Raw genomic sequence first — 57,671 nt, 5'->3', positions numbered from 1 at the left:
GCAGGCCAAGCCTGTCGGCGGCATGCTGGCTTTGCACGGTCGAGGTACCCATGCCCATGTCCTGCGCCGAGCACGAAACCGTCGCCTGCCCGCCTTGCGTCAGATGGATGCGTACCGCGCCCGCGGGCATCCGCACATAGGGAAAGCTGCCCGTGGCGCAGCCCATGCCGGTCAGCCATTCTCCCTCGCGCCGGGTGCCGGGCGCTGCGCTGCGCTGGTCCCAGCCGAACCGTTCAGCACCCATGCGATACGCCTCCAGCACCCCGCGCTGCGAGAAGGCTGTGCCGGACAGCGGATGCGTCTCGGGCTCGTTGCGTCGGCGCAGTTCGATCGGGTCGATGCCCATCTGGTGGGCCAACTCGTCCACGGCGCTTTCCATTGCAAAGCTGCCGACCGACTCGCCCGGGCCGCGCATATAGGTGTTGGGCACCACGTCGAGGTCGAGGTGGCGCTGCCCGAACTGATAGGTCTTCGAGCGATAGGCCGCCCGGCTGCCAAGGGAGTATTGCTCGGGACAGACCGCGTAGGTCGGCATCACGGAAAAGCCGGTGTGGACGACCGCGGTGAACTTGCCAGCCGCGTCTGCCGCCAGCGCCACCCGCTGCTCGGTCGGTGTGCGGCCGCCGATCATCCGGCAGACCGCCTCGCGGCTGAGCATCAGGCGCACCGGGCGGGCGGCGATCCGGGCGGCGGCAATTGCCACGACCTGATGGTCCCAGAACGCCTTGCCGCCGAACCCACCGCCGACGAAGGGCGACAGCACGCGAACGCCCTCGCGCCTGACGCCGAACAGCTTGGCCAGCGCATTGGCCGTCGGCGCAATCGCCTGCGTCGCGTCGTGCAGCGTCAGCGCATCGCCGTCCCAGGCGGTGGTGACCGCGTGCAACTCGATGGCCGCGTGGTTGTGGCCGGGGGTGCGATAGAGGTTGTCGACAGAGTAGGGGGCCTGCTGCAATTCCCGCGGCGCGTCCCCGACCGAGACCTGGTTCTTCTCGGTCAGGATCGAGGCCGGGGTGCGGGCGTTCGCCTTGGCCTCCTCGAACCGCGTCCGTGCCGGGGCCTGTTCATAGCCGATCTCGACCAGCGTTGCGGCATGGTCGGCCTGTTCCTGCGTCTCGGCCAGCACCAGCGCGATCACCTGACCGTTATAGCGGATCTGGTCGTCCTGCAGGATCGGCAGCGCGCTGTTGCCGACCGCGCCCATGTTGCTGATGCTCATCACCGGCACGATCTCCAGCCGCGGCATGTTGCGGTGGGTTAGAACCAGCACCACGCCGGGGGCCGCCTCGGCGGCCGCCGTGTCCAGCCGGGCGATGCGGCCGCGGGTGATGGGGCTGTTGATCAGCGTGGCATAGCACATGCCCTCCATTGCCACTTCCGCCGCAAAGCGGGCCTTGCCCTGCACCTTTTGCGGGCCGTCAAGGCGCGAGGCCTGCCGCCCGACCTCGCCATGCCGCCCGATCAGCGGATCGGGCGTACCGCCTGGAAGCCAGCGTTCCGGCATCCAGCCAAGCACCGTCTTGACCGACCCGATGACGGCATTCTGAACCCTGCTCATGCTGTCACTCCGGTCAGGTCGGCAAGCACGGCAACTGCGGTGCGCCGGGCAAGTTCCAGTTTGAAGGCGTTGCCGGCCAGGGGCGCGGCCTCCGCCAGTTCCAGATCCATCGCCGCGAAAACCGCTTCGCGCGTGACCGGGCCGCCAAGCAGCGCCTGTTCGGCGTGCAGGGCCCGCCATGGCTTTGGCGCGATGCCGCCGAAGGCCAGCCGCAGCTCTGTGAGCACGCCGTCCTGCACCGAGGCGCAGGCCGCGACCGAAACCAGCGCGAAGGCATAGCTCGCTCGGTCCCGGACCTTGCGATAGTCGGACCGGGCCGCAACCGGCAAGGGTGGCAGCTCGATGGCGGTGATGATCTCGCCCGGGGCCATCACGGTCTCGATCTGCGGCGTGTCGCCGGGCAGGCGGTAGAACTCCGCCAGTGGCACCGTTCTTGCGCCTGTCATGCCAAGCAGGTGGACCTGCGCATCCAGCGCGACCAGCGCCACGCACATGTCTGACGGATGGGCCGAGATGCAGGCAGGCGAGCCACCGATGATCGCGTGATAGCGGTTGAAGCCCTCGCGCGCGTCGCAGCCACTGCCGGGCGCGCGCTTGTTACAGCGAGAGGCGGCGGGGTCGTTGAAATAGGCGCAGCGACTGCGCTGCAGGATATTGCCCGCGACCGTCGCCATGTTGCGGATCTGCGCAGAGGCCCCGGCAAGGATCGCGCGCGACAGGACCGGATAGCGCGTCCGCACCAGCGGGTGGGCGGCCAGCGCGGTGTTGCGGGTGGCGGCGCCGATCAGCAGGCCGCCCCTTGCCGTCTCGATGATCTCGGTAGAGAGCGCGGTCACATCCACCAGCGTTGTCGGATGTTCGACCCCCTTGCGCATCAGGTCGACAAGGTTGGTGCCGCCCCCCAGCAGCCGGTGCCCTTCCAGCGCGGCAAGCCGGGCGGCGTCTTCGGGCGAGGTAGCGCGGGCGAAGGTGAACGGGGTCATGCCGCCTGCTCCTTCGCGACCTGCAAGATCGCCTCGACGATGCCGTTATGCGCGCCGCAGCGGCATAGGTTCCCGCTCATCCGCTCGCGGATTTCCTCGGCGGTCACGGTCCCCTGCCCCGCCAGATCGGCGGTCACATAGCTGGGCACGCCGCCTTGCAGCTCGCGCAGCATGGCGACGGCGGCACAGATCTGGCCGGGCGTGCAATAGCCGCATTGAAAACCGTCATGGTCGATGAAGGCCTGCTGCATCGGGTGCAGGGCCGCGCCATCGCCGAGCCCCTCGATGGTGGTGACCGACCGGCCATCGGCCTGCACGGCCAGCGTCAGGCAAGACAGCACCCGCTCGCCATCGAGAAGCACGGTGCAGGCACCGCAGGCTCCCTGATTGCAGCCGACCTTGGTGCCGGTCAGATGCGCGCGCTCCCTCAGCAGATCCAGCAGCGAAACGCGCGGATCGTCCGGGACGGGAATGTCGGTGCCGTTGACGGATATGGCCATGTCTGCATCCCCTTGCGTCTGGCTGGAGCGATGACGGAGTGGCTATCAGTTTAATACGTAGTTCGTATTATTCAACCTTCGTATGACGAGATTTTCGTCATCATGGCAACAAACGTATCCCGCTCTGCCGGCGACAGCGGCGCGAGCATCGCCCGGAACATGATCAGGTAGGCCTGCTTCTGGGCGGCCGTGTAACTTGTGCCATCGCCCGTCAGCCGCAAGGCGACCGCCCGCCGATCCTCCGACGGGCGCAGCCGTTCCAGAAACCCGCGCTTGGCAAGACGGTCCGTTGCCGAAGAGATCGTCGTCATCGCCACACCAAAATTGCGTGCCACATCCGTCGGCCCGCACCCCGGGTGCGCCTCGACATAGTGCAAGATGTGCTTGTCGATCTCGGCAAGCGGCCTGCCGGCACCGGCATCCTTCAGCTTGAAGCGCCGAGAGAATACATCGAGCGCGGCGGCGAGACTGGCAACCTGGTCGTCTGTTGGATCGGTCATTCCGTCATATTAGGGGCGGGCAAGCCCCGGGGCCAGTGCGATAATCGGCAGCTGTCATGCACCGCGCCTCCCTGGACCTTCGCCCCATCACCAGCAAACTAGCGCCCCGAATCAAGGTCGGCAATCAGGCCCGCCTGCCCTGGCAAACACCCTGAGAGTCACCCCACCACGACCCGCGTGCCCCAGTCTGCGCAGCGATTGGCCAGACCGTCCGGCAGGGCTGCGTCGGTGAACAGCGTCGTCACCTCCTGCAGTGACGCCAGCCGCACCGGGGCCGACTGCCCCAGCTTGGACGCATCGCAAACCAGAAACACCTGCCGCGCCTGCCGGATGATCGCCTTTGACACCCGCACCTCGGCCAGATCGAAATCCAGCAGATCCCCCTCGGCATCCATGGCCGAGGCGCCGATCACCGCGTAATCCACCTTGAACAGGCCAAAGAACTCGGTCGTCAGCTCTCCCACCAGCCCCCCGTCCGACCGGCGCAGCGCCCCGCCTGCCACGATGATCTCGCAGCCTTCATTCGCCACGAGGATGTTGGCCACGTTCATGTTGTTGGTGATGACGGTGATGTTGCGATGGCCCAGCAACTCGCGCGCGACCGCCTCGGTCGTGGTGCCGAGGTTCAGGATGATCGAGCAGTTTTCCGGGATCGCCGCTGCACAGGACCGCGCAATCGCGGCTTTTGCCTCCTCGTTCATCCGGCGGCGCTGGACATAGCCGAGATTGGCCACCCCCGTGCGCGGCCGTGCGCCGCCATGCACCCGGTCCAGATGCCCCGCGTCGGCCAGTTCGCTCAGGTCGCGGCGGATGGTCTGCAGCGTCACCTCGAACCGCTGCGCCAGATCCTCCACCACCACGCGGCCTTCGGCGCGCGCGATCTCCAGAATCTCGTTCTGCCGAAAACTGAGAGCCACGCTGAAGTTCCTTTGCGTTCGGATGCCGGCGGCGAACTTTCGGATAAGGGGCCAAGGGGATCAAGCCGAAAATCCTGCAGCCGTGAAGGCCGCGATTGTTCCGCATTGCAGCGCGATTCTTCGGCTTTCGGGCCTTTCGTCCGACAGATCAACGCCTTGGCCTATGCCGCGCGCGCGAAAATTGTCGTTTCTTTCGAAAACGCGCAAAAGCGAAGATTTTCGTTGACCGGTCGACGAAATCGCTTCACCTTCGCTTTACCTGGAGGGGGACCGACCTTGAGCACCGCAGCACGGCCCGACATGGCTGATCTTTTCATCATCGGGGGCGGCATCAATGGCTGCGGGATTGCCCGTGACGCCGCCGGCCGGGGCCTGTCGGTGCTGCTTGCCGAACAGGGTGACCTTGCTCAGGCCACCTCCTCTGCATCTACCAAGCTGTTTCATGGTGGGCTGCGCTATCTGGAGTATTTCGAGTTCCGACTGGTGCGCGAGGCGCTGGAGGAACGCGAAACCCTGCTGGTGGCCATGCCGCACATCTCCTGGCCGATGCGCTTCGTGCTGCCCATGCACCCTGACATGCGGTTCGAGAGTGACACGCCCACTTCGCGCCTTTTGTCCCGCCTGATGCCCTGGATGCAGGGCCGTCGTCCGGCCTGGCTGATCCGTCTGGGGCTGTTCCTTTATGACACCCTGGGCGGCCGCAAGATCCTGCCCGCCACGCGCACGCTGGATCTGAAGACCGATCCCGTGGGCCGAGACTTGCGCCCGGAGTTTCAGCGCGCCTACGAGTATTCCGACTGCTGGATCGAGGATTCGCGTCTGGTCGCGCTGAATGCCCGCGACGCCGCCAATCGCGGCGCGCAGGTGATGACGCGGACCCGCGTCACCCGGGCCGAGCGCATGGGCGATCACTGGCAGGTCACGACCGAAGGCCCCGGCGGCCCCACCACCCACCGCGCCCGCGTGCTGGTCAATGCCGGCGGTCCCTGGGTCAGCGACGTGATCAGCCGCGTGGCCCGCATCAACTCCACCGAAGGGGTGCGGCTGGTGCGCGGCAGCCATATCGTCACGCGCAGGCTTTATGACCACGACCGCTGCTATTTCTTCCAGGGCACCGATGGCCGGATCATCTTTGCCATCCCCTACGAGCAGGACTTCACCCTGATCGGCACGACGGATCAGGACCACACCGGCACCCCGTCCGAAGCGCGTTGCACGGATGAGGAACGGGACTATCTCCTCGCCTTCGCAAGCCGCTACTTTGCCAAGCCGGTCACCAGGGGCGATGTGGTCTGGACCTATTCCGGCGTCCGCCCGCTTTATGCCGATGGTGCGAAATCGGCCACGGCAGCCACGCGCGATTATGTGTTGTCGCTGGACGAGGCTGGCCCGCCGATGCTGAACGTGTTCGGCGGCAAGATCACCACCTATCGGCGCCTGGCCGAGTCTGCGCTGGCCAAGCTCGCCCCCTTCTTCCCCGCCGCAGGGCCGGTCTGGACAGCCCGCGCTCCCTTGCCCGGCGGAGACTTCCCGGTCGACGGCGTTGCCGCGCTGCGCACCGACCTGCTGGCCGACTATCCCTTCCTGACCGAATTCTGGGCAGCCCGCCTGATCCGCGCCTATGGCACCGAGGCGCGCACACTGCTGGGCCCGGCAAGATCCGCCGCCGATCTGGGGCGGGATTTCGGCGCGACCCTGACCGAGGCCGAGGTGAGCTGGCTCATGTCGCGCGAATGGGCCGAGCGCGCCGAAGACATCGTCTGGCGCCGCACCAAGCTGGGGCTGCGCCTGACCACCGACCAAGTCGCTGCGCTTGATGCCTTCATGGCCGAAGGTGACGATATCCGACTGCAAGAGGGAACGTATGGCGCTTGAACTGGACGAGGTAGGCCGGGCGGTGAAGGGGCAGGTGCATATCCAGCCCACCACCCTGACGCTCGACAAGGGCACGATGAACGTGCTGCTTGGCCCCACGCTGTCGGGCAAGACCTCGCTGATGCGGCTGATGGCAGGGCTCGACGCGCCGACCACGGGCCGCATCCGCTGGCACGGGCAGGACGTGACCGGCCAGCGCGTGCAGGACCGCAAGGTCGCCATGGTCTACCAGCAGTTCATCAATTATCCGGCCATGTCGGTCTATGACAACATCGCCTCGCCGATGCGCCTGATGGGCAAGCCCCGGGCCGAGATCGACCGGGCCGTGCGAGAAACTGCCGAGATGCTGAAGCTGACGCCGATGCTGGCGCGCAAGCCGCTGGAACTGTCGGGCGGCCAACAGCAACGTTGCGCCCTCGCCCGCGCGCTGGTGAAGGGCGCGGGGCTGGTGCTGCTGGACGAGCCGCTGGCCAACCTCGACTACAAGCTGCGCGAGGAACTGCGGGCAGAGATTCCCAAGATCTTCGAAGCGTCAGGCGCGATTTTCGTCTACGCCACAACCGAACCCGAGGAGGCATTGCTGCTGGGGGGCCGCACCGCCACGTTGTGGCAGGGACGCGTCACCCAGTTCGGCCCGACGACCGAGGTCTATCGCCGCCCTGCCGACGCCACCACGGCGCGGGTGTTCAGCGATCCGCCGATGAACTTCCTGCCCTGCGACAAGGCTGGCGGGCGCATCACCTTCGCGGATGGCGCGGTGCTGCCCGCCGCCGGCCCGCTCGCCGATCTGGCCGATGGCCCCTACACCGCCGGATTCCGCGCCAACCACCTGCACCTGCACGCGGCCTCGCCTTCGGCCATGGGGTTTGACTGCACCCTTGGCGTGACCGAGATCACCGGATCGGAGACGTTCTTGCATATCACTCACGGCCCCGACCGCTGGGTCGCGCTGGTGCATGGCATCCACGACCTGACCGATGGCGCGCAGGTCCGCCTGTGGCTCGACCCCGCGCATATCTATCTGTTCACCCCGAAGGGGCAGCTTGCTGCGCCGGCGGCCTATGCGATGGCGGCCTGAACCATGGCCCGTATCACCCTGTCCAACCTCGCCCACAGCTACCTGCCGAACCCCGCCTCGCCGGCCGACTTTGCGTTGAAGCAGATGGATCATGTCTGGCAGGACGGCGGCGCCTATGCGCTGCTTGGCTCCTCGGGTTGCGGCAAGACCACGCTGCTGAACATCATCTCGGGCCTCGTGCGCCCGTCGCAGGGCCGGGTGCTGTTCGGCGACCGCGACGTGACCGATGCCGAAACCGCCGCCCGCAACATCGCGCAGGTGTTCCAGTTCCCGGTCGTCTACGACACCATGACCGTGCGCCAGAACCTTGCCTTCCCGCTGCGCAACCGCGGCAAGGACGCGGCCTATATCAAGGCCCGCGTCGATCAGATCGCCGCCATGATCGGGATGGAGGCGATCCTCGATCGTCGCGCGCAGGGCCTGACGGCGGATGCCAAGCAGAAGATCAGCCTTGGCCGCGGCATGGTGCGCGAGGATGTGAACGCCATCTTGTTCGACGAGCCGCTGACCGTGATCGACCCGCACATGAAGTGGGAGTTGCGCACCCAGCTGAAATCGCTGCACCGCGAATTCGGCCACACGATGATCTACGTCACCCATGACCAGACCGAGGCGCTGACCTTCGCCGACAAGGTGGTGGTGATGTCCGAAGGCACCGTGGTCCAGCTTGGCACGCCCGAAGAACTGTTCGAGACCCCGGCCCACACCTTCGTGGGCTACTTCATCGGCTCGCCGGGGATGAACCTCTTGGACGCCAGCATTGCCGGCACCTGCGCCCGCCTGGCCGGGGCCGAGCTTGCGCTGGCGCGCGATTATGGCACGCCGCAGGGCCGCACCCAGATCGGCATCCGCCCCGAATACGTCACCCTGACCGAAGGGACCGGCCTGCCCTTCGCCCTGACCCGGGTGGAAGACGTCGGCCGCCACCGCATCGTGCGCGGCACCGTCGAAGGCCAACCCGTCAACGTGGTCGTGCCCGAGGGGCAGGCGCTTGGCGCGCATCTGACCCATGTCAGCTTTGCCGCAGAGCGGATCAACGTCTACGCCGACGACTGGCGCATCGAAGGGGGGGCTGCCTGATGGACAAGGTGCAGAACAACAAGGCCTGGTTCCTTGTGCTGCCGGTGCTCGTGGTGGTCGCCTTCTCGGCGGTGCTGCCGCTGATGACCGTCGTCAACTACGCCACCAACGACACCTTCGGGAACAACCAGTTCTTCTGGGCGGGGCTGGAGTGGTTCGAGGAGATGGTCACCTCCAGCCGCCTGCACGATGCGCTTGGCCGGCAGATCCTGTTCTCTGGCATCATTCTGGCGATCGAGGTGCCGCTTGGCATCTACATCGCGCTCAACATGCCCAAGAAGGGCGCCTGGGCCTCGCTGTGCCTCGTGCTGATGGCGCTGCCGCTGCTGATCCCGTTCAACGTGGTCGGCACGATCTGGCAGATCTTCGGGCGCGTCGATATCGGCCTTCTGGGCCGCACTCTTGCCGCGCTTGGCGTGGACTACAACTACACCAACGATCCCGTGGATGCCTGGGCCACCGTGGTGGTGATGGATGTCTGGCACTGGACCTCGCTGGTGGCGTTGCTGTGCTATGCCGGGCTGCAATCCATCCCGCAGGCCTATTATCAGGCCGCCCGCATCGACCAGGCCAGCCGGTGGGCCGTGTTCCGCTATATCGAGCTGCCCAAGATGAAGGGCGTGCTGCTGATCGCCGTGCTGCTGCGCTTCATGGACAGCTTCATGATCTACACCGAACCTTTCGTCGTCACCGGCGGCGGCCCGGGGAACGCCACCACCTTCCTGTCGATCGACCTTGTGAAGATGGCCGTCGGCCAGTTCGACCTTGGCCCCGCCGCGGCCTTCTCGCTGATGTATTTCCTCGTGATCCTGCTGGTGTCCTGGGTGTTCTACACCGTGATGACCAGCCTTGACCGGCAGGAGGGCCGCTGATGCGCCTGCGCTATTCCCCCCTCGTGATGACGCTGTATCTGTTGTTCCTGCTGGTCCCGATCTACTGGCTGGTGAACATGAGCCTGAAGACGAACACCGAGATCACCTCGTCCTTCTCGCTCTATCCGCGCGATCTGACCTTGCGGAACTATGTGGTCATCCTGACCGACCCCAGCTGGTACATGGGCTACGTCAACTCGATCATCTACGTGACCATGAACGTGGTGATCTCGCTGACCGTGGCGCTGCCCGCGGCCTATGCCTTCAGCCGCTACAGCTTCATGGGCGACAAGCACCTGTTCTTCTGGCTGCTGACCAACCGCATGGCCCCGCCCGCCGTCTTTGCGCTGCCGTTCTTCCAGCTTTATTCCTCGGTGGGCCTGTTCGACACCCATATCGCCGTGGCGCTGGCGCATTGCCTGTTCAATGTGCCCCTCGCCGTGTGGATCCTCGAGGGTTTCATGCGCGGCGTTCCCAAGGAGATCGACGAGACCGCCTATATCGACGGCTACTCCTTCCCCCGCTTCTTCGTGAAGATCTTCATGCCGCTCATCGCCTCGGGTATCGGCGTCGCTGCCTTCTTCTGCTTCATGTTTTCCTGGGTGGAGCTGCTGCTGTCGCGCACGCTGACCTCCGTGAACGCCAAGCCCATCGCCGCCACGATGACCCGCACCGTCAGCGCCAGCGGCATGGACTGGGGGGTGCTGGCGGCGGCGGGGGTGCTGACCATCGTGCCGGGCGCGCTGGTGATCTACTTCGTGCGCAACTACATCGCCAAGGGCTTCGCCCTGGGGAGGGTGTGATGACCTTGCCGAACGCCCATCCCCCCCGCACCAACTGGGCCGCGATCCAAGGCGCCGCCGCCGCCGTGATGCTGGCCGCCCTCGCCGCCATCTTCTGGGCCGCCCCGCGCGAAGAGGGCGCGGTGGATTGGTTCGCCCCGATGATCCCCGGCGGCTGGATGGCCTGGACGTTGCCGGTCGCGCTGTTCTTCTGGGTGATCTCCAGCCTGCTGGTGCTGTTCACGATCCTTGCCATCCGGTTTCCGGAAACCCCGCGCATCGGCATCCTTCGGATCGAGACGACGCGCGGCGACCGCCTGTTCATTTCGCTTCTGGGCTCGGCCTTTCTCAACCTCGGCTGGCTCTTCTTCTTCGGCGCGCCGCTTTGGGGCGCGCTGATCCTGTGCCTCGTCTATGCCGCGGCGGTGTTCCGCTGGGTGTAGACGGGAATGACGTCGCCGGGGGGCAGGGAAATGCGACGAGGCCCCCCGGCAAAAAAAGAAAACAAGGTCTCATAATTTCGGGAGGATACATCATGAGATTCCGCCACACGACAACCGCCATGGCGCTTGCGCTGATGGCCACCGGGGTCACCCCGGCCTGGGCCGACATCGAGGCTGCGAAGGCCTTCCTCGATGCCGAGATCGGGGACATGTCTTCGCTCTCGCGCGCCGAACAGGAAGCCGAGATGCAGTGGTTCATCGACGCCGCCCAGCCCTTCGCGGGCATGGACATCAAGGTCGTCTCCGAAACCCTGACCACCCACGAATACGAAGCCAAGGTGCTGGCCCCGGCCTTCACCGCGATGACCGGCATCAAGATCACCCATGACCTGATCGGCGAAGGCGACGTGGTCGAAAAGCTGCAGACCCAGATGCAGACGGGCGAGAACATCTATGACGCCTATATCAACGACAGCGACCTGATCGGCACCCACTGGCGCTATCAGCAGGTTCGCATTCTCGATGACTGGATGGCCGGCGAAGGCGCGGCGGTCACGAACCCGGGCCTCGACGTGGCCGACTTCATCGGCACCTCGTTCACCACCGCCCCGGATGGCAAGCTCTACCAGCTTCCCACCCAGCAGTTCGCCAACCTCTACTGGTTCCGCGCCGACTGGTTCGATCATGAAACGACCAAAGCCGACTTCAAGGCCAAGTACGGCTATGACCTTGGCGTTCCGCTGAACTGGTCGGCCTATGAGGACATCGCCGAGTTCTTCACCGGGCGCGACATGTCCTATGCCGGAGGCCCGACCTCGGCCTGGGGCAACATGGATTATGGCAAGAAAGACCCCTCGCTTGGGTGGCGCTACACCGATGCGTGGATGTCCATGGCCGGCATGGGCGATGTCGGCGAGCCGAACGGCCTGCCGGTGGACGAGTGGGGCATCCGAGTCAACGAGGCGTCGCAGCCCGTGGGGTCCTGCGTAGAGCGGGGCGGCGCGACCAACGACGCCGCCGCCGTCTATGCCGTGACCAAGGCCATCGACTGGCTGCAACGCTTCACCCCGCCCGAAGCGCAGGGCATGACCTTCGGCGAGGCCGGTCCGGTCCCCGCCCAGGGCCAGATCGCCCAGCAGATATTCTGGTACACCGCCTTCACCGCCGACATGGTCAAGGAAGGCCTGCCGGTGATGAACGAGGACGGCACGCCCAAGTGGCGCATGGCTCCCTCGCCGCACGGCGCCTACTGGCAGGAGGGCATGAAGGTCGGCTATCAGGATGCGGGCTCGTGGACGCTGATGAAATCGACCCCGGTCGACCGCGCCCAGGCCGCATGGCTTTACGCGCAGTTCGTGGTGTCCAAGACCGTGGACGTGAAGAAATCCCATGTCGGGCTGACCTTCATCCGCGAATCCACCATCCAGCACGACAGCTTCACCGAACGGGCCCCGCGTCTTGGTGGTCTGGTGGAATTCTACCGCTCGCCGGCGCGCGTGCAGTGGTCGCCCACCGGCACCAACGTGCCCGACTATCCGAAGCTGGCGCAGCTCTGGTGGCAGAACATCGGTGACGCCATGTCCGGCGCCAAGAGCCCGCAAGAAGCCCTCGATGCGCTCTGCGCCGAGCAGGAGCGGGTGATGGAGCGGATCGAGCGTGCCGGCGTTCAGGGCGACATCGGCCCGAAGATGAACGAGCCGCAGGACGCGCAATTCTGGCTCGACGAGCCCGGCGCCCCGGTTGCCAAACTCGACAACGAAAAGCCGATGGGCGAGACGATCGCCTATGACGAGCTGATCAAGTCCTGGCAGAACTGACCAAGCCGGGCGGCCCTCGCAAGGGGGCCGCCCGCGACCCGGATTTCCGGTCCATCCCCTTCAAGTTATTGAAATCGCTGATCCATGCCACCGGCCCCGGCGCGGGACAGCTCTGCGCAGGCCAGACCTCATGACCTATATCCTTGCCATTGACCAAGGCACCACATCGTCACGGGCGATCCTGTTCGATGCTGCCTTGCGTCCCGTGGCCACGGCCCAGGAAGAGTTTCCGCAGCACTACCCCTGCCCCGGCTGGGTAGAACATGACCCCGCGGACCTTTGGTCGACCGTCGCCGGAACTGCCCGCGGCGTGATCGAGAAGGCGGGGATCGACGCCCGCTCCATTGCCGCCATCGGCATCACCAACCAGCGCGAGACCACGCTGGTCTGGGACCGCAAGACCGGCGAGCCGATCCACAACGCCATCGTCTGGCAGGATCGCCGCACCGCGGACACTTGCGGGCGGCTGCGCGAGGACGGGCTGGAGGCCCTATTCACCGCGCGCACCGGCCTGCTGCTCGACCCCTATTTCTCGGGCACCAAGGTGGCATGGCTGCTGGACAATGTCGAAGGCGCCCGCGCCCGCGCCGAGCGGGGCGAGCTGGCTTTCGGCACCGTCGATACCTTCCTGATCTGGAAGCTCACCGGCGGCGCCGTCCACGCCACCGATGCCACCAACGCCGCCCGCACCCTGCTGTTCAACATCGCCACAAACGAATGGGACACGGACCTTTGCGCCGCGCTGGATGTGCCGCTGTCGCTGCTGCCCGAAGTCCGGGACTGCGCCGCCGAGTTCGGCACCACCCGCCCCGACCTGTTCGGCCGCCCCATTCCCATCCTCGGCGTCGCTGGCGACCAGCAGGCCGCCACCGTCGGGCAGGCCTGCTTCACGCCCGGCATGATGAAATCCACCTATGGTACCGGCTGTTTCGCGCTGCTGAACACCGGCACCGATCTTGTCCCCTCCACCCACCGCCTGCTGACCACCATCGCCTACCGGCTTGAGGGCAAGACCACCTACGCGCTTGAGGGTTCCATCTTCATCGCGGGGGCCGTGGTTCAGTGGCTGCGCGATGGCCTGAAGATCATCCGCGAGGCGAAAGAGACCCAGCCGCTCGCGGAAGCCGCCGATCCCGCGCAGGACGTGGTCCTCGTCCCCGCCTTCACCGGCCTTGGCGCGCCCTATTGGCGACCCGACTGCCGGGGGGCGATCTTCGGCCTCACCCGCAATTCGGGCCCGGCCGAGCTGGCCCGGGCGGCGCTGCAGAGCGTCGGCTACCAGACCCGCGACCTCTTGGAGGCGATGCGCGCCGACTGGGGCGCTGCAAGCGATGGCGTGCTGCGGGTCGATGGCGGGATGGCCACCAGCGACTGGACGATGCAGTACCTGTCCGACATCCTTGGCGCCCCGGTCGATCGCCCGAAGGTGACCGAGACGACCGCCCTTGGCGCCGCCTACCTTGCGGGCCTGCGCGCCGGTCTCTGCCCTGATCCGGCGGGGTTTGCGGCGACCTGGGCCCTCGACCGCCGCTTCACGCCCGCAATGGACAGCGCCACCCGCGATGCACGCTATGCCCGTTGGGGCCGCGCCGTCGCCGCCACGATGTCGATGTGACCCCCACGTCCCATTGCCGCTCCTGACCGCATTCCTCTTGCGCAGCTGCGACAGTTCCGGCGCAGGTCACTTGGCGTGCGGATCTATTTTTCGGGCGACTGATCGCTGAGACCCATTCGGTCGGATCCGAACATCAACCAGTACCGCGTATGCCGCCGCTCTCCGGTTCGGCTGAGCGCGCCTATCTCCACCAGGTCCTGAAGGTCCCGGGTCGTGGTCGCGCGCGATGTGCCGGTGATGGCAATGTAGTTCTTGGCGCTGAGGCCCACCGTGAACCCCTCTGGCCCCACACGGAACATGCGCTCGATCACCTTGGCCTGCCGGTCGTTCAGCCGGGCACGGAACTGGTCGTAGAACTTCGCCTTGGCGATGAAGAAGGCGACCCGCGTCAGCGTCACCTGCTGCGCCGTGAGGACGGTCTCGGCGAACCAGAGCAGCCAGCCTGTGACATCCAGCGTCTTCTGATGGGTTTCAAGTTGGTGGTAGTAACCCTTTCGGTCGCGTTCGATCGTGTTGGCCAGCGCGATCAGGCTTGGCTGGCCGATGTTCTGCGCGAGGGACTTTTCAAGCAGAGCGCGCCCGAGGCGGCCATTGCCGTCCTCGAAGGGATGGATGCTCTCGAACCACAGATGCCCAAGCGCCGCGCGGGTCAGTGCGGGCAGAGGCGCGGGCCCCTCTGGCGCCGTGCGGTTGAACCAGTTGACGAAGGCATCCATCTCGCCCTGGATCTGCGCCGAGGGCGGGGCTTCGAAATGCACCGTCGGTCGGTCGATGCGACCGGACACGATCTGCATCGCGTCGTCATGCCGACGGTAGGCCCCGACGCTCTCGGGGCCGCGGTCATGGGACAGAAGCATCCCGTGCCAGCGACAGGGTGTCGTGGGTCAGAGCTGCGGCGGAGGTCGAATAGACGTCGACCATCATCTCGGCGATGCCCTGCTCGCGGGGCCGTGAGGGCGCGCCGTCTGCCGCTAGACCGAACTGACGCCGCAGGGAGGACTGCACGCTGGACCTGTCCAGCACCTCGCCCTCGATGGCGCTGGTCCGCATTGCCTCTTCACTCAGCCACTCGATGCGCAAGCGGTCGCGCTCTTCGCCGGTCACATGGCGTACGGCTCCGAGGATCTCTCCGGATGACAGCAGGAACCGCCGCTCGAGAGGTTCGACGGCTGCGCTGTCATAGCTGAAATTCGGCCAGTCGGGTTGCGTCCAGTTCCAGCGCATAAGTTATAGAGTCCCTTTCTATAGCTCACGATACCGCAGGACCTTGATCTATGGAAGGGCGTCTATGCGTCAGACAGGCTGGTTGCAATGGCGCCCCGCGGCGCGGCGCGGCGCTGGCGGCGGTTGCCGTCCCAGGCCAGCAGCGCCGGAGTCATGAAGACGGTGACCAGCGTCGACAGCGTCAGCCCGCCGACGATGGCCGTGGCAAGCTGCACCCAGAACTGGCCCGAGGGCGCGCCGAAATACAGGTCGCGGCCGGTGAAATCCACCGTCATCCCCAGCACCATCGGCATCAGCCCGATGATCGTGGTCACGGCCGTCAGCAGCACCGGGCGAAACCGGTCCGTCCCGGCCTGGAACGCCGCATCGGCGGGGCCCATGCCGGCGGCGCGATGCTCATTATAGGCATCGATCAGCACGATGTTGTTGTTCACCACGATCCCGGCAAGCGAGACGATACCGATCCCGCTCATCACCAGCGAGAATGCCTCTTGCCGCGCCACAAGGCCAAGCAGCACCCCTGCCATTGAGAAGATGATGGCCGACAGCACAAGCGCGCTCTGGAAAAAGCTGTTCAGCTGGATCAGCAGGATGATGAACATCAGGAACACGGCCACGATGAAGGCGCCGATCAGGAAGACCATCGTTTCCTGCTGGTCCTCGATCTCGCCGGCAAAGCGGATCTCGATCCCCTCGCCAAAATCGGTCGCATCAATGGCCTGTTGCAGGGCGGCAATTTCTGCGGCGGCGGTGCTGCCTTCGGCAACGGCGGCCGACACCGTCTGCACCGTCTCGCCGTCGATCCGGTTCACGACCGATGCGGCGGGTGACGGCACCAGCGTCACGAAATTCGCAACGGGGATCGACCCGCTGGCAGTGGCAATGCGCAGATCGGCCAATTGGGCAAAGGTGCGGTCCTCGGCCGGATAGCGCAGGGTGATGTCGACCTCGTCATTGGCAGAGGGCGGCAGGTAGGTGCCAAGCACCACGCCATTGGTCAGCAGCTGCACCGCCGTTCCAAGATCGCTGATCTGCACGCCGTAGCGCGCCGCCTGCTCGCGGTCGACCTCGATCCGGATCTCGGCGGTGGCCAGCGGTACATCACTGGAAATGTCGACGAAGCGGCCCTGTTGCGCCATCAGCGCCTGCAGCTTTTGCGCCGCCTGCGGCATCAGGGCCCTGTCCTCGGCGGCAATCTCTATCTGGATCGGCCGCGCCTCGCCCGGGCCCTGCTGCGCCTCTTCGATCTGCACGCCGATGCCGGGCAGGTCGGCGGTGGCATCCCGCATTCGCGCGATGATGGCCGAGGCCGGATCGCGCAGCCGCCAGTCGGCAAATTCGGTCTGGAGGGTACCGATCACATCGGGGGCAAGGCTGGACTGGGTGCGCTGCTCGACCGAGCCGATGGTGCGCGAATAGACCCTCTCCACCCCCTCGATCCCGATGACGCGGTTTTCAACCATCCGCACCAGCCGGTCCGCCTCGCGCACCGACAGGTTGCCATCGGCCTGAACCTGGATCTGCGCCCGCTCTGCCTCTTGCGCCGGGAAGAACTCCAGCCCGCGGCCAAACTGGCCATAGGTGAAGAACGAGAGGAGCAGGCCCAGCAGGCAGATCCCGACCACCAGCCCCGGCCGCCCGATGACAGAGCGCAGGGCGCGGGCGTAGGCGCTGGCTTGCGAGCGCGCTGCGGGCGCTGGATCGGTCCCTTCGGCTGACTTGCGCGCCGGGAACAGCGTGCCGATCACCGGCACGAAGACCAGCGCCATCAGCAAGGATGCGGTCAGCGTCACGATCACCGTGGCCGGCAGATAGAACATGAACTGCCCCGCCACCCCCGGCCAGAACAGCAGCGGGAAGAACACCGCCAGCGTCGTCGCGGTCGAGGCGGTGATCGGCCAGGCCATCCGCTGCGAGGCGTGCAGAAACGCCTGGGCCGGCGGCTTGCCTTCGTCGATATTGCGCTCTGCCAGCTCCACCACGACGATGGCGCCATCGACCAGCATCCCGATCACCAGGATCAGGCCGAACAGCACCACGATGTTCATGGTGAAGCCCAGAAGGCCGATCACCAGGATGCCGCCCAGAAACGCGCCCGGGATCGCCACCGTCACCAGCAGCGCGGCCCGCAACCCCAACGCAAGGATCGTGGTCAGCATCACCAGCACCACCGCCGCGATCACGTTGTTTTCCAGATCGCTGAGCAGGTCCTGAATGTCTTCGGCCTGGTTCTGCAGATAATCCACCCGGATGCCGCCAGACCACTGCTGCTGCGCATCGTCCACCACCGCCTGCACGGCATTCACCGTGTCGATGATGTTGGCGCCCGCGGTCTTGCTGATATCGAGCCCGATGGTCGGGGTTCCGTCGATGCGGGCAAAGCTGACCGGGTCCTGAAAGGTCTGGCGCACCTCGGCCACATCCTGCACCCGCACCACGGTGCCACCGCTTTCGCGCACCGGCATCGCCAGCACATCGCTGATCGACCGGATGGTGCCGGGGATGGAAACGCCGATCCGCCCCGCGCCGGTGTCGAACGCCCCCGCCGCCACCAGCTGGTTGTTGTTCTGCACCGCCTGCGCGATCTGCTGGGTGGAAATGCCATAGGTCTGCATCGCCAGCGGGTCGATGAGGATTTCAAGAATATCCTCGCGCTCGCCGGTCAGCTCGGCTTGCAGCACGCCCGGCACCGCCTCCAGCGCATCCTGAAGGTCGCGGCCGATGCGGATCAGCTCGCGCTCCGGCACCTCGCCCGACAGGGCGACGGTCAGGATCGGGAACAGCGACAAGTCGATCTCGCGCACGATGGGGGCGTCGGCGCCATCGGGCAGGTCGGGGGCGGCGTTGTCGGCCTCGTCCCGGACGCTTTGCAGCGCGGTCTGCTGGTCAAAGCCGGGATCGAATTCCAGCGTGACGCTGGCAAAGCCCTCGCCCGCCTGCCCCGTCATCTGGCGCAGCCCCTCGATGGACTGCAACTGGCGTTCCAGCGGCTCCACCAGCAGCCTTGCGCTGTCTTCGGCGGAAATGCCAGAATAGGTGACATTGACGATGAAGATCGGGATGTCGATCTCGGGCGAGGCTTCCTTGGGGATGGCCACATAGGTCGCGGCGCCGGCGCCAAGGATCAGCAGCAGGACCAGCATGGTAGAGCGGACGCGCAGGAAGGCGGCGGCAATCGCGGCATGCATCAGCGCTCCTCCGCCGCGGGATTGGGGATGCCTGCTGCACCCTCTTGCGGCGCATCGGCTGGCAAGGGCAACCGGCCCTCTCCGGCAAGATCGGGCGCGTCGCCGGCGGCCCCGGTCCCGGTGCCGACACCGCCCAGATACTCCTCGGGCGTCTCGCGCACCTCGACCTGCTGCCCGTCGGCCAGCGATCCCTGGCTGATGGTCACGATATGCGCCCGTTCCGGCAGGCCGGTGACCCAGATGCCATCGGCCCGCGCGCGGATCACCTCTATCGGGGCGAACCGGATCCGGCTTTCCGCGTCGATGACGTACAGCCCCAGCCGCCCCTGATCGTCCAGGCGGCCAAGCGCCGCCGAAACCCGGTGCGCGGGCTGGGTCGCAAAGGGAATCGTGATCTCGGCGCTCAGCCCGGCGGGCAGGGCCTCCTCGTCATTCGCGATCTCCACCTCGACGCGGAAGGTCCGCGTGGCGGCATCGGCCACCGGGGCCACGAACCGCACCGTGCCGCTTTTCTGCGCCCCGCCGATGAAGCGCACCCCGGCCGGCATGCCCGGCCGCATCTGCGACACGCCAGATTGCTGCACATTGGCGACGGCGATCAGCGGATCATTGTCGACCACTTCCAGCACCTCGCCGCCCACGCTGACATAGGCGCCCGGCTCGACCATCACCTCGCTGATGACGCCGCGGCTCGGTGCGCGCAGTTCGGTATTCGCGATCTCCATCTCTATCGCCCGCAGGCCGGCGCGGGCGGCTTCCAGCTGAGCGGCCCTCGCCTGTGCCTCGGCGTCCGATCCGACGCCCCGGTCTGCCAACTGCTGCGCGGCATCATAGTCGCGGGCGGCAGAGGCAAGCTGCGCCTCGGCCTGAGCAAGCCGTGCCAGCCGGTCATCGGTCGACAGGCGCGCCAGCAGATCGCCGGCCGCAACGCGGGTGCCCTCGTCCGGCACCTCCTCGACGATGCCATCGACGCGGGCGCGCAGAACGGTGCGCTGCGACGGCTCTACATCGCCATACATCACCAGCTCTTGCGTGACGGGGCCGGCCTCGCTCCAGCTGGCGGCGACAACGGGGACCGAGGGTTCGGCCTGGGCCGGCGCTTCGGGCGGCGCGCGTCCGATCATGCCACCGCCGATCCACAGCACGACAAAGCCGGCAATCGCGACGAAAACCAGCGTCGTGGCGTTGAGGAACCTGGGCATGCGGCCTCCGTCGGTATGAGCGTCTGTGGGGGTCTGCCCCTGGTAGATCCGGTTCCGGCCCGCCGCGCCCGCAACATGGCGTGGCCGCAAGACCTAACGCGTCTGTGCGGGCTGCCTCAGCCGAACGCGCCCTTGTGGGGATGGTTCCAGGGCGAGCGGAGCGGCGTCAGCGGGGTGCCGCTGCAACTGACCGCGGTGACCGGGCGGGTCATGTCGCAGCACATATAGTGCGGAAGGGAGGGCGTCCAGACCGACCGCTGTAACGATCGCGGTGGCGCCCTAGAGTCCAGTATCATCGCGCCCGCCCGGATCGGCCCGATGGCGCTTTCAGATGCCTTCAAGCAGGGCTTCGCCCGAGGAGCACTCGGCCATTCCGCGATGGGTTTCGTCGATATCCGCTTTTGGCAGGCTCACGATGATGACGGCCGGGTTGTCGATGCCGGCCGCAGCGCAATCCGCCGACATGTTCTGCAATGTCGTGTGCAAACTGCGGGCGTTGTGGCGCGACACATGGCTGGCAATCGACACCGGCTGGTCGGGCCCGACGCCCAACGCCAGAAGCCGGCCGGTCAATTGCTTCAGCTGACGCATCGCCATGTAGAAGACCAGCGTTGTTCCGGGGCGCGCCAGGTCCTGCAGGTTTGACATCTTCTCACCCGGCCGGCAGGTCGCTGTGGCAAGCACCACTCGGTCGGTCACGCCGCGCTCGGTAAGGGGCTGGCACAGGCTGGCGGCGGCAGCACTGGCGGCGGTGACGCCGGCGACGACCTCGATCTCGACACCATGGGCGCGCGCAGCGGAGATTTCCTCGGTCGCGCGGCCAAAAATCGACGGATCACCCGATTTCAGACGCACGACCTGCTTGCCGGACAAGGCTGCAGCGACAATCGCCGCATCGATGCGCGGTTGCGGCCAGCTATGCGCTCCGATCTCTTTTCCGACGAAGATGCGTTCGGCGTCGGACCGGACATATTCCAGCGTTTCGGGGTCGACCAGCCGGTCATAGAACACGACATCTGCCTGGCCCAGATAGCGGATCGCCCGCAGGGTCAGCATGTCTGCCGCCCCGGGCCCCGCACCTACCAGCGTGATACGGCCCGGCTTTCCGCGCGGGGCCGCGGGGACGATCAGCGAAGGGTTGTCCAGATAGCTCATTCAGCGGCCTCGCGGTGGGTGTGGCTAAAAATCAGCGCGGCCAGTTCTGGGCGGCAGGACCCGCAGCTGGTACCGGCGCCCAGGCATTCACCAAGCGCCTCGACGCTCAGCGCGCCGTCCTGGGCGATGGCCCGAAGGATGGTGTTCCGGCCGATGTTCAGGCAGGCGCAGACGGCGGGGCCGGGATCGGGTTGATCGATGCCCGGGCGTCCAGCCAGCACATCCTCGCCCTCTGCGCCCAGCAGTCCGGCAAGATGGGCGCGTGCCACAAGCACCGGATCACGCGACACGAAGACTGCGCCCTGCAATCGCCCGCCGGAGACAAAGGCGAACCGTTGCATCCCTCGCGCAGGGTCCGACAGCGCAGAGGACGGCACGGCACCGTCGAAGAGCGCGCTGGCCCATACCGCCCAATCGGCGGGCGGACCTGCTCCTGCCAGCTCCATCTGCACGCCTCCGGCCACCTGTGCCTTGGCCCAGTACTCGCAGCTTGGGCGCAGATCATGGCGTGATACGGCAAAGGCATGCCAGCGGGCCGCATAGGGGCGGATGGCGACGGGTGTGGACTTGCTGGCCGGCTGGCCCGAAATCGGGTCAGTGACGGCCGCCACAAGCGTGTCTATGCGGCCGGTCGGTGCGGTCTCGGCAGTCCAGTGCATGGGCGCGAAGGGATGGCCGGGCGCAACACGGTCACTGATCAGCACCCGCAGGATGGCTCGGCCTTGCGGGCTCGTCACTTCGGCCAATGTCGCGGGCGCAAGGCCAAGGCGGGCGGCATCGTCCGGGTTGATCTCAAGATACGGCTCACCCAGGTGCTGCTGCAAGCGCGGCACAAGTCCGGTGCGGGTCATGGTGTGCCAATGGTCGCGCACCCGCCCGGTGTTGAGGCGGAACGGATGACCGGGTGACAGTGCGGCAGGCAGGCAGGCCGCGACGGGGAGCATCCGCGCTTTGCGATCCGGCGTATGGAACTGCCCGTCGCCAAAGAACCTGCCACCCTTCCGCGCCGCCTGCGGCCAGGTGACGGGGGCAAGATGGTCATAGTCAATGTCTTGCAAAGCCGAGATGTCGAAGTCGCTGCCCAACTGGCCCGCCACACCGGAAAGCGCCGAGTATTCTGCGAAGATCTGCGCAGGCGAGGCCCAGTCAAACCCGGGAAAGCCCATCCGACGTGCCACTGCTGCCAGCTGCCACCAGTCTGCACGTGCCTGACCGGGGGCAGGGATGAATGCGCGCTGCCTGCTGATCATGCGTTCGGAATTGGTGACAGTGCCGTCCTTTTCGCCCCACCCGGTTGCGGGGAGCAACACATGCGCCAGACGCGCCGTGTCGGTGGTGGCCCAGATGTCGCTGACCGCCACGAAATCACAGGCCGCGATTGCGCCCGCTACGCGCGAGGCATCGGGCATGGTCACCGCAGGGTTGGTGTGCATCACCCAAAGCGCCTTGATCTGACCCTGTTCAACGGCGCGGAACATGTCCACCGCCTTCAGCCCCGGCTTGGCCGGCATGCGCGGGCTGGCCCAGAACCCTTGCACCGCGTCCCGGTGAATGGGGTTGTCGAGTTCAAGATGGCAGGCGAGCATATTGGCCAGCCCCCCCACCTCGCGTCCGCCCATCGCATTGGGCTGGCCGGTCACGGAAAGCGGCCCCATGCCGGGGCGCCCGATGCGGCCCGTGGCGAGATGGCAATTGATGATGGCATTCACCTTGTCGGTGCCGCTGTCGGACTGGTTGATGCCCTGCGAATAGACGGTGACGACCCTCTCGCTGGCCGCCCAGAGCGCGAGGAACGCCGCGAGATCGTCCGGGGGGATGCCGGTGTCGCCCGGCTTGCTGTGGCGCGCTGCGGCAAGGGAGGCCTCGACACCCGTGACATGGGGCAGGAAATCGCGGTTCAGGAGGCCCCGGTCGAAGATGTGGCAAAGAAGCAGGTTGAACAGATGCGCATCGGCCCCCGGCGCAAGTGCAAGATGCAGGTCTGCCCCCTCGCAGGTGGCGGTGCGGCGCGGGTCGATCACAACGATCTTCGTGCCCTGCGTCGCCTTGGCCGCCATAAGACGCTGATGCAGGACCGGATGGCACCAGGCAAGGTTCGATCCGACCAGTACCACCAGATCGGCAATTTCCAGATCCTCGTACTGGCCGGGGACGGTATCCGTCCCAAAGGCACGGCGATGACCCGCCACGCTGGACGCCATGCAGAGCCGTGAATTGGTGTCGATATTCGCGGAGCCGATGAACCCTTTCATCAGCTTGTTGGCGACATAGTAATCTTCGGTCAGCAACTGACCGGAAACGTACAGCGCGACCGAGTCGGGCCCATGTGCGGCGATCGTGCGGGTGAACTGCGCGGCGATCAAATCGAGCGCCACGTCCCAGGTCGCAGTCTGCCCGTGAACGGTCGGCGCCTTCAGCCGTCCTCGGGTTCCAAGGGTTTCGCCCAATGCCGCGCCTTTCACGCAAAGCCGCCCCCGGTTGGCGGGATGGTCCGGGTCGCCCTTGATGGCAATCCCGCCATGCGCGTCGGGCGTCGCAAGCACCCCGCAGCCCACACCGCAATAGGGGCAGGTGGTGCGGATGGTGGTTTCGCGGGCCGCCCCTGCCGGGCGCGGGGTGGCGATGGGGGTTGGGCGCGTCATGCCGCGGATCGCCCGGAAAGGAAGGAGGCATCCACCAGGACGCGGCCGCCGTCTAGGCACACAATGAAGGTGCGCACTTCTCCCTCATCCGCTCCCTGCGCCTGACCGGTGTTCAGGTCGAACACCCAGCCATGCAGCGGGCAGGTGACAGAGGTGCCATGCACGATCCCTTCGGACAAGGGGCCGCCCTTGTGGGGGCAGCGATCCTCCAGCGCGAACACCCTGTCATCCGCGGTGCGGAAGAGCGCGACGCAGCCTTGCGGTGTCTTCACCACCCGGGCTCCCCGGCGGGGGATGTCGTCCAGAGCGGCGATGTCGATGAACTTGCTCATTCGGCAGCCCTCAGCGTCAGGTCGGCAATCGGTGCCCAATCGGCGGGTTTGCCGGCATGTTCTGCCCACGGGTCGGTCTGATAGATCGACTGGCTGAGCATGAACCGGTCATGCAGCGCGCGGCGGGTCCCGGGATCCTCGACCTGCGCGCGGCACCACTCGAGGCCCACCTTTGCCACCCATTTGTAGATGCGGTGCAGGTATCGCGCGTTTTCCCGGTAGAGTTGGGTAAAGGCTGCGATGATCTCCATCACCTCGGCCTCGGTCACGGCTTTGCAAAGAAACTCGGTTTCCTTCACGTCCATGCCCGCCGCCCCGGCGACGCTGATCTCGTATCCGCTGTCCACACAGACCACGCCGATATCCTTGCAGGTGGCCTCGGCGCAGTTCCTCGGGCAGCCGGAGATGCCCAGTTTCACCTTCGCAGGGGTCCAGGAGCCCCAGAGCATCTTTTCAAGCCTGATCCCGAGGCCTGTGCTGTCTTGCGTCCCGAAGCGGCAGAAATCGGTCCCGACGCAGGTCTTCACCGTGCGCAAGCCTTTTGCGTAGGCGTGCCCCGACACCATCCCGGCGGCGTTGAGGTCGGTCCAGATCGCAGGCAGGTCTTCCTTGCGGATGCCCAGAAGATCGATCCGCTGGCCGCCTGTCACCTTGATCAGCGGCACGGCATAGCGGTCGGCGGCATCTGCAATCGCCCGCAACTCAGCCGAGGTCGTTACCCCGCCCCACATCCGGGGGACCACCGAATAGGTGCCATCCTTCTGGATGTTGCCATGGTTGCGTTCGTTCACGAAGCGCGACTGCCGGTCGTCGACATAGTCGGTCGGCCAGTCGGCGATCAGGTAGTAGTTCAGCGCCGGGCGGCACGAAGCGCAGCCGCCACCGGTTTTCCATCCCAGCTCCTGCATCACGGCAGGGATGGATTTGAGGGCCATGGATTTGATCAGCCGCCGCACATCCTCATGCGTGTGGTCAGTGCATTTGCACATGGCTGGATTGGTGTTGGCAGTGAAGCCGGCGCCAAGGGTCAGGGCCATGACCTGTTCCACAAGGCCCGTGCAGGTTCCGCAGCTTGCACTTGCCTTGGTGGCGCTGCGCACCGCGTCCAGCGTTGTGGCACCACCTTCGATGGCGGTAACGATCCGGCCCTTGCAGACGCCGTTGCAGCCACAGATCTCCGCTTCAGGCGGCAAGGCTGCAACGGCTGCCAAAGGGTTTGCGGTGGGCCCCCCGGCGAAGGCGGGGCCGAAGATCAGGGTGTCGCGGATGCCCGAGACGTCCTTGCCCTGCTTGATCATGTCAAAGAACCAGGACCCGTCCGCGGTGTCGCCATACAGCACCGCGCCGATCAGCCGGTCGCCGTCGAGGATCAGCCGCTTGTAGACACCGCGCCCCGGATCCCGGAACACGATCTCCTCGCGCCCCGGCGCATCGGCGAAATCGCCCGCGCTGAAGAGGTCGACGCCAGTCACCTTCAGCTTGGTCGCGGTCTGGACCGGCTGGAAGGCTGCGGTCTGGCCCAGAAGCGTGGCAGCCAGCACTTTCGCCTGATCGTAAAGCGGGGCGACGAGGCCAAAGAGCTGCCGGTCATGCTCCACGCATTCGCCAAGCGCAAAGATCGCAGGATCGGAGGTGCGCATCTGGTCATCGACGGTGATGCCGCGCCCCACGTGCAGATGCGTATCGTTGGCAAGCCTCACTTCGGGGCGGATGCCCACTGCCATGCAGACAAGGTCAGCGCCGTAAACGGTGCCATCCTCCAGCAGCACCGCTTCGACCCGGTCCTTTCCCAGGATTGCCTTGGTGGCCCCCTTGCAATGGATGCGGATGCCGCGCCTTTCGAGGTCCTTTTGCAGCAGATACCCGGCCGCCGGGTCCAACTGGCGTTCCATCAAATGACCCATCAGATGAATGACCGTGACCTCGGCACCGCGGGCGGCCATGCCGGCGGCAGCCTCCAGCCCCAGAAGGCCGCCGCCGATCACAACGGCCTTCGACCCCGGCAGGCTGGCCGCGATCATCGCGTTTGTGTCTTCAAGATCGCGATAGGTGCAGACACCCGGAAGGTCCTTGCCCGGGACCGGTATGATGAAGGGGGCAGAGCCGGTGGCGATCACCAACGCGTCGTAAGGCACGCCGCCAGAGCCCGACAGGGCCACCTTGTTGGCGCGGTCGATCTTCACCACGGCTTCGCCAAAGCGGCAATCCACGCCATGCGCCGCATACCAGCCCGCATCATGCGTCACGATCTGCTCATAGCTCTTTTCGCCCGACAGTACCGGCGACAGCATCAGCCGGTTGTAGTTGCCGCGCGGCTCGGCGTTGAACAGGGTGACGTCGAAATCGGCTCCGGCGTCAAAGAGCTGTTCCAGCATCCGGCCCGAGGCCATGCCGGCGCCGATGACAACAAGTTTCTGTCTGCCGGTCATTCCGCGGCCTCCACGAAACGGTGACGTTCGTAGAGGAAGCGCAGCACCGCCTCGCGGGTGCGCACGTAGTCGGGGTTGGAGGCCAGCACGATCCGGTCCCGCGGCCGGGGGATGGCGACGGGCAACACCTCGCCAATCGTCGCGGCGGGGCCGTTGGTCATCATCACGATGCGGTCGGCCAGCAAAACGGCCTCGTCGACATCATGGGTGATCATGATCATCGTGTTCTTCAGCCGTGCATGGATATCCATCACCGCGTCCTGAAGATGCGCCCGGGTCAGCGCATCGAGCGCGCCGAAGGGCTCGTCCAGCAGCAGGATCTTCGGCTCCATCGCCAGGGCCCGGGCAATGCCCACCCTTTGCCGCATCCCGCCCGAAATCTCTCCGGGGCGCTGGCCGATGGCATGGGTCATCTGCACGAGTTCGAGCGTCTGCATGATCCAGTCATGCCGTTCGGCCCGTGACTTCGTGCTTCCGAACACCTTTGTCACCGCCAGCTTGACGTTGTCATAGACCGACAGCCACGGCAGCAGGCTGTGGTTCTGGAACACCACGGCGCGGTCGGGGCCGGGGGCGTTGACCTCTCGGCCCTCCAGCTTGATCACGCCGGTCGTGATATCGGTCAGCCCGGCGATCAGGTTGAGAAGGGTGGACTTGCCGCAGCCGGAATGGCCGATGATCGACACGAATTCGCCCTTGTCGATGGTCAGGCGGATGTCGGACAGAACTTCGGTCACGCGGCCCTTGCCGGGATAGGATTTGCAGACCCGGTCGATTTGCAGGTATTTCATGGCTATCCCTATTCCGTTGTGCCGCGAGAGACGACGTGGCCAAGCCAGCCGACCAGCCGGTCGAGCACGAAGCCGGTGACGCCGATGTAGACCAGGGCCACGATGATGTCGGTCAGGCGGCTGCTGTTCCACGCATCCCAGATGAAGAAGCCGATCCCGACGCCGCCGGTCAGCATTTCCGCCGCGACGATGGCCAGCCATGACAGGCCCACCCCGATACGCAGGCCGGAAAAGATGTAGGGCGCAGCGGAGGGCACCATGATCTCCCAGAAGAACTCGATCTGGTTCAGGCGCAGCACGGCGGCGACGTTGCGGTAGTCCTGCGGGATGGCGCGGACGCCGGCGGCGGTGTTGATGATGATCGGCCAGATCGCGGTGATGAAGATCACGAAGATCGCCGAGGGGCCGCTGTCCATGAACGCCGCCAACGAGATCGGCAACCACGCCAGCGGCGGCACGGTGCGCAGGACCTGGAAGATCGGGTCGAAGCCCCGCATCATCAGCGCGGACTGGCCAAGGATGGCACCCACCAGCACGCCGACCACGGCGGCAAGGCCAAAGCCGTAGGCCACGCGCTCCAGCGAGGTGAGGACCCGCCAGCCAAGGCCTATGTCCTGGGTTCCGTAGACGAAGAAGGGGTCGAGGATAAGCTCGCGGCTCTGCTCCCAGACATCGGTGGGGGCGGGCAGGCCCGACGCCGCACCGGAAAACGACAGCTGCCAGATCAGCAGCAGGACAAGCAGCACGACAACCGGCGGAGCGATCCTTTCGGCGACGATGCGCCCGAGGGCGGCAAGTCGCTGCGGGCGCTTGGCGGGTCGCGGCAGCGGCACAACCTGCGCTTCAGCTTTCTGCGCGGAGGCGGGGGTGGGATTGAGAGCGGTTACAGTCATCGATCGCCCCATCATGCCACGGCCTTGATCGACTGGCTGCCAAGATAGGCTTCGGGGTCGGCAGGATCGAAGCTCTTGCCGTCGAAGAAGGTCTCGATCCCGCGGCTGTCGCCAAAGCCGGAGGTGTCCAACCCCAGCCCGGCCGCCGCCTGAAGCCACAGGTCAGAGCGATTGGTGGCATCGACCAGCGCCTTGGTGTCGAGATCGCCCGGCAGATGGCCCCAGCGCTTGTTCTCGGTGATGAACCAGCTGTCGAGCGACTTCCAGGGGAAGGACGTCGCCCCGCCGCGCCAGAACTTCATCGCCAGCGTCGGATCCGAGACGACGCGCCCGTTTCCATAGTTGATATCGCCCTTGATGCGACCGCTGATGTCCTTGACCGGCACGTTGTACCATTGGCGGCGGCCGATGATCTCGGCCATCTCGTCCTTGTTGGCGGCGTCTTCGCACCACATCTGCGCCTCCATCACCGCCATCATCAGGGCAAGGGTCGCGTTCGGGTTGGCGTCGACCCATTCGGCGCGCATCCCGAGAACCTTTTCGGGGTGATGCTTCCACAGTTCGCCCGACGTGGCGGCGGTAAAGCCGATGCCCTGGTTGACCAGCTGTTCATTCCAGGGCTCGCCTACGCAAAAGGCCTCCATGTTGCCGACCTTCATGTTGGCCACCATCTGCGGCGGCGGCACCACGATCAGGTCGACGTCCTTGGTCGGATCGATCCCGCCTGCCGCCAGCCAATAGCGCATCCACAGATCATGCGTGCCGCCCGGAAAGGTCATCGCAACCGGGATCTCGGTTCCGGCGGCCCGCTTGGCGGCGAACACCTCGCGCAGCGGCGCGCTGTCGAGACCGACGCCGGTCTCGGCCAGGGCCTGGGCGACCGACAGGCCCTGGCAGTCCTCGTTGAGATTCATCAACGTGTACATCGGCAGCGGCTGGTTGTTCTGCATCACCTTGCCGGTGGCATAAAGATGCACCTTGGGCCGCAAGATGTGCCCCCCGTCGATGCCGCCCGATGCCGACCCCAGGGTCATGTTGTCGCGCGTGGCCCCCCAGCTTGCCTGCTTTTCCACCAGCACGTCGGGCATGCCGTGCTTGGCGAAGAATCCCTTTTCCACTGCTATGATCAAAGGGGCGCTGTCGGTCAGGGCGATGTAGCCCAGCTTGGCCCCCGTCACCTCGGGGGTGGTGGTCGCCGCCCAGGCTCCGCCCGGAAGGGCGATGCGGGCGGCCGCGACCGTTGCGGCGGCGCCGATGGCGGATTTCAGGAAGCTGCGGCGAGTGGGCGGTTGGATCAGGGTCATCGAGCGGTTCCTCGGGCTTAAGGCCCCGGTGCATCGGGCGGGGCAGGCTTTGGCTGAACGACAAAAAGCCGCCTCGATCTCTGGCCCGAAGGGCGCAGGATGGGCGGCGTCATTGCCATGTGGGGGGACCGCATCTTTGCGGAAATCTGTGACCGGCAAGCGCCGTTGCTTGCCCGATGACTCAATCCTGTCGGGCCCAGGGCCCATGTTCAAGGGCGGCGCGAGTGTTTCGGCGGCGCAGCATAGCATTTCCGCAGCCGATGCTGGCCGCGCCCAAAATATCAGCGCGCAGCAAGCGCCGGGTCGAATGTTTCGCCATCAAAGAACGCGTCCGGGCCCAGAATCATCTGGCCCATTTCCGACGCAACTGCCGTGGCATGCAGCATCGATCCCTCGATCCGGGCGGATGCGCCGGGCAGATCGGCCCCCGCCTGACGCAGGTGCTGGCGATAAAGATCGGTCCGGAAACAGCCCATCGCCTGATCCATCGCCCAATTCACATCCAGGCCGTGTACCGTGGCGATCCTTTGCGCGAGCAGCGCGGCGAGACTGCGCCAAGGAAAATTCGCGGCTCCGTCATGAAAGCGGATGAATCCCGGATACTGCCGCACCTCGCCTGACATGCTGATATGCAGTCGCCCCAGCAAGCCGCGCTCGCTCAGTTCCGGCGGCAGGTTCAGATAATCGGGACGCGACAGGATTTCGGCTGCCGTGCTCCGGTTGTCGGGTTGGTCCAGCCAGCGGCAGGCCCGCCAGAGCGCCCGCATCATGCGGCCGGTTTCCTCCGGGCGCGATGCCGTGAAGTCGCGGGTCAGCACCAGCCCCTTTTCCGGAGGCGATGCCCAGATCGATCGCCCGGCCAGCACCAGCGCCGCAACACCGCGTTCCACAGCATAAGAGGCCCAGGGTTCACCGACGCAGAAGGCATCGACCTCGCCTGCGGCCAGCGCATCGGCCATCAGCGGCGGGGGCACGGTGTGGATGCTGACCCCGGCATCAAGGCCGGTGCCGGCCAGCCAGCGCCGGACCAGTTCGGCTTGGGTCGAAAACGGGAACGGCACCCCCACGCGCAGGCGCCCGCCCGCCACTGCGATCAGGGCATCACGCGCGGCCAGTGGGTCACCAAAGCCGAAACCATGGCCCTGCGTCCGCATGGCATCTGCCAGAGCCGCACTGACGGCTATCGCCTGCCCGCCCACCGACAGCACCATCACCAGATCAAAGCGCGGATAGACCGGGCCCAGACCAAGGGTCTGCGCAATCGGCAAGGGCACCAGCATATGCGCGGCATCTATGCCACCCATCCCCAGCAGGTCGCGGCTTTGCGCCCAGCTTTGCAGGCGGATCAGCTCAAAGCTCAGCCCTTCTTCGGCGTCAAAGCCAAGCTCGCGCGCCACGATCAGCGGGGCCGCGTCGATCAGCGGCACATAGCCGAGGCGCAGCGTTGACAGGCTCATGTCAGCAACCCCGCCGCCATCACCAGTTGCTGCGCGATGTCGGCCACCCGGCGCTTCTGGTCCATCGCCGTCTTGCGCAGCAGGGCATATGCGGCTTCTTCGTCGATCCCCCTCGCCTTCATCAAGATTGCCTTGGCGCGGTCGATGATCTTGCGCTCTTCCAAAGCGGCCTTGGTAGCGGCAAGCTCGGCGCGCATCTTCTGAAACATGTGGAACCGTGCAATCGCTGCATCAAGGATCGGTTTGATCCGCTCTGGCTGCAGGCCATCGACGACATATGCCGAAACCCCTGCCTCGATGGCAGCCCGGGTCAGTTGCTCGTCTGAACGATCGACAAACATCGCGACGGGCCGTTCCATCGGCCCAGAGACCAGCGCGAGTTCCTCCAGAACGTCCCGAGAAGGGTCGGCGACATCGATCAGCACGATGTCGGGCTTCTGCTCGGCGATGCGGCGAGCCAAGCCCGTTTCCTCTGCAATCACGGTAATCGCGTGGTCACCAGATGCCATCAGCCCGTCGACGATGCGCAAGGCGCGGTCGCGGTCGCGTTCGACGACAATTATGGATAGACGCGCCATGACGGGGCCCTCCTGACGCCTCCGTTTCCGCGGGATCGAAGGTCGAGGCAACGTGCGCACGCAGGCAGGGCAGAGGTTCGAGCTGAACAGCCCAATACTTGCGCAAAAGCTCTGCGTGTGACCAATTTATAGGCGAAGCTCCAGCTGTGGCGCTGCGTGGCGGCCAACCTGCCTCACCGGGCTCCCGACGCCCCGCAACCAGCCCATACCTCAGGCGCCGACGCGGCAGGCAGCGCAGGTGAACTGTGCCGCATCGTTGCGAATGCCATGAAGGTGCGCGGTCCCTGCCCTTCCGGGCAAGCCGCGGGTTCTACGCAGGTGGCGGGCAGCAGCGCCAAATGCCGGGACTGAACAGCTGGTGTCCGCTGCCCGAAGGCGACACCCCAAACGCCACAGTTCAAGCAGTCCCCCCTATTTCATGCTCACCAAACGCGCGAACCGCAAACAAGTGGATTATCATCCGTATTTGGCATAATATTGATTGCAGCATACTGAAAGCGCATACAATCATCTCACAAGATGCCACCCGGGTGACCAGATGATTCCCAATTCGATTGCCGCACTGGAAGACCGCCTGGCAGAGGATCTGCTCTGGCTGGGCCAGCCCGCCAAGGACTGGATGATCCCGCGCCCCGGCGTGCTGGACGTCGCGGTCATCGGCGGCGGTGTGATGGGGCTGGTGACACTGGCAGCCCTGCGCCGCATCGGCATCTTCAACGCCCGCGCCTTCGACCGTGCCCCCGCCGGGCGCGAGGGGCCCTGGGTCACCTATGCCCGCATGGAGACGCTGCGCACCCGCAAGGAGGCCGCCGGCCCGGCGCTTGGCGTGCCGTCGCTGACCTTCCGCGCCTGGTTCGAGGCGCAGTTCGGCCGGGACGCCTGGACCCGCATGACCCTCGCCCCACGCGAGATGTGGATGGACTACCTGCTATGGTATCGCCGCGTGCTGAACCTGCCGGTGGAGAATGACACCAAGGTCACCGCCGTCATCCCCAGGGGCCCGTTTGTCGAGCTTCAGCTGGATGGCGCCCGCACCGTCCAGGCCCGCCGCGTGGTCCTTGCAACCGGGCTCGACGGCCTCGGCGCCCCGGCCCTGCCCGAGGTTGCCCGGCGCGTGGACCCGCGGCTGGTCGCGCATGGCGCCGACATGATCGACATGGCCGCGCTGAAGGGCCGCCGCGTCGCGGTGGTCGGCGCAGGCGCCTCGGCGATGGACAATGCCGCTGCGGCGCTGGAGGCGGGGGCCGCACAGGTCGATATCTTCGTGCGCCGCCCCGACATTCCGCGCATCGATAAGTTCACCGGCATCGGCTCGCCGGGCATGACCCACGGCTATCTTGGCCTGCCGGATGCGGTGAAATGGGCCTATATGGTTGAAGGCGAGCGCGCCCAGATCCCGCCGCCGCGCCATTCCGTGCTGCGCGTCAGCCGACACTCCGGCGCGCGCTTTCATCTCGCCAGCCCGATCGACGATTTGGTGGCCGAAGATGGCGGGCTGACCGTCGTCACCCCCAAGGGCCGTTACAGGGTCGATTTCGCCATCTTCGCCACCGGTTTCTCCGCCGATCTGTCGGAACGACCGGAATTCGCCGCGCTCGACGGCCGCATCAAGCTGTGGCGCGATGCCCATGATCCCGCCCCGGGCATGGACCATGCCGGCATCGGCCAGATGCCCTATCTCGGCCCCGCCTTCGAATTCCTGCCGCGGGCGCCCGGCGACAACGTCTCGCATATCCACTGCTTCGCTTACCCGGCGGTGCCCAGCCACGGCAAGATCACCAGCGGCGTGCCGGCGATCAGCGATGGCGCGACGCGCCTCGCGCAAGGCATCGCCCGTTCGCTCTTCGTCGAGGACGCAGAGCATCACTTGGCACGCTTCCGCGACTTCGCCACGCCCGAGCTTTTCGGCGACGAATGGACCGATGCCGATCTTGAGGAACCTTCCTATGTCTAAGCCTGTCCTTCAGGCCTTCTACGGCATGTCGTCCCCCTGGGCCTATCTGGGGGCGCAGCGGCTGGTCGCCATCGCCCGTGACGCCGGCGCCACGCTGGTGCATCGCCCGATCCGGCTGATCGAGGCCAATGGCGGCATCCCGCTGCGCACCCGGCCCGACTATCGCCAGAAATACCATGAGGTCGAACTGGACCGCTGGCGCAAGCATCTGGGCACTCCGTTGAACCTCAAGCCGAAATTCTACCCCTGCCGCACCATCGAGACGGCGGCGCAGGCGGTGATCGCGGTGCAAAAGGCCGGGATCGAGGTCGCGGATTTCGCTTTCGCCATCCAGCGCGCGCTTTGGGCCGAGGACCGCGACATCGCCGATCTTGCCACGCTGCGCGAGCTCGCCTTGGCCACGGTGGGAGAGGCCGGAGCGGCGCTGGTCCGCGACCCGCAGCCCGCAGATATCGTGGCCGACTGGCACGCCAACCTCGCCGAGGCAGAGGATCGCGGGATCTTCGGCACCCCGACCTACGTGCTGAATGACGAGCTGTTCTGGGGCCAGGACCGGCTGGATTTCGTGGCGCGGGCGCTGGCAGCGGCCAAGCAGAAGGAGATCGCGTGATGGAATCCCAAGGCTGGACCATTTCCCCCGAGGCGCAGGCCCTTCATGACGGCGCCGTCATCGTCGATGGGCTGCAGACCTCGCTGTGGGGGCGGCCGATCTTCGAAGAGATGCGGGCGGGCGGGATCACCGCCGTCAACGTCTCGACCGTGCTGTGGGAGAATTTCGTGGAAGGCATCGGCTATGTGTCGATGTGGAAGCACTTCTTGCGTGAGAATGCCGACATCCTTGCCCCGGTGAGGACGGTCGCCGATATCCACGCCGCCAAGGCCGCCGGCAAGACCGGCATCATCCTGGGCTGGCAGAACACCTCGCCGCTGGAGGACAAGCTGGATTACGTCGAGATCTTCAAGGATCTGGGCGTGAACATCATGCAGCTGACCTACAACACCCAGAACTATTCGGGCGCGGGCTATCTGGAAGAGCATGACAGCGGCCTGACCGGCTTTGGCCGCGAGGTGGTGTCGGAAATGAACCGCCTCGGCGTGCTGTGCGATCTCAGCCATGTCGGCGACAAGACCTCGGCCGATACCATCGCCTATTCCAAGGCGCCGGTCTGCATCAGCCATATCCTGCCGCGCGCCCTGCACGACGTGAAGCGCAACAAGAATGATGACCTGTTCCTCGCCTGCGCCGAAAAGGGCGGGCTGATCGGCCTGTCGCTGTTCGCGCCGGGGCTGAAGGCCGGGAATGATGCGACAGTCGAGGATGTGCTGGACGCGATGGAACATGTGATCGGCCTTGTCGGCTTCGATCATGTCGGCATCGGCACCGATTTCTCGCTCGACCGGCCGCGCCCGTCCGACTGGCTGCTTTGGGCCAACCGTGACAAGGGCACCGCCCGCAAGCTGACGGAGTTCGGCAACGTGAAGATCAACAAGCCTGCCGGCATCCGCCGGATGACCGACCTGCCGAACATGACCGGCAGGATGCTCGCCCGCGGCTGGGGCGAGCAGAACGTGACCAAGGTCCTGGGCCTGAACTGGCTGACGCTGTTCGACCGCGCCTGGACCCCCACCACCTGATTGCTCACCGCCTGACTGCTCACCCTCCAAAGGAGACCGCCCCCATGACGAAACGCCTCTCCCTATCGCTGCTTGCGCTGCTCGCCGCCTCCGGCGCCGCCCATGCGCAGGACAAGACCCCGCTGAACGTCGTCGGCTTCTCGGGCGTCTTTGCCGAGAACTACGAGAAGTTCATCATCGCCCCGTTCGAGGCGGCCCATCCCGACATCGACGTCATCTACCAGCCATCGAAGAACTCGGCCGAGACGCTGGCGCTGCTGACGCTGCAGCGGTCGGACCCGACGGTGGACGTGGCGCTGATCGACGTATCGGTGGCGATCAAGGCCAATGGCGAGGGGCTGTTCGCCACGCTCGATGAAGCCTCGGTCCCCAACCTCGCCGATCAGCCTGACTGGGCGCGCATCGACGGCGACAAATCCATCGCCTTCAGCCAGGACAATCTGACGATCCTCTACAACACCGAAACGGTCAGCGAACCGCCGACCAGCTGGACCGACCTCGCGGACCCCAAATACAAGGGCAAGATCGCCGCCAAGCTGGCCGACACCCGCGGCGTGATCCTGATCCCGATCCTGAACAAGATCGCCGGCGCGGATTACAAGGACAGCATCGACCCGGCCATCGAGCTGATGAACCAGTTCGCCCCCAACGTTTCAACCTGGGAACCCGCGCCCGATTGCTACGCCGTCGTGCAAAGCGGCGAGGTCGACCTGTCGATCTGCTGGAACGGCCGCTCGCAATACCTGCATGACACCCAGGGCGGCATCATCGGCGTGTCTGCCCCAAAGGAAGGCTCCATCGGCCAGACTAACACGATCAACCTGGTCGAGGGCTCGGCCCATGCCGACGCGGCCAAGGCCTTCATCAACTACGCCCTCTCCGCCGAGGCGCAAGCGACCTTCGCCGAGCAAAGCTTCTACGGCCCGGTGAACAGCAAGGTCGAGCTGTCCCCCGAAATTGCAGAGCGGATCTATGGCTCGCCCGAGGCGCAGGCGGCGCAGATGTCGCTCGACTGGCCCTGGATCGCCACGGTCTATTCCGAGTGGATCCAGCGCATCAACCGCGAAGTCATCGCGTTCAACTGACCTCAAACAGACGGAGGGCGAGCCATGTCCGAACATCACGTCGTCGTGGACAACCTGGTGAAAACCTATCCGGGTGCGGCCACGCCCTCTGTCGACCATGTCAGCTTCGCGCTGCCCAAGGGCGAGATGCTGGCGCTGCTGGGGCCTTCGGGCTGCGGCAAGACCACGATCCTGCGCATGATTGCCGGGCTGATCGAGCCGACCTCGGGCGCGATCCAGCTGAACGGGCGCGAGATTTCGCAAACCCCGGTCCACAAGCGCAACATGGGTATGGTGTTTCAGGCCTATGCGCTGTTCCCGCATATGACGGTGGCGGGCAATGTCGCCTTCGGGCTGGAAATGCGCGGCATCCCGCATTCGGAACGCGGGCCCAAGGTCCAGCGCGCGCTGGATATGGTCAAGCTTGGCCATCTGGGCGACCGGCGGGTGACGCAGCTTTCGGGCGGCCAGCAGCAGCGCTGCGCCATCGCCCGCTCGCTGGTGATTGAACCTGAACTGCTGCTGCTGGACGAGCCGCTGTCGAACCTTGACGCCAAGCTGCGCGACGAGATGCGCGATGAGATCCGCGAGATCCAGTCGCGCACCGGCGTCACCGCGATCTTCGTCACCCATGACCAGGACGAGGCGCTGTCGATGGCCGACCGGCTGGCGGTCATGTCCGCCGGCAAGATCGAGCAGATCGGCACCCCGCGCGAGATTTTCGACGCGCCTGCCAACGAATTCGTCGCGGGCTTCATCGGCGCCGGCAACTTCCTGTCCGGCCGCGTGACCGCGCCGGGCGAGGCCGAGATCGAAGGCTTGGGGCCGCTGCGGTTCGAGGCACCCGCCCGTATCGGCTCGCAGGTCAACCTGATGGTGCGCCCGCACCGCTTCAAGCTGGCCGCTCCGGGGCCGAACGCCTTTACCGGGCAGGTCGACAGCCTGGTCTATCGCGGCCAGATCCTGACGCTTGGCATCAGCGTCGGCGGCAAGCGGCTGACGGCGGATCTGCACACCCATGCCGGCCACCTGCCTGCCAAGGGTGAGACGGTGACGCTGGCCGTGGCCCCCGGCGACGTGACCTTCTTGTCCGAGGCCGCGGCATGAGCGCCACCGGAGCCCCCGCGCAGCAGATAACGGGATCGAACCGTTTCATGCTGCTGATCTTGCTGGTGCCGGGTCTGCTGGCGCTGATGACCACCTTCCTGCTGCCGATGATCTGGCTGGCGCGGGCGTCGTTCTCGACCTCGTCGATGGCCGCCTTTGGCGGCGGGATGACGCTGGAGCATTACCATGCCGCGCTGACCGATCCCTTCTACTGGAAGGTGGCGATGAACACCCTCTCGCTTGGGGTGACGGTCAGCTTCTTTGCGGTGATCCTGTCCTATCCGATCGCGCTGTTCCTGACGCGCAGCACCAGCCGCTGGCGCGGGGTGCTGACCGCGCTGGCCGTCGCCCCGCTGCTGACCTCGGCCGTGGTGCGGACCTATGGCTGGATGGTGATCCTGGGCGACCGCGGCGTCATCAACGGCACGCTGCAGGCACTGTCGCTGACCACGGACCCGGTGCGCCTGTCCAACAACACCTTCGGCGCCACCGTCGCGCTGGTCGAAATCCTGATGCCCTATTCGATTCTGGCGATGCTTGCCGGCTTTGGCCGCCTGAACCCGCAGCTGGAAGAGGCCGCCTCGATGCTGGGCGCCAGCAAGCTGCGGGTGTTCTGGCGCATCATCCTGCCGCTGTCGCTGCCCGGCATCCTGACCGGGGCGCTGCTGGTCTTCGTGCTGGCGATCTCTGCCTTCGTGACACCGCGTCTGATGGGTGGCGGCCGGGTCTTCGTGCTGGGAACCGAGGTGTTCCAGGAGGCGACGGTCACGCTGAACTGGCCGCTTGCCGCCGCGCTGTCGGTGGTGCTGCTGGCGCTGTTTTCGTCCGTCATCGTGATCTATCAACGCGCCCTGCGCCGGTTGGAGGCCTGACATGTCCCGCTTTCTCTGGCACGGCCTGATCGCGCTGATCTACCTGTTCCTGCTGGCGCCGATCCTTGTGGTGGTGATCGTGTCCTTCGACACCCGCCAGTATCTGGCCTTCCCGCCCGAAAGCCTGTCATTCGGCAGCTATGCCAAGGTCTTCGCCAACCAGACCTTCATCTCGGCCTTCGGGCGCAGCGTGATGATCGGGCTGGCCGTCGGGCTGGCGGCGGTGGTGATCGGCACGCTCTTGTCGATGGCGCTGGTGCGCTACCGCTTCCGCGGGCGCGAGGGGGTCAACTTCCTGATCCTCGCGCCCTTCCTTGTGCCGCATATCGTGCTGGCGGTGGGGATCATGCTGGTGCTGGCCCCGATGCAATTGCTGGACAGCTATACCGGCATCATCCTCGCCCATCTTGGCATCACCGTGCCCTACACCGTCCGCACCATCACCATGAGCCTGATGTCGGTCGACCGGCGGGTGGAAGAGGCGGCGATGGTCCATGGCGCCACCCCCTTCGCGGTGTTCCGCCGCATCACCCTGCCGCTGATCGCGCCGGGCCTGATCGCGGGCGGGGTCATCGCCTTCCTGATCTCGTTCGACGAGGCGACGATCTCGCTGTTCATCGTGTCGGTGAAGGTCTCGACCCTGCCGACCGAGATCTACAACTACCTTGAGGTTTCGACCGATCCGCAGATCGCCGCGCTGTCGGTGCTGCTGATCGCGATTTCCATCGTGGTGGTGATCGCGGTCGAGAAGCTGATCGGCCTGAGACGCGCCCTGTGACGCCTGTCGTCCAGACCGAGGCCGGCCGCGTCTCGGGCCTGATCGAGCCGGGGGGCACCTACGCCTTCCTCGGCGTGCCCTATGCCGCGCCGGTGACCGAGGCGCGGCGCTTCGAGGCGCCCGCGCCGGTCGAACCCTGGGCCGGGGTGCGGGTCTGCGACCGGCTGGGGCCGGTCTGTCCGCAGCTGCCCACCTATGGGCCCGTCGGCACCGCGGCAGCCTCGGATCTGGAACAGGGCTCAGATTTTCTAAGCCTCAATATCCGGACGCCCACCCTCTTTGGCCGGGCGCCGGTGCTGGTCTGGATCCACGGGGGGGGCTATGCCGTTGGCTCGGCGAATGAACCCGTGCTGCAGTCAGGCGCCTTCGCCGCCTCGGGCGTGGTCGAGGTGACGGTGAACTATCGCCTTGGTGCGCTTGGCTTTCTCAGCCTGCCGGGCAAGCCGGACAACCGCGGCCTGTTGGACCAGATCGCAGCGCTGGACTGGGTGCAGCGCAACATCGCGTCCTTTGGCGGTGATCCCACGCAAGTCACCTTCGCCGGCCGCTCGGCCGGGGGCTTCGCGGTCGCGGCGGTGATGGCCATGCCCGCCGCGCGCGGATTGTTCGCCCGCGCGATGCCGCAGTCGGGCGCCTCGACCGGGCTGGCGATGCCCGAGGATGCGGCGAAGCTGACGCGGCGGATGGCAGCGGCGCTTGGTACCGAGTCCCTGGGGATTGCCCGCGCGCCGCTGCAGGCGCTGATCGCCGCGCAGCGCGACCTGTGCAACGAAAGCTATGACCGCCACGACGCAGCCCGCGACGGGCGCGCGGCGATGCTGGGCGTGCCCTTCGTGCCGGTGATCGACGGCGACAGCCTGCCGGACCACCCCGAGGCCGCGGCGCTGCGGGGTCAGACGGCGCCGGTGCCGATGATGATCGGCTGCACCACGGCGGAATACCTGACGCATTCCACCGTGGTGCCCTCGGACCTGACCTGGGGGGGTGCCGCCGCGCTGCTGGACCAGCGCGTCCGCCCTCTGGGGCTGACCGGCGCGCAGATCGTCGCCCGCTACCGCACGGCGCTGCCGGATCATGGCCCGCAGGGCCTCTGGCGGGCGATCGGCGGGGATCTGGTGTTTCAGGCCCCGGCGATCCGCTTTGCACGCGCCCATGCCGACCATCAGCCGGTGTGGAAATACCTGTGGGGGGAGCTTGCCGCCGATGAGACCGGCGCGGCGCATGGGGCCGAAGTGGGCGAGGTCTGGTATCGCCCCGGGATGGACCAGTCCGCCCGCCCCGAGCGACAGCGCATCAGCGACCCGCACGCCGCCGCGCGAACCCATCAGCTGTGGCTGTCGTTCATCCGGGGCGAGACGCCGGCCACCGGCGGTGTTGCCGCACCGCGCTATACCGTGGACGAGCCGCGGCTGATCTGGCTGACGCCGGGCGGCGCCGAAGTCACCCGCGACCCGTTCGATGCGCGCGTGGCCCTGTGGCGCGCGGCAACAGATGGCTAGGATGCTCGACTGATGGAGCAGGATGGCCGACGGTCCGCAGATAGCGATCTGTTCACCCTGATCTGCGACAGCGGCGGCCGATATGCCGCAACCTGCCACAATCCGGACTGGCTGGTTGCGAACGACCTCGACATCGCGCCGTGGCAGCGGATGATCGAGACATTCCTCAACTCCGGGATCTGGTCCGAATGCAACCCATGACGAGCCCCTATCTGGATACGCGGCAGCTGGAGGCCTTTGTCGCGGTGATCTCGATCGGCTCTATGACCGGGGCCGCGCGGGCGCTTGGTCGCTCGCAGCCGGTGGTGACGCGGCTGATCCAGGAGCTGGAGGCGGAATTAGGTTTCCCGCTGCTGCACCGCAACGGGCCGCGCATCTCGCCCACCCAGCAGGGCGTGGCGTTCTACGGGCAGGCCGAGATGATCCTTGGCGGGCTTCGCACCATTGCCGAACGGGCGCGCGGCATCGCGGGCGCCGCGCCGCAGCCCATCGAGATCGCCTCGCTGCCGTCGCTGGCGGCCAGCGTGGTGCCGAAGGTTCTGGCGGGGCTGACCGCGGACGAGACGCCGGCGCGCATCCATCTGCGCACTGCCGCGGCTGAGGCCATCGTCCAGGCCGTAGCCGACCGCACCGCCGATATCGGGCTGACCTCGTTGCCGCTGGATAACCCGGGTGTGGAGGTTCACTGGACGGCCGAAGTGCCCTGCGTCGCGGTCGTGGCCTGCAGCCATCGCCTTGCCGGGCGCGCCGAGATCACACCCGAGGATCTGGTGGGCGAGCGGCTGATCGCCTCGCATAACCCCTACCGACTGCGCCTTGCGATCAATCAGGCGCTTGGATCCTTCGATGTGACGCCGATGGCGCTGATCGACAGCAACTCAAGTCCGGTGTCGATGGCGCTCGCCCGCGAGGGGCTTGGCGTGGCGGTGGTAGAGCCGCTGACGACCATAGGCCTGCCCGTGGCGGGTGTCGCCGTGATCCCGCTGAGCTTTCACATTCCGTTCCGCTTTGGCGTGATCACCGCGGCGGGCCGGCCACTGCCGCCACTGGTCGAGCGATTGATCAGCGACTTCAAGGAGCAGCTGGCGGTGCTGGTGCCGGGCTACCGCCAGCTGGACGATGCCGACACTTCCAAGCTCTTCGAGCTTGCACCCTCGGACCCGTCAATGCGGGCCTGAGTGGCGCCGGGCTGGCCCCTCAGCCATACAGCACCCTTGGCAACCAAAGCGCGATCTCGGGGAACAGCACCAGCAGCACAACGGCAAAGCTGAACAGCAGGAAGAACGGGAAGCACGCGACCGAGACCTGCCACAGGGTCCAGCGCGTCATGCCCTGCAGGATGAAGAGATTGATGCCCACGGGTGGGGTCAGCATTCCGATCTCGATCATCAGCACCAGAAAAACCCCGTACCAGATCGGGTCATAACCGGCGGCGAGCGCCAGCGGCAGGGTCATTGGCAGGCTCATCACGATGATCGCCACGCCGTCGACGAAGATCCCGAGCGCGAGGTAGAACAGGCTGAGGATGAGGATCAGCGCCACCGGCCCAAGCTCCAGCGATGCGATTGCCGCGCCAAGCTCCTGCGGCAGGTGCAGATAGCCGAGGGTGGTAGACAGAAGAGCCGCCGATACAAGGATGATGCAGACCATCGAGCTGGTCCGCACCGTGCCCATCAGGCTGTCGCGCAACAGGGCGAAGGACATCTTGCCCATCACGCTGACCAGCACCACGGCGGCAAAGACCCCGACCGCGGCCGCCTCGGACGGGGTGGCGATGCCGGAATAGATGGAGCCGAGGACGACCGTCATCAGGAACATGATCGGCGTCAGGTTGCCAAGCGCAAACAGATAATCCATCGCGCGATAGCGGTTCGAGCCCTCGGGCGCGATGTCCGGGCGGATCAGTGCGACAACGATGATGTAGGCGGAGTAGAGCGCGGCCACCAGCAGCCCGGGCAGCACCCCGGCGGCGAAGAGCCGGCTGATCGAGACCTCGGCGAGAATGCCATAGATGATCATCGCAATCGAAGGCGGCAGCAGCAGGCCGAGGCTGCCCGCCCCGGCGAGAGAGCCAACAGCAATTTTGGTGTCGTAGCCGCGGCGGCTCAGTTCACCCATGGTGATCTTGCCGACGGTCGCGGTGGTTGCGGCAGAGGATCCGCTGATGGCGGCGAACAGCGTGCAACCCAGAACGTTGGTGTGCAGCAGCCGGCCCGGGATCTTGTCGACAAAGGGCACAAGCCCGCGGAACAGGCGTTCCGACACGTCGGTGCGAAAGATCAGCTCGGCCATCCAGATGAACAGCGGCACCGCCGCCAGCTCCCATGTCGCCGCGCTGCGATAGGCGATGGACGAGGCGATTGTTCCGATCCGGTCAAGGTTCATCCCGACAAGGAAATGCAGCGCCGCAACCGAGACGAGGATCAGCCCCGCAAAGATCCAGATGCCGCTTCCCAGAAACACGATCAGGAAGAGGGTCAGCGCAGCACCGGCGATAAAGGGGTCCATCGGCGTCTCCGTAAAGGGTCAGAGGTCGTTCTGCAGGTCGCCGTCGGGCACCTGCACCGGGCCGGGCGCGCCGGTGATCTGGCGCAGAAGGTAGGCGATGACCTGCAGGCAGAAGGCGGCAAGGCCGAAGGCGCACAGCGCCTCGGGGATCCACATCGGGATCTCGGCAACCGAGCTGCTGACGCGGCCGCGTTCATGGCTGCGCAGGGCGGTATTGATCAGATACCAGGTGATCTGCCCCATCACCGCCAGCGTCGCGAGCGCGCAGAACGCCTCCAGCGCCCGGCGCGGGCGGCCGGACAGCCTGTCGACCAGCAGCCCGACGCGCACGAGGCTGGAATGCTCAAACGCATAGCCAAGCGACAGGAAGGTCGCCGCCGCGATGCAGTAGCCGACCATCTCATCCAGCACGAAGGTCGAGGTCGCGAAGAAGCTTCGCAGCACGATTTCAATCAGGATATGCAGGGTCATCGCCACGATCATCAGCGCCGCAAGGGCGGCGCAGAACCGGGACAGGCCAAAAGCCGCGGTCTGGAAGGTGTTCATTCGCGCTCCGCTGATGAAGGTGGGGACGCCCCGGTCAGGCCCGGGCCGGCGGACAGCCGGCCCGAAGACCATGATGGCTTACTTCGCAGCCTCATAGGCAGACAGGATAGCCTCGGCATCGGCGCCGAGCTTCTGTTTCCAGTCGACCAGCGTCGGCTCTGCCGCGGTCGCAAGCGCGGCAAGGTACTCGGGCGACACGTCCTTGACGATGGTCATGCCGTTCGTTTCCATCTGCGCGTAATTCTCACCCACGCGGTTCGCCAGCAGGTCCCATCCGAAAGCCTCGGCCGTGGCCGCGGCTTCAGCAACCCAGGCCTTCTGTTCGTCCGACAGGTCTTCATAGACATCGCGGTTGATGTGCACGAATTGCAGCGGCATCGCATAATTCACTTCGGTGAAGTGCGACTGATGCTCCCACAGCTGCGATGCCGCGCCGCCATCGGCCGAGGTTAGCACCGCGTCGAGGCCGTTGGTGGTCAGCTGCGGCACGGTATCGGCCCAGGACAGCTGGATCGGGGTGGCGCCGGCATTGCCGAAGGTGACCGTGCCGTTCGCGTCATAGGTGCGGATGCGTACGCCGGCGATGGCCTCCATCGAATCCAGCGGCTCGCGCCCCCACAGGCCGCTCGGCGGCCAGGGCGTGGCGAACAGCAGGATCTGGTTATCCTCTTCCAGCACCGCGGCGTAATAGGGCTTGGCGATGTCATAGAGCTTGCGGTTCTCGTCCGCGGTCTTCGCCAGGAACGGGATCGAAGACAGCGTGAAGACCGGGTGAACGCCCGACCACGGCGTGGCAAAGGATGACGCGATATCGACCGCGCCATCCCCCACAGCGTCATACTGGTCCACCGATTTGTAGCCAAGGGCGGCGCCGTGATGGGCGGTCACCACCATGTCGCCGGCGCTGACCTCTGCCAGCGCGGCAATGAAGGTGTCGGCCGACTGGGCGTGGACCGAGTTCGGCGGGTATTCGTTCGCCAGATCCCAGCTGACGGATTGGGCGGATGCGGCCCCTGCAAGACCGGCAAGGCCAAGCGAGAAAAGGGCGCTGCGGAGTGTGATCATGTGTCGTTTCCCTGTTGGGTGCCGTCGGTCCGGGGACCATTTGGCAGGTTGGGGTTCATTCGGGCGCTTTGGCGCCTCTGTCGTTATGGGTGTGCGGTCACGCGGGTTCGGTCCGCGCAGTCATCTGGGCAGTCATCTGGGCGGGGTAGTTCCGGCGCAAGAAGCCGTCCGAGAATTTGCCGGACCGTGCATCCTCGGCCACCGCCTCGGCGCTGCGTTCCTTGGCGGGGCCGTATCCGCCCGATCCGGGGGTTTCGACGGTGACGGAGCTGCCTTCGGGCACAGCCACCGCCGAGGGTTTCACCTCCAGCACCGCCTCGCCGGCGGGGCCGTTCAACACGAAGCGGCCGGTGCCCCCCGGTCCTGCGCCGAAGATGCCCCAAGGCGGGTTCGAGAACCGCTCGCCCGCGCCGTTGAAGGTGCAGTCATGGCCCACGGGCTGGATCACCCGGCGCAGCCCCGCCCCGCCGCGATACTGGCCCGCGCCGCCCGAATCCTCGATGAAGCCGTAACTGATGACGCGCAGGGGGTATTCGGTCTCGATCGCCTCGATCGGCAGGTTCGAGGTGTTGGTGATATGCACCTGCACGCCGTCCTTGCCGTCGCGGTCGTTGCGCCCGCCAAAACCCCCTCCAAGCGTCTCGAAATACAGGTAGGGCTGGCCGTTGCGCGGATCTGTGCCCGAAAACACCGCTGTGGTGTTGGCCCCGTTCGCGGCCCCCACGACCCGGCCCGGAATCGCCGGGGCGAAGGCACCGATGATCACATCCACCAACCGCTGCGAGGTGTTGAGACGCTGTGCCACCGGGGCGGGCGCCTGGCAATGCACGATGCTGCCCGGATCGGCGACGATCTCGCAGCAGTCGATGATGCCCTGGTTGTTGGCGATCTCGGGGTCCAGCAGCGTGCGCAGCGCATAGGCCACCGCCGCCTTGGTGGCGTTCAGCGGCAGGTTGATGTTGCCGCGCACCTGCGGGGCAGAGCCGCGCAGATCGAACACCACGCGGTCGCCGGTGGCGGTGATCTTCAGCTTCAGCGGGATGTTGGTGGTGCCAAGCCCGTCATCGTCCATCACGTCTTCGAACGCATAGACGCCATCGGGAACCGCGGCGATGGCGGCGCGCATCCGGTCATGGGTGCGGCGGATCAGCTCGTCCCAGACTTCGCGGATCAGCGGCAGGGAGTATCGCGTGCCGATCTCGGCCACGCGGCGCACCCCCAACTTGCAGGCGGCAATCTGCGCGAAGTGATCGCCCCGGCGTTCATCGGGGATGCGGGCGTTCAGCAGGAACAGGTCCATAATGTCCTGCTGCAGCTCGCCCTTGCGGAACAGGCGTACCAGCGGGATCCGCAGCCCCTCCTGATAGATTTCCGACATGCCGCCCGCCATCGACCCGGGCACCATGCCGCCGATATCGGCATGGTGGGCTATGTTGCAGATGAAGCCGACCAGCTCCCCTTCCAGAAACAGGGGGGCGGCGTAGTTGATGTCAGGCAGGTGCGTGCCGCCAGCCACATGCGGGTCATTGGCGACGAACACATCGCCTTCGTGGATCTCGTCCAGCCGGTACTTGGCAAGCAGCGTCTCCATCAGCCCGGTCATCGAGGCAATGTGGATCGGCAAGGACATTTCCGCCTGCACGATCAGCCGCCCGTCGCGGTCGCAGATGGCGGTGGAGTGGTCGTGCCGTTCCTTGATGTTGGTGGAATAGGCGCTTTTCATCAGCGCGATGAACGTCTCGTCCACGACAGACCGGAAGGCGCTGGTGACGATTTCGATGGTGATGGGATCTACGGTGGCACTCACAGGTCAAGGTTCCCGCGCTGGATTAGGATGTTGAGGGCATCGTCCACCCGCGCCGTGTCGCCGGGGAACAGCAGCAGCGTCGCGTCGAACTGGTCGATGACGGCGGGGCCGGAAAGCGTGGTGCCCGCCGCGAAATCGGCGCGGTCATAGACGGGCGCGGTGATCGGCGCGGCGCCATAGAACCACACCGGGCGGTGCGAGCGGGGCTGGGGCGCCGCCGTCGCCGTGCCCGATTGCGCCGGGGCCTCCAGCGCGGGCCGCGTGCCAATGGCGGTCAGGCGCAGCGCCACCACATCCACCGGATCGTCGGGGTTGAAGAAGCCGTAGGCCTGCGCATGGGCGGCGAAGAACATCTGCTTCAGGGTGGCGATGCCCGGCAGCGCGTCCAGCGTGATCTGCAGCTCATAATTCTGGCTGGCATAGCGCATGTCGGCGGCCAGCTGCACCTTGCGGTCGGCGGGCGCGATGTTCTCGCGCGCCCACCAGTCATCGGCCTCTGCCTGCATCGCGCTGACCATCTCTGCCAGCGCGCCGGCATTCTCGTCCCGCGCGGCGATGCGTTTGGAACGGACGAAGCTTTCCGACCGGTCGGACACCAGCAGACCCTGCGCGCACAGGATACCCGGCAGAAGCGGGATCAGGATCTGGGTGATCCCAAGCGCACGCGCGCAGCCCTCGGCGTGAAGGGGCCCTGCCCCGCCGAACGGCATCAGCACGAAGTCGCGCGGATCATGCCCCCGCTCTACCGAAATGGCGCGGATCGCCCGCACCATGTTCGCCGACATGATCTCGAGGATCCCGCGCGCCACCTGCTCGACGCTCAGCCCCAGCTGCGTCGCCATCCCGCCCACCACGCGGAACGATGCGTCCGTGTCCAGCGACATGGTGCCCCCCAGCAGGCCGCGGGTGGACAGCCGGCCCAGAACCACATTCGCATCGGTCACCGTGGGGTCCGTGCCGCCGCGGCCATAGCAGGCGGGCCCCGGCTGCGCGCCGGCACTGGCCGGGCCGACCTTCAGCAGCCCGTCCCGGTCCTGCCAGGCGATCGAGCCGCCGCCCGCGCCGACCGTGTTGATATCCACCATCGGCATCCGCACCGGGAAGCCCGCCACATCGCGGTCGAAGGACAGCTTCACCTGCAGGTCGCGGATCAGGGCCACATCGGCGCTGGTCCCGCCGACATCGAAGGTGATGATGCTGGACAGGCCCGAGGCGCGCGCCGTGTGAATCGCCCCCATCGCGCCCGCCGCCGGGCCGGACAGTGCCGTGCGGATCGGGAAGTCGCGGGCGGTATCGACCGACATCAGCCCGCCGTTGGACTGGTTGACCCCCAGCGTCGCGCCCGGCGAGCGCGCCGCCACTTCGTCTTTCAGGGTGGTCATGTAGGTCGAAAAGGTGGGCTGCAGATAGGCGTTCAGCAGGGTTGTCGAAGACCGTTCATATTCCCGGAATTCCGGCTGCACCTCGGACGAGGTGGAGATTGCGACGCCCGGCAGCGCTGCCGCGATGCGGGCCTTCACCGCCCGCTCATGCGCGGGGTTGAGATAGGCGAAGAGGAAGGCGATGGCGACCGCCTCCACCTCCTCCGCCCGCAGCCGGTCGATCACTGCGTCCACGCTTGCCATGTCCAGCGGAGTGATCACCTCACCCGCCGGGCCGACGCGCTCATCCACCTCGAACCGCAACTCGCGCGGGGCCAGCGGCATCGGGAAATCGGCCTTGAGGTCATACATCCTGGGCCGGATCTGGCGCCCGATCTCGACCAGATCGCGGAAATTGCGGGTGGTGACCATCGCCACGCGCGCACCCCGGCGCTGGATCAGGGCGTTGGTCGCCACGGTCGTGCCATGCGCAACCGCGCTGACGTCTGCCAGATCAATGCCGATCTTGGCGGCCAGCCCCTCCAGCCCAGCGATGATCGCGGCGGCCGGATTTGCGGGTGTGCTGGAGACCTTGTGCAGCGCCACCTGCCCCGTCTGCTGATCCACGGCGCAAAGGTCGGTGAACGTGCCACCCACATCGACCCCTACCGTCCAGCTGCCTGTCTTCATTCTGGTGCAATCCGTGTTCTGACTGTATGTTATGTGTATGCTCAAAGTATACAGACACTGCGTCAAGTCATCTTCTTGGATCACCCGCAGAAAACCGCGATGATCCCGGGATGCCTGCCGCTGCTGCCCAAAAGTTGAACTTTCAGGAAACGAGCCGAGACAATGACCAAGAGCGAAGACACCATCGTGGCGGCAAGCTCGGGCGGCGACATGGTCTACAAGCTGCTGCGCCAGGCGATCCTGCGGCTGGATCTGCCCCCCGGCGCCGATCTGGACGAAGCGGCGATATCAGTTCGCTACGATGTGTCCCGCACCCCCGTGCGCGAGGCGCTGATCCGGCTGACGGCAGAGGGGCTGGTCAGTTCCACCCGTGGCCGCGGCGCGCGCGTGGCCGCGATGAACCTTGCCAATCTGCGGGACTTCTTCGAGGGGCTGGATGTACTGCAACGCTCGCTGACCCGGCTGGCCGCGCTGCGCCGGACCGATGCCGACCTGACCGGCATCCGCGCCCATATGGCGGCCTTCGAAGGTGCCGCCGCGCGCCGGGATGTCGATCAGATCAACGAGATCAACTATGCCTTTCATGCTGCCATCGGTGCCGCGGCGCAGTCCGGCTACCTCCACACGGCCTATCTGCGCAGCCTGGTCGAGGGGATGCGCATCGGCCATGTCACGTTCGCGGAACATGACGGGGTGCGCGCGCGCCAGCATGAACATCTGGATGCGACGATCAACGACCATCGTACCATCGTGCAGGCCATTGCCGACAGGGATGCGGACACCGCCGAACGCTGCGCGGGCGAGCATGTAGAGTTGTTCCGCAACCGGATCGTGACCACGATCCTGTCGCTGGAGCCGACCCGCGCGATCGCGTCAAGCAAGCTGACCGGCTAGAACATGCCTGGAATCGCTTTCCCGCCGCGGCCTGTGCCGACACTGCCATCGCTGCTGTCGAGGCGGGCGTGCGCCTGGCCATCCTGCCGGGCAGCCACCCCAGCATGCGACCTCAGATAAGCCGGAACATCGCCGGGGCCCGTCATGCTCTTCATCAGCCGTGCCACCGTGCAACGGGCGACATCAAGCCCTCGCGGCGAAGCTGCCGCCAGACCTTCCGGACGCCGTAGACCCGCCAGTTCTGCTCAAACACACGCCGGATCTCGGGGCGTAGCGCCTTGTCCCTCCGCGCACGGTCCGACAGCCGGACAGGATCAGCCCGCCTGGCCAGATGATCATAGTAAGTCGACGGGGCGATCGGCAGAACGTCGCAGATCCGCTCGACCCCGTGTGCATCCCGATGCGCGTCAATGAATGACACCATCACTTCGACCGGCGGTCGAGCTCCGCCATCGCAAAATACGCGCTGGCCTTGCGGAGGATCTCGTTCGCCTGGCGCAACTCGCGGTTCTCTCGCTCCAGCGCCTTCATCCGCTCGGCCAGTTCGGTCGGAACGCCCGCGCGCGCGCCGCTGTCGACCTTGGCCTTCTTGACCCAGTCATTCAGCGTATGCGCCGAGCAGCCGATCTTTGCGGCGATCGACACGATGGACTGCCAACGCGACCCGTGCTGGCCTTCGGTGTCCAACACCAACCGCACAGCGCGTTCGCGCACTTCGGGGGAAAACTTGTCCGTGGTCTTGCTCATGATGCTCCATCCTACTCAGGAGTTGGAGCCTCCGGCAAACCCGGAGCGGTTCACAGTGTAAGTGTGTGGCTTCCTATCTGCGCTTCTTACTCGGTGCAGCAAACAACGAGCGATACCTACCCCACGAACCGATAGCCGATCCCTGGCTCGGTCATGATGAAGCGGGGGTTGGCGGCGTCATCGCCCAGCTTCTGGCGCAACTGGCGCACATAGACGCGCAGATACTGGCTGTCCTCGGCATGCGCCGGGCCCCAGAGCGTCTTGAGGATCATGGCCTGGGTGACCAGGCGGCCCGCGTTGCTGGCAAGCAGCCACAACAGATCGAACTCGCGGCGGGTCAGGTGAAGGGCGCCGCCGGCCTTGGTGACGGTATGGTTGGCAGGGTCGATCCGCAGATCGGCGATCTCCAGCACCGTCGGCGACGCGGGTCCGCCCCTGTCGCGCAGCACGCCGCGGATGCGGGCCAGAAGCTCCTTGATCCCGAACGGCTTGACGACATAATCCTGCGCCCCGGCATCCAGGGCAGCCACCTTGCCCGCCTCATCCGCGCGCACCGACAACACCAAGACGGGAACTTTGCTCCAGGTCCGAACCTCGCGCAGGACGGTCAGGCCGTCGGCATCGGGCAGGCCAAGGTCGAGGATGATCAGCCCGGGCGTTTCTCGCGCGGCGGCAAGGATGCCCTCGCGCGCGGTCGCGGCCTCGATCACGGCATGGCCCTCGGCCTCCAGCGGCACACGCAGAAAGCGGCGGATCGGGGCCTCGTCGTCGATCACCAGGATGCGCGTCGGGTCGGTCATGCGGGGGCCTCAGGACTGAAGATCGGTATGCCGATCACCATACGCGTCCCGCTGCCGTCCGGCGATGCCGACTCGGCGCGGATGGTGCCGCCCATCGCCTCGATCAGCCCCTTGCAGATCGCCAGCCCCAGGCCGGTCCCGGCGCGCTGCCGGTCGCCTTCGCTCACGCGGTAGAACATGTCGAACACGCGGGCCCGTTCATCGGGCGGGATGCCGGGGCCGGTATCGGCGACCGACAGCTCCACCTGCGCAGCCACCCTGCGCGCGGCAATGGAGATCGCCGACCCGATGGGCGCATATTTCGCGGCGTTGTCCAGCACGTTGACCAGCACCTGTTCCAGCAGCATCCCGTCGGCCAGCACCAGCGGCAGCAGATCCGGCACATCGGTTTCCAGAACATGCCCCCGCAACGGCGCGCGCAGGCGGTGACGCGCGGTGCCGACCAGTTCGGCCACGTCCACCGGTCCCACTCGCGGCTTGAGCGCGCCATGCCCCAGCCGCGTCATGTCCAGCAGGTTCTGCACATAGCGGTCCAGGCGCTCCCCCTCCTCGCGGATATTCTCGGCCAGATCCTGCCGCGCCCCGGCCGGCAGGTCGGGGGCATGGGCCAGGCTTCCCGCCGCGCCGATGATCGTCACCAGCGGTGTGCGCAGGTCATGGCTGACCGACGACAGCAGGGCCGTGCGCAGCCGGTCGGTTTCCGAGGCCAGCCGGGTTTCGGACAGCTCTTCGGTGAGGCGCAGGCGTTCCAGCGCAAGGGCGATCTGATCCACCAGCGCGTCCAGCAGCCGCCGGTCGGTGCGGGCAAAATGGCGGTCATCCGTGTAGGCGATGCCAAGCACGCCGAGCCGCCGCTCGCCCGCGGTCAGCGGCAGGAAGAACCAGCGCGCCGTCGGCAGAGTGTCGGAACCGCGCCCTGCAACTTCGCCCTTGTCCCACGAGAACTGGGCGGCGGACTGGTCGCGGACATCCAGCCGGTCCTCGGGCGGAAAGCCCCCCACAACCTGCAACTCACCCGCAGGCGAGGGCTTCAGGAGAACGGCTTCGCACCGCAAGGTCGTGGCGACGTGGCTGACCGAGGCCCAGATCACATCATCCGCCGTGGCCGCAGCGGCAACGCGCCGGCTGAAGTCGTAAAGCTTGTTGGTACGGTCGGCGATGGTGGCCTGTGCGTCAACCCGCGCGCGCAACCGCGCGGCAAGATTGCCCGTGATCAGCGATGCCGCCAGAAACAGGCCAAGCGTCAGCAATTCGCCCTGACGCGAGACGTGAAAGGTGTAGCGGGGATGCGTGAACAGGAAGTTGTAGGCCAGAAAGCCGATCACCGCCGCCCCGATGGCTGGCGCAATCCCGCGGCGGCTGGCCACCACCACGACCGCCGTCATGTAGATCACCGACAGGCTGGCCACCGGGAACAACCGCTCTGCTGCAAAGGCGCAGGCCGACGCCAGGGCTACGGCCAGTGCCGCCTCGCCCCAGGCACGGGGCTCCGTTCCAAGCTGCGGCAGATGCCAGCCGGGCCTCGCGGCGGGTTCATCGGGTTGCGCCGCCACTGTGATTTCGAAACGGCCCGACAGGCGCAGCAGGTGGGCGGCCACATCCTCGGTGGTCAGACGGGCCCAGAACGGCCGTGGGCGCGGACGGCCGATGACGATGCGCCGCACGTTCCGATCCGCGGCATAGGACAGGATCGCCTGCGCCACGTCGCGTTCTGCCTCCAGGGTGGCGAGTTCCGCGCCCAGCCGTTCGGCCAGCCGCAGGGTGCCTGCCAGCCGGTCCTTCTCTGCCTCGGGCAGCGTTTCCATCCGCGCCTGGGTGACGTTCAGCGCGATCCATTCCGCCCGCGCCCGCTCGGCAGAACGCTTGGCGACGCGGATCGCCTCGCGCGCCGCGGGGCTTTCGTTGATGCACACGAGGATGCGTTCCTGCGCGGGCCACGGCCCCGCGATTGCATTTGCCGCCATATGCTCGCGCAGTTGCGCGTCCACCCGGTCGGCGGCGGCGCGCAGCGCCAGTTCGCGCAAGGCGGTCAGGTTTCCCTTGGCGAAGAACGATGTCAGCGCCCGGGCTGCCTGATCCTGCGGGTAGATCTTTCCCTGCTTCAGGCGCGCCATCAGGTCATCGGGCGGCAGGTCGATCAGCTCGATCTCGTCGGCCATTTCCAGCACGCGGTCGGGCACGGTCTCGCGCACCCTGACGCCGGTGATGCGGGCGACGGTCTCGTTCAGGGTCTCGATATGCTGGACGTTCAGCGTGGTGAACACGTCGATGCCCGCCGCCAGCACCTCCTCGACATCCTGCCAGCGTTTTTCGTGTCGCCCGGTGTCGGCATTGGTGTGGGCCAGCTCGTCGATCAGCGCCAGCGCCGGGCGGCGGGCCAGAAGGCCGTCCAGATCCATCTCGGTCAGCGCGCGGCCCTTGTAGATCACCGGCTTGCGCGGCAGCTGCGGCAGACCCGCCAGCTTCGCCTGCGTCTCGGCCCTGCCGTGGGTTTCGATCAGGGCGGCAAGCACATCCACGCCCTCGGCGCGCCTGCGGTGCGCATCGTCCAGCATCGCCCAGGTCTTGCCGACCCCGGGCGCCGCCCCGATGAAGATCTTCAGCCGCCCCCGCCCCTCGCGCGCGGCATGGGCCAGCAGCGCGTCCGGCGAGGGGCGAAGGGCGGCATCAGGTGTCATTCGGCTGCGGTGTCATCTGTGCGGGGCATCGGCATCGGAAAGCCTTCATCAAGGGCGAGGTTCGCCTGCAGCACATTCACCCGCGGCTCACCATAAAGCCAGAGGGCGCGCCCCTCGACCCGGCCCGCGATCAGCGCGCGCACGGCGGCGGGGTCGGCCCCCCGCGCCGCGGCGATGCGGTCCGCCTGCGCCAGCGCGGTTTGCGGGCTGACATGCGGATCAAGCCCGGAGCCCGAGGCCGTGACGGCGTCGATGGCGGCGGCCGCACCATTCTCCGCCTCCCACGCGGCGCGGCGTTCGGCGACGGTGGCGACCAGAAGCGCCGAGGTTGGCCCGAGGTTCGATGCCCCGGTGCCGGCTGCGTTCCAGTCGCTGGCAGAGGGGCGCGGGTGAAGATAGGCCGCTTCGGCGAAAGGCTGCGCCACAAGGCCGGAGCCGATCACCCTGTCGCCTTGCGTGATCAGGCTGCCGTCGGCTGCGGCGGGAAACAGGGTCTGGGCAAGGCCGGTCATGGCCAGCGGGTAGGCCAGCCCGGTCAGCAGCGTGAAGCCAAGCATCAGGGTGATGGCGGGGCGAAGATGGGTCAGCATGGGATGTCCTTTCAGGCCAGGTTCAGGGCGACAAGGCACAGGTCGATGGCCTTGATCCCGACAAAGGGCACGATCAGCCCGCCCAACCCGTAGACAAGCAGGTTGCGGCGCAGCAGTTGGGCGGCGCTGGCGGGGCGATAGGCCACCCCGCGCAGGGCCAGCGGCACCAGCGCGATCAGCACCAGCGCGTTGAAGATCACCGCCGACAGGATGGCAGAGGTGGGCGAGGCGAGACCCATGATGTTCAGCACCGCCAGCCCCGGATAGGCCGCGACAAAGATCGCGGGCAGCACGGCGAAGTATTTCGCCACGTCATTGGCGATGCTGAAGGTGGTCAGCGCGCCGCGGCTGATCAGCAATTGCTTGCCCACCATCACCACCTCGATCAGCTTGGTCGGGTCGCTGTCGAGGTCGATCAGGTTCGCGGCCTCTTTCGCCGCCGGGGTGCCGGCGTTCATCGCCACCCCCACATCGGCCTGCGCCAGCGCGGGTGCGTCGTTGGACCCGTCGCCGCACATGGCGACCAGCCGCCCGCCCGCCTGTTCGCGGCGGATAAGGTCCAGCTTCATCTCGGGCGTGGCTTCGGCGAGGAAGTCGTCCACCCCCGCCTCGGCGGCAATGGCGGCGGCGGTCAGGGGGTTGTCGCCGGTGATCATCACCGTGCGGATGCCCATGGCGCGCAGCTCGGCAAAGCGCTCGCGCACCCCGGGTTTCACGATGTCCTTCAGATGCACTACGCCCAGGATCTGCGTGCCCTCGGCCACCAGCAGCGGCGTGCCACCGGACCGGGCGATGGCGTCGACCTGCCCCGCCAGCGCGCCGGGCGGGGTCTGGCCCGTCAGCCGGATCACCGCGTCAATGGCACCCTTGCGGAAGCTGCGCCCGTCGTTCAGATCCAGCCCCGAAAGCCGGGTTTGCGCGGTGAAGGCGACCGGCGTCGCGCCCTGGGGCATCGCAGGAACGCTGCCCAGCATCTCGCGCGCCTTTTCGACGATGGATTTCCCTTCAGGCGTCTCGTCGGCGAGAGAGGCCAGCGCCGCCGCCTCGGCGAGGCGCCGCGCCTCCACACCCGGCGCCGGGACCAGCGCATCGGCCATGCGGTTGCCGAAGGTTATGGTGCCGGTCTTGTCCAGCAGCAGCGTATCGACATCGCCCGCCGCCTCGACCGCCCGGCCCGACTTGGCGATGACATTGGCCTTCACAAGCCGGTCCATCCCCGCGATGCCGATCGCGCTGAGCAGGCCGCCGATGGTGGTGGGGATCAGCGTCACGAACAGTGCCCCGAGGACCACGACCGGAATGGTGGTGCCCGAATAGCTGGCAAAGGCGGGGAGCGTGACGACCACGAACAGGAAGATCAGCGTCAGCCCGACCAGCAGGATGTTCAGAGCAATCTCATTCGGGGTCTTCTGCCGCTCGGCGCCTTCGACCAGTGCGATCATCCGGTCGAGGAAGCTCTTGCCCGGCTCTGCCGTGACCTTCATCACGATCCAGTCCGATGCGATGGTGGTGCCGCCAGTGACCGAAGATCGGTCGCCCCCGGCCTCGCGGATCACCGGGGCGCTTTCCCCCGTAATGGCGCTTTCGTTGACCGAGGCGATGCCGCGCACCGCTTCGCCATCCGTCGGGATGATGTCGCCCGCCGCCAGATAGACGAACTGGCCCGCGCGCAGGGCGGTGGAGGCGACATCGGTCGCCGTCGCCGGTGCGTCGTTAGGTTCGGCCAGCACCCGCACCCGGGTTTCCGATTTCGTGGCGCGCAGCGTGTCAGCGCGGGCGCGGCCGCGGCCCTCGGCCAGCGCCTCGGCGAAGTTGGCGAACAGCACGCACAGCCACAGCCAGACGGCGATGTGCAGCGCGATCCCTGCCCCCGCCGTGCCCGACACCAAGTCGCGTAGGCCAAGAAGCGTTGTCATCACCGCCACGACGGCCGTGACGAACATCACCGGGCTATGCCACAGCTGCCGGGGATCAAGCTTGACAACGCTTTGCCGGATCGCGGCCGGATAGAGCCCCGACATGTCGGCGATTTTCGCAGGATTTGCCATGAGATGCCTCAGAAGGTCTGCCCGGCCACCCGCGCGGTTTCTTCCGCGATGGGGCCAAGGGCGAGGACGGGAAAGAAGGTGAGCGCGCCAAGGATCAGCACGGTCAGCACCAGCAGGGTCACGAACAGCGGGCCGTGGGTCGGGAAGGTGCCCGCGGTCACGGGGGCGCGGGTCTTGCGGATCATCGAGCCGGCAATGGCCAGCATGGGCACGATGATCGCATAGCGCCCCAGCAGCATGACCAGCCCAAGCGCGGTGGTGTGCCAGGGCAGCGCCGCACCAAATCCACCGAAGGCCGAGCCGTTGTTGCCCGTGGCGGAGGAGTAGGCGTAGAGGATCTCGCTCAGCCCATGCGGGCCTGCGTCCTGCACCGCCGCCAGCGCCTGAGGGACGGTCGCCGCCACCGCGCCGCCCACCAGAATGCCAAGCGGCATCGACAGGAAGGCCAGAACCGCCAACGTCACCTCGCGCGCCTCGACCTTGCGGCCAAGGTATTCGGGCGTGCGCCCGACCATCAGCCCCGCCAGGAACACCGCCAGCACGACGTAAAGCAGCATCCCGTAGAAGCCGGCACCCACGCCGCCAAAGATCACCTCGCCGATCTGCATGTTAAGCAGCATCACCAGCCCCGACAGCGGCATGAAACTGTCATGCATGGCGTTGACCGATCCGTTCGAGGCGGCGGTGGTCGAGGCCGCCCAGAGTGCGGACAGCATGGCGCCGAAGCGCTGCTCCTTGCCCTCCATGTTGGCGCCCAGGCCCAGGGCCGGGTTGCCCGCGACTTCATAGGCGTGAATGGTGCCCAGACCCACGACGAACATCACCGCCATTGCTGCGAATATCGCGAGGCCCTGCCGACGGTCACCCGCCATGCGGCCGAACAGGAAGCAGAAGGCGACCGGGATCAGCAGGAGCGACAGGCTCTGCGCCAGGTTCGAGGCAATGGTCGGGTTCTCGAACGGGTGGGCCGAGTTCACGCCGAAGAAGCCGCCGCCATTGGTGCCAAGCTGCTTGATGGCGATCTGTGCCGCTGCGGGGCCGCGGGCGATGATCTGCTCCGCCCCTTCCATCCCCGTGACGGTAACCGCCCCCTGCAGGGTCTGCGGCACGCCCTGCCATGCGAGGAACAGCGCGAGCAGCACCGACAGTGGCAGCAAGATCCACAGGACCGAGCGCGTCAGGTCCACCCAGAAGTTGCCAAGCGTCGTGCCCTTGGGCGCGGTGAACCCGCGGATCACCGCGACCGCCACCGCCATCCCGGTGCCCGCGCTGACAAAGTTCTGCACCGTCAGCCCGGCCATCTGCGCCAGGTGGGACAGCTGCGCCTCGCCCGAATAGGCCTGCCAGTTGGTGTTGGTCACGAAGCTGACGGCGGTGTTGAAGGCCAGATCGGGTGCCATGCCGCCGATGCCATCGGGGTTCAGCGGCAGCGCCCCCTGCGCCCGCAACAGCGCGTAGAGCAGCGCAAAGCCAGCAAGGTTGAAGGCCAGCACTGCCAAGGCATAGGCTCCCCACGCCATGTCGCGGCCGGGATTGATGCCGGCGCCGCGCAGCACGCGCCGCTCGATCCCCGCAAGCGCCGGTATCCCGGAATAGACACGGGCCATCCAGGCGGCAAGCACCAGGGCCGCGCCGACGAGTGCGGCAAAGTAGAGTGCATAAGCAAGCATGGTCATCTTGTGCCCCTTCAGAACCGGCCCGGCCGCAGCAGTGCCACGCCGAGATAGAGGAACAGGCCCAGGGCCACCGCCGCCCCGACGATCAGGTCAAACAGGGGCATGTCACATCCGCTCCAGGCGGTGCACCGCCAGGG

The 57,671-nt window shown here is 66.5% G+C and carries 46 protein-coding genes, 2 pseudogenes and 1 other annotated feature (1 of these 49 cut by a window edge); of the genes and pseudogenes, 19 read left to right on the top strand and 29 right to left on the bottom strand.

Going from position 1 to position 57,671, the window contains the following annotated elements; all coding sequences use genetic code 11:
- From GVY41_RS00500 to GVY41_RS00480, 5 genes are all read right to left on the bottom strand, one after another.
- Positions 1-1,558, bottom strand: partial view of a xanthine dehydrogenase family protein molybdopterin-binding subunit gene (locus tag GVY41_RS00500; protein WP_161342323.1) — the 5' portion only. The gene continues 755 nt to the left of window position 1, outside the view; only the first 1,558 of its 2,313 coding nucleotides appear in the window; its start codon is at positions 1,556-1,558; the stop codon falls past the left edge of the window.
- A complete protein-coding gene (locus GVY41_RS00495; protein ID WP_161342321.1) occupies positions 1,555-2,541 on the bottom strand; it encodes an FAD binding domain-containing protein in 987 nt (328 codons plus the stop codon). The genes GVY41_RS00500 and GVY41_RS00495 overlap by 4 nt, the downstream gene beginning before the upstream one ends.
- Positions 2,538-3,041: a (2Fe-2S)-binding protein gene (locus GVY41_RS00490; protein ID WP_161342319.1), complete on the bottom strand. Its 504-nt coding sequence runs from the start codon at positions 3,039-3,041 to the stop codon at positions 2,538-2,540. Before GVY41_RS00490 ends, GVY41_RS00495 begins: the two co-directional genes overlap by 4 nt.
- Before the next feature lie 71 nt (positions 3,042-3,112).
- Entirely contained in the window at positions 3,113-3,541 is a 429-nt protein-coding gene (locus GVY41_RS00485; protein ID WP_161342317.1) for a MarR family winged helix-turn-helix transcriptional regulator, read from the bottom strand.
- Positions 3,542-3,699: 158 nt separating this feature from the next.
- Positions 3,700-4,458 (bottom strand): DeoR/GlpR family DNA-binding transcription regulator, encoded by a 759-nt coding sequence (locus GVY41_RS00480; RefSeq protein WP_161342315.1) that lies wholly within the window; start codon positions 4,456-4,458, stop codon positions 3,700-3,702.
- Between the two features lie 300 nt (positions 4,459-4,758).
- Between GVY41_RS00480 and glpD the strand changes: the two genes are divergently transcribed.
- The 8 genes from glpD to glpK all read left to right on the top strand — a co-directional run bounded on the left by glpD (position 4,759) and on the right by glpK (position 14,020).
- A complete protein-coding gene (gene glpD / locus GVY41_RS00475) occupies positions 4,759-6,333 on the top strand; it encodes a glycerol-3-phosphate dehydrogenase (protein ID WP_161342313.1) in 1,575 nt (524 codons plus the stop codon).
- Entirely contained in the window at positions 6,323-7,411 is a 1,089-nt protein-coding gene (locus GVY41_RS00470; protein ID WP_161342311.1) for an ABC transporter ATP-binding protein, read from the top strand. Before glpD ends, GVY41_RS00470 begins: the two co-directional genes overlap by 11 nt.
- Before the next feature lie 3 nt (positions 7,412-7,414).
- The gene (locus GVY41_RS00465) at positions 7,415-8,491 is read left to right on the top strand and encodes an ABC transporter ATP-binding protein (protein WP_161342310.1); all 1,077 of its coding nucleotides are present in this window, start codon (positions 7,415-7,417) and stop codon (positions 8,489-8,491) included.
- Positions 8,491-9,363: a carbohydrate ABC transporter permease gene (locus tag GVY41_RS00460; RefSeq protein ID WP_161342308.1), complete on the top strand. Its 873-nt coding sequence runs from the start codon at positions 8,491-8,493 to the stop codon at positions 9,361-9,363. The genes GVY41_RS00465 and GVY41_RS00460 overlap by 1 nt, the downstream gene beginning before the upstream one ends.
- Positions 9,363-10,166 (top strand): carbohydrate ABC transporter permease, encoded by an 804-nt coding sequence (locus tag GVY41_RS00455; RefSeq protein ID WP_161342306.1) that lies wholly within the window; start codon positions 9,363-9,365, stop codon positions 10,164-10,166. The genes GVY41_RS00460 and GVY41_RS00455 overlap by 1 nt, the downstream gene beginning before the upstream one ends.
- The gene (locus tag GVY41_RS00450) at positions 10,166-10,588 is read left to right on the top strand and encodes a DUF2160 domain-containing protein (protein ID WP_229725902.1); all 423 of its coding nucleotides are present in this window, start codon (positions 10,166-10,168) and stop codon (positions 10,586-10,588) included. Before GVY41_RS00455 ends, GVY41_RS00450 begins: the two co-directional genes overlap by 1 nt.
- A gap of 92 nt (positions 10,589-10,680) precedes the next feature.
- Positions 10,681-12,405: an ABC transporter substrate-binding protein gene (locus GVY41_RS00445; RefSeq protein WP_161342304.1), complete on the top strand. Its 1,725-nt coding sequence runs from the start codon at positions 10,681-10,683 to the stop codon at positions 12,403-12,405.
- 130 nt (positions 12,406-12,535) lie between these two features.
- Positions 12,536-14,020: a glycerol kinase GlpK gene (gene glpK / locus GVY41_RS00440; RefSeq protein WP_161342302.1), complete on the top strand. Its 1,485-nt coding sequence runs from the start codon at positions 12,536-12,538 to the stop codon at positions 14,018-14,020.
- An 83-nt stretch (positions 14,021-14,103) separates the two neighbouring features.
- Here the strand turns inward: glpK and GVY41_RS00435 are convergent.
- The 12 genes and pseudogenes from GVY41_RS00435 to GVY41_RS00380 all read right to left on the bottom strand — a co-directional run bounded on the left by GVY41_RS00435 (position 14,104) and on the right by GVY41_RS00380 (position 31,215).
- Positions 14,104-15,244 (bottom strand): annotated as a pseudogene (locus GVY41_RS00435) (Fic family protein).
- A 62-nt stretch (positions 15,245-15,306) separates the two neighbouring features.
- A complete protein-coding gene (locus tag GVY41_RS00430) occupies positions 15,307-18,432 on the bottom strand; it encodes an efflux RND transporter permease subunit (protein ID WP_161342300.1) in 3,126 nt (1,041 codons plus the stop codon).
- On the bottom strand, positions 18,432-19,634 hold the full coding sequence (locus GVY41_RS00425) for an efflux RND transporter periplasmic adaptor subunit (RefSeq protein ID WP_161342298.1): 1,203 nt from the start codon (positions 19,632-19,634) through the stop codon (positions 18,432-18,434). The genes GVY41_RS00430 and GVY41_RS00425 overlap by 1 nt, the downstream gene beginning before the upstream one ends.
- Positions 19,635-19,961: 327 nt before the next feature.
- Positions 19,962-20,789, bottom strand: coding sequence for a uroporphyrinogen-III C-methyltransferase (cobA, locus tag GVY41_RS00420; protein ID WP_161342296.1), 828 nt, complete (start codon positions 20,787-20,789; stop codon positions 19,962-19,964).
- Complete coding sequence (locus GVY41_RS00415; protein WP_161342295.1) at positions 20,786-23,431, bottom strand: nitrate reductase; 2,646 nt, start codon at positions 23,429-23,431, stop codon at positions 20,786-20,788. The genes cobA and GVY41_RS00415 overlap by 4 nt, the downstream gene beginning before the upstream one ends.
- A complete protein-coding gene (nirD, locus tag GVY41_RS00410; RefSeq protein WP_161342293.1) occupies positions 23,428-23,763 on the bottom strand; it encodes a nitrite reductase small subunit NirD in 336 nt (111 codons plus the stop codon). The genes GVY41_RS00415 and nirD overlap by 4 nt, the downstream gene beginning before the upstream one ends.
- Positions 23,760-26,192, bottom strand: a complete 2,433-nt coding sequence (nirB, locus tag GVY41_RS00405) for a nitrite reductase large subunit NirB (RefSeq protein ID WP_161342291.1) — start codon at positions 26,190-26,192, stop codon at positions 23,760-23,762. The genes nirD and nirB overlap by 4 nt, the downstream gene beginning before the upstream one ends.
- Positions 26,189-26,983 (bottom strand): ABC transporter ATP-binding protein, encoded by a 795-nt coding sequence (locus GVY41_RS00400; RefSeq protein WP_161342289.1) that lies wholly within the window; start codon positions 26,981-26,983, stop codon positions 26,189-26,191. The genes nirB and GVY41_RS00400 overlap by 4 nt, the downstream gene beginning before the upstream one ends.
- A gap of 8 nt (positions 26,984-26,991) precedes the next feature.
- Complete coding sequence (gene ntrB / locus GVY41_RS00395; protein ID WP_161342287.1) at positions 26,992-27,876, bottom strand: nitrate ABC transporter permease; 885 nt, start codon at positions 27,874-27,876, stop codon at positions 26,992-26,994.
- An 11-nt stretch (positions 27,877-27,887) separates the two neighbouring features.
- Positions 27,888-29,180, bottom strand: a complete 1,293-nt coding sequence (locus GVY41_RS00390) for a CmpA/NrtA family ABC transporter substrate-binding protein (protein ID WP_161342285.1) — start codon at positions 29,178-29,180, stop codon at positions 27,888-27,890.
- Between the two features lie 281 nt (positions 29,181-29,461).
- Positions 29,462-30,637 carry a CmpA/NrtA family ABC transporter substrate-binding protein gene (locus GVY41_RS00385; RefSeq protein ID WP_161342283.1) on the bottom strand — a complete coding sequence of 392 codons (1,176 nt, stop codon included), beginning with the start codon at positions 30,635-30,637 and terminating at the stop codon, positions 29,462-29,464.
- A complete protein-coding gene (locus GVY41_RS00380) occupies positions 30,634-31,215 on the bottom strand; it encodes an ANTAR domain-containing response regulator (protein WP_161342281.1) in 582 nt (193 codons plus the stop codon). The genes GVY41_RS00385 and GVY41_RS00380 overlap by 4 nt, the downstream gene beginning before the upstream one ends.
- 538 nt (positions 31,216-31,753) lie before the next feature.
- Here GVY41_RS00380 and GVY41_RS00375 point away from each other — a divergent pair.
- Genes GVY41_RS00375 through GVY41_RS00330 form a run of 10 tightly spaced genes read left to right on the top strand, consistent with a single transcriptional unit; the run spans position 31,754 to position 41,302 of the window.
- Positions 31,754-33,169 (top strand): NAD(P)-binding domain-containing protein, encoded by a 1,416-nt coding sequence (locus GVY41_RS00375; RefSeq protein WP_161342279.1) that lies wholly within the window; start codon positions 31,754-31,756, stop codon positions 33,167-33,169.
- Positions 33,162-33,779, top strand: coding sequence for a 2-hydroxychromene-2-carboxylate isomerase (locus GVY41_RS00370; RefSeq protein WP_161342276.1), 618 nt, complete (start codon positions 33,162-33,164; stop codon positions 33,777-33,779). Before GVY41_RS00375 ends, GVY41_RS00370 begins: the two co-directional genes overlap by 8 nt.
- A complete protein-coding gene (locus tag GVY41_RS00365) occupies positions 33,779-34,804 on the top strand; it encodes a membrane dipeptidase (RefSeq protein WP_163535474.1) in 1,026 nt (341 codons plus the stop codon). The genes GVY41_RS00370 and GVY41_RS00365 overlap by 1 nt, the downstream gene beginning before the upstream one ends.
- A gap of 44 nt (positions 34,805-34,848) precedes the next feature.
- Positions 34,849-35,889: an ABC transporter substrate-binding protein gene (locus GVY41_RS00360; RefSeq protein ID WP_161342274.1), complete on the top strand. Its 1,041-nt coding sequence runs from the start codon at positions 34,849-34,851 to the stop codon at positions 35,887-35,889.
- Positions 35,890-35,913: 24 nt separating this feature from the next.
- A complete protein-coding gene (locus GVY41_RS00355) occupies positions 35,914-36,975 on the top strand; it encodes an ABC transporter ATP-binding protein (protein ID WP_161342272.1) in 1,062 nt (353 codons plus the stop codon).
- Positions 36,972-37,847 carry an ABC transporter permease gene (locus GVY41_RS00350; RefSeq protein ID WP_161342270.1) on the top strand — a complete coding sequence of 292 codons (876 nt, stop codon included), beginning with the start codon at positions 36,972-36,974 and terminating at the stop codon, positions 37,845-37,847. The genes GVY41_RS00355 and GVY41_RS00350 overlap by 4 nt, the downstream gene beginning before the upstream one ends.
- Position 37,848: 1 nt before the next feature.
- On the top strand, positions 37,849-38,625 hold the full coding sequence (locus GVY41_RS00345) for an ABC transporter permease (RefSeq protein ID WP_161342268.1): 777 nt from the start codon (positions 37,849-37,851) through the stop codon (positions 38,623-38,625).
- Positions 38,622-40,124, top strand: a complete 1,503-nt coding sequence (locus tag GVY41_RS00340; RefSeq protein ID WP_161342266.1) for a carboxylesterase/lipase family protein — start codon at positions 38,622-38,624, stop codon at positions 40,122-40,124. Before GVY41_RS00345 ends, GVY41_RS00340 begins: the two co-directional genes overlap by 4 nt.
- 12 nt (positions 40,125-40,136) lie before the next feature.
- Positions 40,137-40,325, top strand: coding sequence for a hypothetical protein (locus GVY41_RS00335; protein WP_161342264.1), 189 nt, complete (start codon positions 40,137-40,139; stop codon positions 40,323-40,325).
- Positions 40,313-41,302, top strand: a complete 990-nt coding sequence (locus GVY41_RS00330) for a LysR family transcriptional regulator (RefSeq protein ID WP_202456054.1) — start codon at positions 40,313-40,315, stop codon at positions 41,300-41,302. Before GVY41_RS00335 ends, GVY41_RS00330 begins: the two co-directional genes overlap by 13 nt.
- 19 nt (positions 41,303-41,321) lie before the next feature.
- Here the strand turns inward: GVY41_RS00330 and GVY41_RS00325 are convergent, their stop codons facing one another.
- The 5 genes from GVY41_RS00325 to GVY41_RS00305 form a co-directional block, all read right to left on the bottom strand.
- The gene (locus tag GVY41_RS00325) at positions 41,322-42,632 is read right to left on the bottom strand and encodes a TRAP transporter large permease (protein ID WP_161342262.1); all 1,311 of its coding nucleotides are present in this window, start codon (positions 42,630-42,632) and stop codon (positions 41,322-41,324) included.
- 18 nt (positions 42,633-42,650) lie between these two features.
- A complete protein-coding gene (locus GVY41_RS00320; protein ID WP_161342260.1) occupies positions 42,651-43,178 on the bottom strand; it encodes a TRAP transporter small permease subunit in 528 nt (175 codons plus the stop codon).
- 78 nt (positions 43,179-43,256) lie between these two features.
- Positions 43,257-44,243 carry a TRAP transporter substrate-binding protein gene (locus tag GVY41_RS00315; RefSeq protein ID WP_161342258.1) on the bottom strand — a complete coding sequence of 329 codons (987 nt, stop codon included), beginning with the start codon at positions 44,241-44,243 and terminating at the stop codon, positions 43,257-43,259.
- 97 nt (positions 44,244-44,340) lie between these two features.
- Positions 44,341-46,050, bottom strand: coding sequence for a hydantoinase B/oxoprolinase family protein (locus GVY41_RS00310; RefSeq protein ID WP_161342256.1), 1,710 nt, complete (start codon positions 46,048-46,050; stop codon positions 44,341-44,343).
- On the bottom strand, positions 46,047-48,101 hold the full coding sequence (locus GVY41_RS00305) for a hydantoinase/oxoprolinase family protein (RefSeq protein ID WP_161342254.1): 2,055 nt from the start codon (positions 48,099-48,101) through the stop codon (positions 46,047-46,049). The genes GVY41_RS00310 and GVY41_RS00305 overlap by 4 nt, the downstream gene beginning before the upstream one ends.
- Positions 48,102-48,263: 162 nt before the next feature.
- Between GVY41_RS00305 and GVY41_RS00300 the strand changes: the two genes are divergently transcribed.
- Entirely contained in the window at positions 48,264-48,995 is a 732-nt protein-coding gene (locus tag GVY41_RS00300) for a GntR family transcriptional regulator (protein WP_161342252.1), read from the top strand.
- 143 nt (positions 48,996-49,138) lie between these two features.
- Here the strand turns inward: GVY41_RS00300 and GVY41_RS00295 are convergent.
- The 7 genes and pseudogenes from GVY41_RS00295 to kdpF form a co-directional block, all read right to left on the bottom strand.
- Positions 49,139-49,742, bottom strand: a pseudogene (locus tag GVY41_RS00295) (IS3 family transposase); the annotation flags it as partial.
- Positions 49,345-49,461 (bottom strand) — a sequence feature (AL1L pseudoknot). (Overlaps the previous pseudogene by 117 nt.)
- Positions 49,743-49,858: 116 nt before the next feature.
- Positions 49,859-50,542, bottom strand: a complete 684-nt coding sequence (locus GVY41_RS00290; protein ID WP_161342251.1) for a response regulator — start codon at positions 50,540-50,542, stop codon at positions 49,859-49,861.
- Positions 50,539-53,220: a sensor histidine kinase gene (locus GVY41_RS00285; RefSeq protein ID WP_161342250.1), complete on the bottom strand. Its 2,682-nt coding sequence runs from the start codon at positions 53,218-53,220 to the stop codon at positions 50,539-50,541. Before GVY41_RS00285 ends, GVY41_RS00290 begins: the two co-directional genes overlap by 4 nt.
- On the bottom strand, positions 53,217-53,810 hold the full coding sequence (gene kdpC / locus GVY41_RS00280; RefSeq protein WP_161342249.1) for a potassium-transporting ATPase subunit KdpC: 594 nt from the start codon (positions 53,808-53,810) through the stop codon (positions 53,217-53,219). The genes GVY41_RS00285 and kdpC overlap by 4 nt, the downstream gene beginning before the upstream one ends.
- Before the next feature lie 11 nt (positions 53,811-53,821).
- Positions 53,822-55,858: a potassium-transporting ATPase subunit KdpB gene (gene kdpB, locus GVY41_RS00275; protein ID WP_161342248.1), complete on the bottom strand. Its 2,037-nt coding sequence runs from the start codon at positions 55,856-55,858 to the stop codon at positions 53,822-53,824.
- Positions 55,859-55,866: 8 nt separating this feature from the next.
- Complete coding sequence (kdpA, locus tag GVY41_RS00270) at positions 55,867-57,534, bottom strand: potassium-transporting ATPase subunit KdpA (protein WP_161342247.1); 1,668 nt, start codon at positions 57,532-57,534, stop codon at positions 55,867-55,869.
- Positions 57,535-57,545: 11 nt separating this feature from the next.
- Positions 57,546-57,638, bottom strand: coding sequence for a K(+)-transporting ATPase subunit F (gene kdpF, locus GVY41_RS00265; protein ID WP_161656849.1), 93 nt, complete (start codon positions 57,636-57,638; stop codon positions 57,546-57,548).
- Between the last annotated feature and the right edge of the window lie 33 nt (positions 57,639-57,671).

This window comes from Frigidibacter albus, from assembly GCF_009908165.1.
Taxonomy (GTDB): domain Bacteria; phylum Pseudomonadota; class Alphaproteobacteria; order Rhodobacterales; family Rhodobacteraceae; genus Frigidibacter; species Frigidibacter albus.
Note: the sequence above shows the minus strand (reverse complement) of the source record. Positions and strands in the feature narration are given on the sequence as shown.

Excerpts from the sequence above, each read along its gene's own strand:
- GVY41_RS00495 (WP_161342321.1), bottom strand. The coding sequence starts at position 2,541 with ATGACCCCGTTCACCTTCGCCCGCGCTACCTCGCCCGAAGACGCCGCC.
- GVY41_RS00490 (WP_161342319.1), bottom strand. The coding sequence starts at position 3,041 with ATGGCCATATCCGTCAACGGCACCGACATTCCCGTCCCGGACGATCCG.
- GVY41_RS00485 (WP_161342317.1), bottom strand. The coding sequence starts at position 3,541 with ATGACCGATCCAACAGACGACCAGGTTGCCAGTCTCGCCGCCGCGCTC.
- glpD (WP_161342313.1), top strand. The coding sequence starts at position 4,759 with ATGGCTGATCTTTTCATCATCGGGGGCGGCATCAATGGCTGCGGGATT.
- GVY41_RS00470 (WP_161342311.1), top strand. The coding sequence starts at position 6,323 with ATGGCGCTTGAACTGGACGAGGTAGGCCGGGCGGTGAAGGGGCAGGTG.
- GVY41_RS00465 (WP_161342310.1), top strand. The coding sequence starts at position 7,415 with ATGGCCCGTATCACCCTGTCCAACCTCGCCCACAGCTACCTGCCGAAC.
- GVY41_RS00460 (WP_161342308.1), top strand. The coding sequence starts at position 8,491 with ATGGACAAGGTGCAGAACAACAAGGCCTGGTTCCTTGTGCTGCCGGTG.
- GVY41_RS00455 (WP_161342306.1), top strand. The coding sequence starts at position 9,363 with ATGCGCCTGCGCTATTCCCCCCTCGTGATGACGCTGTATCTGTTGTTC.
- GVY41_RS00450 (WP_229725902.1), top strand. The coding sequence starts at position 10,166 with ATGACCTTGCCGAACGCCCATCCCCCCCGCACCAACTGGGCCGCGATC.
- GVY41_RS00445 (WP_161342304.1), top strand. The coding sequence starts at position 10,681 with ATGAGATTCCGCCACACGACAACCGCCATGGCGCTTGCGCTGATGGCC.
- glpK (WP_161342302.1), top strand. The coding sequence starts at position 12,536 with ATGACCTATATCCTTGCCATTGACCAAGGCACCACATCGTCACGGGCG.
- GVY41_RS00430 (WP_161342300.1), bottom strand. The coding sequence starts at position 18,432 with ATGCATGCCGCGATTGCCGCCGCCTTCCTGCGCGTCCGCTCTACCATG.
- GVY41_RS00425 (WP_161342298.1), bottom strand. The coding sequence starts at position 19,634 with ATGCCCAGGTTCCTCAACGCCACGACGCTGGTTTTCGTCGCGATTGCC.
- cobA (WP_161342296.1), bottom strand. The coding sequence starts at position 20,789 with ATGAGCTATCTGGACAACCCTTCGCTGATCGTCCCCGCGGCCCCGCGC.
- GVY41_RS00415 (WP_161342295.1), bottom strand. The coding sequence starts at position 23,431 with ATGACGCGCCCAACCCCCATCGCCACCCCGCGCCCGGCAGGGGCGGCC.
- nirD (WP_161342293.1), bottom strand. The coding sequence starts at position 23,763 with ATGAGCAAGTTCATCGACATCGCCGCTCTGGACGACATCCCCCGCCGG.
- nirB (WP_161342291.1), bottom strand. The coding sequence starts at position 26,192 with ATGACCGGCAGACAGAAACTTGTTGTCATCGGCGCCGGCATGGCCTCG.
- GVY41_RS00400 (WP_161342289.1), bottom strand. The coding sequence starts at position 26,983 with ATGAAATACCTGCAAATCGACCGGGTCTGCAAATCCTATCCCGGCAAG.
- ntrB (WP_161342287.1), bottom strand. The coding sequence starts at position 27,876 with ATGACTGTAACCGCTCTCAATCCCACCCCCGCCTCCGCGCAGAAAGCT.
- GVY41_RS00390 (WP_161342285.1), bottom strand. The coding sequence starts at position 29,180 with ATGACCCTGATCCAACCGCCCACTCGCCGCAGCTTCCTGAAATCCGCC.
- GVY41_RS00385 (WP_161342283.1), bottom strand. The coding sequence starts at position 30,637 with ATGAGCCTGTCAACGCTGCGCCTCGGCTATGTGCCGCTGATCGACGCG.
- GVY41_RS00380 (WP_161342281.1), bottom strand. The coding sequence starts at position 31,215 with ATGGCGCGTCTATCCATAATTGTCGTCGAACGCGACCGCGACCGCGCC.
- GVY41_RS00375 (WP_161342279.1), top strand. The coding sequence starts at position 31,754 with ATGATTCCCAATTCGATTGCCGCACTGGAAGACCGCCTGGCAGAGGAT.
- GVY41_RS00370 (WP_161342276.1), top strand. The coding sequence starts at position 33,162 with ATGTCTAAGCCTGTCCTTCAGGCCTTCTACGGCATGTCGTCCCCCTGG.
- GVY41_RS00365 (WP_163535474.1), top strand. The coding sequence starts at position 33,779 with ATGGAATCCCAAGGCTGGACCATTTCCCCCGAGGCGCAGGCCCTTCAT.
- GVY41_RS00360 (WP_161342274.1), top strand. The coding sequence starts at position 34,849 with ATGACGAAACGCCTCTCCCTATCGCTGCTTGCGCTGCTCGCCGCCTCC.
- GVY41_RS00355 (WP_161342272.1), top strand. The coding sequence starts at position 35,914 with ATGTCCGAACATCACGTCGTCGTGGACAACCTGGTGAAAACCTATCCG.
- GVY41_RS00350 (WP_161342270.1), top strand. The coding sequence starts at position 36,972 with ATGAGCGCCACCGGAGCCCCCGCGCAGCAGATAACGGGATCGAACCGT.
- GVY41_RS00345 (WP_161342268.1), top strand. The coding sequence starts at position 37,849 with ATGTCCCGCTTTCTCTGGCACGGCCTGATCGCGCTGATCTACCTGTTC.
- GVY41_RS00335 (WP_161342264.1), top strand. The coding sequence starts at position 40,137 with ATGGAGCAGGATGGCCGACGGTCCGCAGATAGCGATCTGTTCACCCTG.
- GVY41_RS00330 (WP_202456054.1), top strand. The coding sequence starts at position 40,313 with ATGCAACCCATGACGAGCCCCTATCTGGATACGCGGCAGCTGGAGGCC.
- GVY41_RS00325 (WP_161342262.1), bottom strand. The coding sequence starts at position 42,632 with ATGGACCCCTTTATCGCCGGTGCTGCGCTGACCCTCTTCCTGATCGTG.
- GVY41_RS00320 (WP_161342260.1), bottom strand. The coding sequence starts at position 43,178 with ATGAACACCTTCCAGACCGCGGCTTTTGGCCTGTCCCGGTTCTGCGCC.
- GVY41_RS00315 (WP_161342258.1), bottom strand. The coding sequence starts at position 44,243 with ATGATCACACTCCGCAGCGCCCTTTTCTCGCTTGGCCTTGCCGGTCTT.
- GVY41_RS00305 (WP_161342254.1), bottom strand. The coding sequence starts at position 48,101 with ATGAAGACAGGCAGCTGGACGGTAGGGGTCGATGTGGGTGGCACGTTC.
- GVY41_RS00300 (WP_161342252.1), top strand. The coding sequence starts at position 48,264 with ATGACCAAGAGCGAAGACACCATCGTGGCGGCAAGCTCGGGCGGCGAC.
- GVY41_RS00290 (WP_161342251.1), bottom strand. The coding sequence starts at position 50,542 with ATGACCGACCCGACGCGCATCCTGGTGATCGACGACGAGGCCCCGATC.
- GVY41_RS00285 (WP_161342250.1), bottom strand. The coding sequence starts at position 53,220 with ATGACACCTGATGCCGCCCTTCGCCCCTCGCCGGACGCGCTGCTGGCC.
- kdpC (WP_161342249.1), bottom strand. The coding sequence starts at position 53,810 with ATGCTGACCCATCTTCGCCCCGCCATCACCCTGATGCTTGGCTTCACG.
- kdpB (WP_161342248.1), bottom strand. The coding sequence starts at position 55,858 with ATGGCAAATCCTGCGAAAATCGCCGACATGTCGGGGCTCTATCCGGCC.
- kdpA (WP_161342247.1), bottom strand. The coding sequence starts at position 57,534 with ATGACCATGCTTGCTTATGCACTCTACTTTGCCGCACTCGTCGGCGCG.
- kdpF (WP_161656849.1), bottom strand. The coding sequence starts at position 57,638 with ATGCCCCTGTTTGACCTGATCGTCGGGGCGGCGGTGGCCCTGGGCCTG.